The sequence below is a fragment of the Streptomyces marokkonensis genome, assembly GCF_039539045.1.
In the GTDB taxonomy this organism is placed as follows: domain Bacteria; phylum Actinomycetota; class Actinomycetes; order Streptomycetales; family Streptomycetaceae; genus Streptomyces; species Streptomyces marokkonensis.
Genome location: NZ_BAABCQ010000006.1, coordinates 1 through 57,671, shown reverse-complemented (window position 1 = coordinate 57,671; position 57,671 = coordinate 1). Strand labels below are relative to the sequence as shown.

The following is a 57,671-nucleotide window of genomic DNA, read 5'->3' as shown; positions in this document are numbered from 1 at the left end:
GAGCCGCCGGAGGGCTACCTCAGGGACGTCACGGCAGGCCTCTTCGCGGCGTTCTACGTGCCGTTCCTGGCCACGTTCGTCGCGATGATGCTCATGGCGGACGACGGCGCCCTACGCGTCCTGGTCTTCCTGATACTGACGGTCGTCAGCGACACCGGCGCCTACGCCGTCGGCTGGCGCTTCGGCAGGACCAAGCTCGCCCCGCGCATCAGCCCCGGCAAGACCCGGGAGGGCCTGCTCGGAGCGGTGGCGTTCGCGATGGTGGCGGGCGCGCTGTGCATGCAGTTCATGATCGACGACGGCAGCTGGTGGCAGGGCCTGCTGCTCGGCCTCGCGGTCGCCGTCAGTGCCACGCTGGGCGACCTCGGCGAGTCCATGATCAAGCGGGACCTCGGCATCAAGGACATGGGCACGCTGCTCCCTGGCCACGGCGGCATCATGGACCGCCTGGACTCGCTGCTGCCCACGGCGCCGGTGGTGTGGCTGCTGCTGGTGATCTTCGTCGGATCGGGTTGACAGCGTTCAGGTAGTCTGGAAGGGCCCGCATGGTCGCGGGCCCTTTCGTGTTTCCCCGCCCACGCGGGGGTTGTCCGGTGAGGTCTTCTGGCTTCGGCATGGCTCTGCCGTCGTCCCCGCATGAGCGGGGATTCGCCACAGGCCCGTCGTCATGAGGAGTTGTCCAACCGTGGCCCGTCCCGCCCCAGGTGAGCTCACCTTCGTCGCGCCCCGCGCAGCGAAGCGGCCGCCGCGGCACCTCGCCGACCTCACGCCCGCGGAGCGCAAGGAGGCCGTCGCCGCGATCGGCGAGAAGCCGTTTCGCGCGAAGCAGCTCTCGCAGCACTACTTCGCGCGGTACGCGCACGACCCCGAGCAGTGGACCGACATCCCGGCCGGCTCGCGTCAGGGCCTCCAGGAGGCGCTGCTGCCCGAGCTGATGACGGTCGTGCGGCATCTGTCGACCGACCAGGGCACCACGCGCAAGACGCTGTGGAAGCTGTTCGACGGGACGCTCGTCGAGTCCGTCCTCATGCGTTACCCGGACCGGGTGACCATGTGCATCAGCTCCCAGGCCGGCTGCGGCATGAACTGCCCCTTCTGCGCCACCGGTCAGGCCGGCCTGGACCGGAACCTGTCGACGGCCGAGATCGTGCACCAGATCGTGGACGGCATGCGGGCGCTCAGGGACGGCGAGGTCCCGGGGGGACCGGCCCGGCTCAGCAACATCGTGTTCATGGGCATGGGCGAGCCGCTCGCCAACTACAACCGGGTCGTCGGTTCCATCCGCCGTCTCACCGACCCCGAGCCCGACGGGCTGGGCCTCTCCCAGCGCGGCATCACGGTCTCCACGGTGGGTCTCGTCCCGGCCATCCACCGCTTCACCGGCGAGGGGTTCAAGTGCCGCCTCGCCATCTCGCTGCACGCGCCCGACGACGAGCTGCGCGACACCCTGGTCCCCGTCAACACGCGCTGGAAGGTGCGTGAGGTGCTGGATGCCGGGTTCGAGTACGCGGCCGCGTCCGGGCGCCGGCTGTCGATCGAGTACGCGCTGATCCGGGACATCAACGACCAGGCGTGGCGTGGCGACCGGCTCGGGCGGATGCTCAAGGGCCGGCCCGTGCACGTCAACCTCATCCCGCTCAACCCCACGCCGGGCTCGAAGTGGACCGCGTCGCGGCCCGAGGACGAGAAGGCGTTCGTGGAGGCGATCGCGGCGCATGGTGTGCCGGTGACGATCCGGGACACCCGAGGGCAGGAGATCGACGGGGCGTGTGGTCAGCTCGCCGCGAGCGAGCGGTAGCCTGACCGACGTCAGCACATCGTCGTACGACAACGACAACGACAACGACAACGACAACGACAACTCCACACGTACGTCATACGAAACCACATCTTCATATTCCGACAGGGGAGCGCCACAGCGCTGAGAGTGCGGCACCGGCCGCAGACCCTCCGAACCTGGCCCAGGTCATTCTGGGTAGGGAGATCGGTCACCACTCGAGCTGTTGCGCCCTGCCCGGGACCCTCGCCAGGGGTTCCGGGCGGGGCCGCGTCTTCTCCTGGTCACCCAGGAGGAATTCAGTGAGCATCACCAAGAAGGCCACCGTCCTCGCAGTCGGACTCGGCATGGTCGGCGGCCTGACCGCGTGCGGATCGTCGTCCGACGGCGACGGCCGGGGCGCCGGCGACTCCAAAACCGTGACCCTGGTCAGCCACAACTCGTGGGCCGTGTCGAAGGACGTCATCGCCGGCTTCGAGAAGAGCTCCGGCTACAAGGTCCGGGTCCTGGAGGACGGCGACGCCGGGCAGGCCGTCAACAAGGCCATCCTCACCAAGGACAACCCGCAGGGCGACGTCTTCTTCGGCGTCGACAACACACTGCTCTCCCGAGCCCTCGACAACGGGCTGTTCCAGCCGTACGAGGCGAAGGGCTCCGACCTGGTCCTCCCCGAGTACCGGGCCGACCGGGACAAGCACCGGGTCACGCCCGTGACCACCGGCGACATCTGCGTCAACTACGACAAGGCCTACTTCAGCGAGCACGGGCTGACCCCGCCGGAATCCCTCGACGACCTGGTCAAGCCCGAGTACAAGGACCTGCTCGTCACCGAGGACGCCGCCGGTTCCTCGCCCGGCCTCGGCTTCCTGCTCGGCACCGCCGCCGAGTACGGCGACGAGGGCTGGCAGGACTACTGGAAGAAGCTGAAGGCGAACGGCGTCCAGGTCGTCGACAGCTGGGAGCAGGCGTACAACGAGGAGTTCTCCGGCTCGTCCGGCGGCAAGAAGGCCAAGGGCGACCGCCCGCTCGTCGTCTCCTACGCCTCCTCCCCGCCCGCCGAGGTCATCTACGCCGACCCGCAGCCCACCACCGCGCCGACGGGTGTCGCCGCCGGCACCTGCTTCCGCCAGGTCGAGTACGCGGGTCTGCTGAGCAACGCCGGCAACCCCGAGGGCGGCAAGGCACTCCTCGACTTCCTCATCGGCAAGGAGTTCCAGGAGGACCTGCCGCTGAACATGTTCGTCTACCCGGTGCGGGAGGGCGCGCGGATCCCCGAGGCGTTCCGGAAGTTCGGGCCGCAGGCCGAGGACCCGCAGACCATGGACCCGGCGAAGATCGCCGACAACCGCGACCAGTGGGTCAAGTCGTGGACCTCACTCGTACTCAAGTGACCAAACGCCGGCGTCGCACGGGGAACGCGGCGCGGCCGGCCCTGATGGCCGTGCCCGTCGCGTTCTTCGCGGTGTTCTTCGCCTACCCCGTCGCCGCGATCGTCGCGCGCGGACTGGAGATCGACGGTTCCTGGCAGTTCGGGCGGATCGGGGACGTGCTCGTCCAGCCGGACGTACGGCACGTGCTGTGGTTCACCACCTGGCAGGCGCTGGCCTCGACCGCGCTCACCCTGCTGATCGCCCTGCCGGGCGCCTACGTCTTCGCCCGCTTCGACTTTCCCGGCAAGCAGGTGCTGCGGGCGGTGGTGACCGTACCGTTCGTGCTGCCGACGGTCGTCGTCGGTGCGGCGTTCCTGGCGCTGGTGGGGCGCGGCGGGCTGCTCGACGAGCTGTGGGGCGTACGGCTGGACACCACCGTGTGGGCGATCCTCCTCGCGCACGTCTTCTTCAACTACGCCGTCGTCGTACGCACCGTCGGCGGCCTCTGGTCGCAGCTCGATCCACGGCAGGAGGAGGCCGCGCGGATGCTCGGCGCCTCGCGGCTGACGGCCTGGCGGCAGGTGACCCTGCCCGCGCTCGCGCCGGCCGTGGCCGCCGCCGCGCTGATGGTGTTCCTGTTCACCTTCACCTCCTTCGGCGTGGTCCAGATCCTCGGCGGGCCCGCCTTCTCCACCCTGGAGGTGGAGATCTACCGGCAGACCTCCCAGATCTTCGACCTGTCCACGGCCGCCGTGCTGACGCTGATCCAGTTCGCCGCGGTGGCCGCCATCCTCGCCGTGCACGCCTGGACGGTACGGCGGCGGGAGACGGCCCTGCGGCTGGTGGACGCGGCCACGACCGCGCGCCGGCCGCGCGGCACCGGGCAGTGGGTCCTGCTGGCCGGGGTCCTGGCCACCATCGCCGTGCTGCTGGTGCTGCCGCTCGCCGTACTGGTCGAGCGGTCGCTGGGCGCACCCGGCTTCGGCTACTACCGGGCGCTGACCCGCGAGGACGGCGGTACCTTCCTCGTCCCGCCCATCGAGGCGATCGGCAACTCCCTCCAGTACGCCGTCGTGGCCACCGCCATCGCCGTGGTGATCGGAGCGCTGGCCGCCACCGCGCTCACCCGCCGCGACGCGGGCCGCTTCGTACGCGGCTTCGACGCGCTGCTGATGCTGCCGCTCGGGGTGTCCGCGGTGACGGTCGGCTTCGGGTTCCTGATCGCGCTGGACGAACCCCCGCTGGATCTCCGGGCGTCCTGGATCCTGGTGCCGCTGGCGCAGGCACTGGTCGGGGTCCCCTTCGTCGTACGGACCATGCTGCCGGTGCTGCGGGCGGTGGACGTACGGCTGCGGGAGGCGGCGTCCGTGCTCGGGGCGTCGCCGTGGCGGGTGTGGCGGGAGGTCGACCTGCCGATGGTGCGGCGGGCTCTGCTGGTCGCGGCCGGGTTCGCCTTCGCGGTGTCGCTCGGGGAGTTCGGGGCGACCGTGTTCATCGCGCGGCCCGACAACCCGACGCTGCCGGTGGCCGTGGCGCGGCTGCTGGGGCGTCCCGGCGACATGAACTACGGCCAGGCCATGGCTCTTTCGACGATTCTGATGCTGGTGTGCGCGGTGGCCCTGGTGGTACTGGAACGGCTGCGGACCGACCGGGGCGGGGAGTTCTAGGGATGCGGGAGGTGCTCGCGATGCTGGAGGTGTCGGCGATGCCGGAAGTGCCGGCGATACGGGTGTTTCCAGGAGTGCGGGAGTGCCGGCGATGCTGCTGAGTCTTGAGGGTGCGACGGTCCGCTTCGGCGGGCGGGCCGTGCTCGACGCCGTCGGCCTCGGTGTCGCCGAGCACGAGGTGGTGTGCGTGCTCGGGCCCAGCGGCAGCGGCAAGTCGACCCTGCTGCGGGCGGTCGCCGGGCTCCAGCCGCTGGACGCCGGACGGGTGACGCTGGACGGACGGGACCAGTCGGGAGTCCCCGCGCACCAACGCGAGGTCGGGCTGATGTTCCAGGACCACCAGCTCTTCCCGCAGCGGGACGTGGCCGGAAACATCGCCTTCGGGCCGCGGATGCGCGGCGCCTCCCGTGCCGAACAGCACGGTCGGGTCGGAGAGTTGCTGGAAATGGTCGGGCTGCCGGGTGCCGGCCACCGGTCCGTCGCCGCGCTCTCCGGAGGTGAGCAGCAGCGGGTGGCGCTGGCCCGTGCCCTCGCGCCCCGGCCCCGGCTGTTGATGCTGGACGAACCGCTCGGCCAGCTCGACCGCTCGCTGCGGGAGCGGCTCGTGGTGGAACTGCGGGAGCTCTTCGGCCGGCTGGGCACCACCGTGCTCGCCGTGACGCACGACCAGGGCGAGGCCTTCGCGCTCGCCGACCGGGTCGTGGTCATGCGGGACGGGCGGATCGCCCAGTCGGGGACACCGCTGGAGGTGTGGCAGCGGCCGGTCGACGCCTTCGTGGCCCGCTTCCTCGGCTTCGACAACGTCGTCGAGGCGACCGTCGCCGGGCAGGCCGCGGTCACCCCGTGGGGCAAGGTGCCGGTTCCCGACGACGCCCCGCAGGGCACGCGCACCCTGCTCGTACGGCCTGCCGGGGTCCGTCTGGTGCCCGCCGACGCGGGTCTGCGCTGCACGGTCACCGCCCGCACCTTCCGGGGCACGCACGTGGCCGTCCACCTCCAGCCCGAGGGGGCGCCGCGCCTGGAGGCGGCGTGCGCGCTGCGGGCGGCGCCGGAGGTCGGGGACGCGGTCGGGGTGGAGTTCGACGCGGCGGAAATCGCCGTGCTCGGGGGATCGTCCCGCTCGTAGGGTGACGGGCATGACACTCCTCGCCCATGACCGCTACTGCGACGAGATAGCCCACCAGGTGGGCCGGTTCGGGTCCGTGCTGTCCTTCGGCGCCGACCTGTCCGCCACCGTGCCGACCTGCCCGGACTGGACCCTGGAGGACCTGGCGCGGCACGTCGGCCGGGCCCTGCGCTGGACGGAACTGATCGTCCGGACCCGCGCCGAGGAGGAGGTCCCGTTGGACCGGGCGCCGGGCTCGGCGGGGCCCGGGGCCCAGGGGGACCCGGTCGCGCTGACGGCATGGCTGGAGGAGTCCGGCGAGGCGGTCGTGCGCGCGCTGCGCGAGGCCGGTCCGGACGGGCGGGCGTGGTCGTGGTCCGGGAACCACACCGCGGGCTTCTGGGCCCGCCGGATGACCCACGAACTCGTCGTCCACGGGGCGGACGCGGCACTCGCGGCGGACCGGCCGTTCGAAGCCGTCGCGGCCGACGTGGCGGCGGACGCGATCGACGAGTGGCTGGAGATCGTGCGGTTCGTGCAGCGGGTCGTTCCGGACGGGCCGACCAGGGAACTGCGGGCGCCGGGCCGGAGTATCCACCTGCACGCCACGGACACCGCGGCCGACCTGAACGCGGAGTGGCTGGTCGAGCTTCCGGAGGACGGCGTCACCTGGCGCCGCGGCCACGAGAAGGCGACCGTGGCGCTGCGGGGCCCGCTCACGGACGTGCTGCTGGCCTTCTACCGCAGGCTTCCGTTGGACGCCCCCGGACTCCAGGTGCTCGGCGACCGCGGGCTGCTGGACCTCTGGCTGGAGAAGGTGACGTTCGGCTGACACGAGAGGACGAGAGGAGACACGACGCGGCGATGGCCCGTCCCCGGCCGGGGACGGGCCACCACCGTTGCCCGGGCACCGGTGTGTGAGCGTCAGCGGTCGCTGTTCGCCCCGCGGCGGCGCAGGCCGAAGAAGACCGCGGCGCCACCGACGGCGACCAGGGCCGCCGCGATGCCGACGATCATGCCGGTGTTCGAGTTGGCGCCGGTCTCGGCGAGGTTGGACTCACCGGCCGCCGGGGACGGGGCATTGCTCGGTACGGCCGCCGGCGCGATGCTCTCGCTCGGCGACGGTGCCGACGTGGACGGTGCCGAGGTGGACGGCGCCGGGGCCGGCGTCTCGGTCTCCTCGGTCGGGGTGGAGGAGCTCTCCGACGGGGTCGGGGTCGGGGTGTCCTCGGTCTCGCAGGAGGTCGACGGGGTCACGAGGTTCGGCTTGATGTCCTCGTCGACATAGCTGTCGGCCCTGACGTGGACGCGGTACTCGGCGTTCGGCTTCCAGTCCGCGGGGAAGGTGATCGTACTGCCTTCGCGCGAGCCCTCGACCACCTGCTCGCCGATCTTCTCGGCGTCGGCACCGTTGTTCTGCAGGTACACGGTGACGGTGGCGGGGATGCCGGCGGGGTCCACGTCGGTGACGGTGATGACACCCTTGTCGCCCTCGCACACGGCGGCGGCGGAGAACTCACTGATGTCGCAGGCGAGGGCGCTACCGGCGGAGCCGAGGGCCAGGGCCACCGAGGCGGAGGCGACGCCGAGGGCGCGAACGCCGCGGCGTGATGCCGTACGACTGATTATGGACAGGACTGCCACGTTTGTCCTTTACGGGAGCGCAGATGCGGGGGGTGAAGAGGGTGCTGACGCGTGAATGACGTGGCGTCAGCACACCTACGAGCCCCACTGGTCTATAAGCGGTGCATGAGCAGTGTCAACGCATGTGTCGGTCAAGGGCGTTGGCTTTGCCGTGTTATTAACCGCCGAGACGTTTCAGCGTCTGCGCCCGCCACCCGTCCACCGGCGAGACGGCCGTGTCTGTGACCGGGCCCCGGGCCGGGCGGGTGAGGGATCCAGCCGCCCATGCTGTGGCGTGTGCCCTGCTCAGCCCTCGACCGCCGACGGGTCCATCCACACGACCTCGAAGGTGTGGCCGTCGAGGTCGTCGAAGGCGCGGCCGTACATGAAACCGTGGTCCTGGGTCTCGCCGGAGACCGAGCCGCCGGCGGCGACCGCCTTCTCCACCAGCTCGTCGACCTTCTCGCGGCTCTCGGCGCTCAGCGCGATCAGTACTTCACTGGACTTCGTCGAGTCCACGATCTCCTTCTTCGTGAACTGCCGGTACTTCTCCGGCGTGTGCACCATCACCACGATGGCCTCGCTCAGTGGGATCGAGGCGGTGGTGTCGTCGCTGAACTGGGCGTTGATCTCGTAACCGAGCTCGATGAAGAACTTCTTCGAGGCGTCAAGGTTGCTGGTGGCCAGGTTCACGAAGATCATCTGCTGGTACATGGGGGGCCTCTCCCGTCGGTGTCCTGCTGTGGTCATGCCGTTCGAAGGGGTAGACGCGACGGGCTCGCGAAACTCATCGCCGGCTCGCAGACTTCTTCGAAAATCTTCTACCGGGCAGTACAGGGGCAGTGCGGGGGCGACACGGCGGCCGCCACGGCGCTCAGCGGGCCAGTGGCAGCGATGCGAGCCCCGCCACGATCAGGGTCAGCGGGCCGAACAGGGCGAGCAGGGCGCCGGCGCGTACCGCGGCGGCGGCGCGCAGGGTCGCGGGGGGCGCGCCCAGCCGCAGCAGGGCGTCAGTGGTGTCGGTGCGGGCGTGTTTGGCCTCGACGGCCGCGGTGAGCAGGGTGGCCACCGCACAGCCGGCCACGAGCAGGGCGCCGAGCGTGCTGAGCGGGCCGAAGACCGGTCCGTCGCCGTCGTACAGCGTGGCTGCGACGTAGGCCGCGGAGGCCACGGCGCATACGACGCCGAGGGGGCGGCCGATGCGGCGCGACTCCTCCATGAGGACTCGGCCGGCCAGCAGGCGCAGGGCGCCGGGGCGGGCTGCCTGGAGCAGGCGGCCGCAGAGGTGGGTCAGGCCGGGGCCGGCCAGGGCGAGGCCCAGGGCGGTGACGGCCCAGCCGATGAGGACGCCGGCGGAGGGGGTGGTGTCGGGGCCGGGGGAAGCGGTGTTGCCGGCGTACGTCTCGACGGCGAGGCCGGCGGTGAGCACGGCGATGCCCCAGGGGAGGGCGGTGGTGCTCTGGGGACGGGGCGCGTCGGCCACGGTCGGGGCCGCGGTCGGGGACACGGGGGTGGGTACGGCGTCCGGAGTCGGCTGCGGGACGTCCGCTGTGGCCGAGGCGCGGGTGACGTCGGCCCGCGCTCGCAGGGTGTCTCCCGTCGCGTCCACCGGTGCGGTGTCCACGTGCGTGGCCACGGCGGCACGGGTGGGCGCGACGGTGGCGGCGGGTGTCCCCGCGGTCATGTCCGCGGCCGGTGCCGGCCGAGCGGCTCCGCCGCCCGCCGTGGCCGGTGCCAGGCGGGCGCCGAAGCGGCCGTACGCACCGAAGGTCTCGCGGGCCTTGCCCCAGCCGTACGCGCCGAAGCGGCCGTAGCCGCGCGAGCCGGTGGGCGGCGTGCGGCGGGGCTCGCGGGGGCGCAGCGTCAGCGCCACCGCGGCCGACGCCGTGGCCGGTACCAGGGTCAGCAGGGTCAGTGCCGCCGGGACGGGGAGGGGCCGGCCGACGGCCAGCGCGTCGGCCGCGGCACCGTCGAAGGGCAGGCTCGTCAGGTCGCCGCGCAGGTGCAGGAAGAGGAGCAGGGCCACCACCGAGCCGAGCGCGCCGGACAGGGCCGTGGTCGTCGCCGAGACGGCCATCAGCCGGCCGGGGCCCAGGCCGATCGCCGACAGTCCCGGGCGGGGCCGGGAGCCGGGATCGGTGCGGGCGACGGCGACGGCGAGGTACACGGTGGCGGCCAGCGGTGCCGCGCACCAGGCCAGCCGGAGGGCGGAGGCTCCGGGTGTGTCCGGGTGGGTCATCGCGTGGCCGAGGGCGCACAGCAGCAGGAAGCCCGTGCCCGCCGAAGCCACCGCGACCAGCAGGCGGCGCAGTTGGACGGCGAGGTGGGCGACGCGGGTCAGGCGGAGAGCGAGCACGCCGGCCGGCCTTCCGTTCCGGGGGTTCCCGTGGCTTCCGTGGCCACCGCGGGCCCGGTGACCGGCGGAAGGTGCACGGTCCGCACCCGCCGTCCGTCCAGCAGCGCCACCGTGCGGTCCGCGAGGGCGGCGGTCCGCGAGTCGTGCGTGGCGAGGAGGACGGTGATGCCGTGCGAGCGGGCCGCCGTGGTGAGCGTCCGCAGGACCTGGGCGCGGTCGGCGCGGTGCAGGGGGGCCGTCGGCTCGTCGGCGAAGAGGACCGCGGGGGCGACGGCGAGCGCGCGGGCGATGCAGACGCGCTGCCGCTCGGCCTGCTGGAGTTCGTCCGGGCGCCGACGGACCTTGTCGCCGACGTCGAGGCGCTCCAGCCACTCCAGCGCGGCGGTTTTGGCCCGGCGCCGGGCGACACCGCGCAGCATGAGGGGGAGGGCGGCGTTCTCCCAGGTGTTGAGCTCCGGGACGAGCACAGGGGCGGGGTCGATCCAGCCGAAGCGGTCGCGGCGCAGTCGTTCGCGGCCGAGCGGGCCCATGGTGTGCACCGGCACGTTGCCGAACCACACCTCGCCCTCCTGTGGCCGGACCAGGCCGGACAGACACCGCAGCAGCGTGGTCTTGCCGCTGCCGCGCGGGCCGCTCACCGCGAGGATCTCGCCTTCGCGGACGCCGAGCGACACACCTTGCAGCGCGGGTGAGCCGTCGTGGTGCTGGAAGTGCAGGGCGTGGGCCCGGAGCACGTCGTGGTCCGGCGGAGCCTCCATGGGCGTACACCTCGGTTCTGGTCAGAAGTACCGTGCTGATTCCCTCGTACGGGGGAACGAAGGTGAGGACTGGAGGGCACGGGCTTGGGCGCGCGTGGAGTCCGTCGTGACAGCGCGTCGCGAGAATCAAGCACGTGCCACCACCTCCATGGCAGTTGTGCCGACCGGGCTGGTCCCGACCCGGATGGTGTTGATCGCGTGAGACTCGGTCGTTCGCTGAGCGACGGGGCTGTGTGAGCCGGGAATCCCTGTCGTCCAACGAGGGGGAGGAGTCAAACGGCACCGTAAGGAGTCCTCGCGGAGGAAGCCGCACAGCACGCGGCCCCGGACCGCCGTTCCCACTCGAACGGACGGCACCGGGGCCGGTGATGATCATCCGGACGGATGATCGGAGTACGCCCGGATCAGACAGTCGGATCAGACGCCCGGATCGGACATCCGGATCAGACGCCCGGATCGGACATCCGGACCAGGCGCCGGATCAGAGCTTCGTCCACGCCTCCGTCAGCGTGGCGCGCAGGATCTGCTCGATCTCGTCGAAGGTCTCCTGGTTGGAGATCAGCGGCGGGGCGAGCTGGATGACCGGGTCGCCGCGGTCGTCGGCACGGCAGTACAGGCCGTTCTCGAAGAGCTTCTTGGAGAGGAAGCCGTACAGGACGCGCTCGGTCTCCTCCTCGTCGAAGGACTCCTTGGTGACCTTGTCCTTGACCAGTTCGATGCCGTAGAAGAAGCCGTTGCCGCGGACGTCGCCGACGATCGGCAGGTCGTGCAGCTTCTCCAGGGTGGCGCGGAAGGCGCCCTCGTTGTCGAGCACGTGCTGGTTGAGGCCCTCGCGCTCGAACAGGTCGAGGTTGGCGATGCCGACCGCGGCGGAGACCGGGTGGCCGCCGAAGGTGTAGCCGTGCAGGAAGGTGTTGTCGCCCCGGTAGAACGGCTCGGCCAGGCGGTCGGAGATGACGCACGCGCCGATCGGGGAGTAGCCCGAGGTCATGCCCTTGGCGCAGGTGATCATGTCCGGGACGTAGCCGAACTTGTCGCAGGCGAACGTGGTGCCCAGGCGGCCGAAGGCGCAGATGACCTCGTCGGAGACGAGCAGCACGTCGTACTGGTCGCAGATCTCGCGCACCCGCCGGAAGTAGCCGGGCGGGGGCGGGAAGCAGCCGCCGGCGTTCTGCACGGGCTCCAGGAAGACGGCCGCGACCGTCTCCGGGCCCTCGAACAGGATCTGCTGCTCGATCTGGTCGGCGGCCCAGCGGCCGAAGGCCTCGGGGTCGTCACCGAAGAGCGGGGCGCGGTAGATGTTGGTGTTCGGCACTTTGTGCGCGCCCGGCACGAGCGGCTCGAACGGGGCCTTGAGGGCGGGCAGACCGGTGATCGACAGGGCGCCCTGCGGTGTGCCGTGATAGGCGACCGCGCGGGAGATGACCTTGTACTTGGTCGGCTTGCCGGTCAGCTTGAAGTACTGCTTGGCGAGCTTCCAGGCGGTCTCGACCGCCTCGCCGCCGCCGGTGGTGAAGAAGACCTTGTTGAGGTCGCCGGGGGCCTCGTTCGCCAGGCGTTCGGCAAGCTCGACGGCCTTGGGGTGGGCGTAGGACCACACCGGGAAGAAGGCGAGCTCCTGCGCCTGCTTCGAGGCGGTCTCGGCGAGCTCCGTGCGGCCGTGTCCGGCCTGGACCACGAACAGGCCGGCGAGACCGTCGAGGTAGCGTTTACCCTTGTCGTCGTAGATGTGGGTGCCCTCACCGCGGACGATGGTGGGGACGGGGGCGTTCTCGTACGACGACATGCGGGTGAAGTGCATCCACAGGTGGTCGTACGCGGTCCGGCTGAGGTCCTTGTCTGTGCTCACGATTATCGGGTTCCCCACATGTAGGTCTGCTTCTTGAGCTTGAGATAGACGAAGCTCTCGGTGGAGCGCACCCCGGGGACGGCCCGGATGCGTTGGTTGATGACGTCCAGAAGGTGGTCGTCGTCCTCGCAGACGACCTCCACCATCAGGTCGAAGGAGCCCGCGGTCATCACGACGTACTCGCACTCGGACATGGCCGCCACCGCGTCGGCGACGGACTCCACGTCGCCCTCGACCCGGACGCCGACCATCGCCTGGCGACGGAAGCCCACGGTGAGCGGGTCCGTGACGGCGACGATCTGCATCACGCCCTGGTCGAGGAGCTTCTGGACGCGCTGTCGCACGGCCGCCTCCGACAGGCCCACGGCCTTGCCGATGGCGGCGTAGGGCCGGCGGCCGTCCTCCTGGAGCTGCTCGATGATCGCGAGGGAGACGGCGTCCAACTGGGGACCGCCGTTCCTGGACTCGCGGGAGTCCTTCTGGTCTGCGCTTCGACTGGCCACAGCTTCACTGTGCACGACGTATCGACAGTTTCGCAAGGTTGGATCGATGAAATCCGTTGTGTGTGCGGGTCGATGCTACGGATTTCGCAACTCAGCCAGGGGCGGGGGTGTTGAAAACGTCAGGTCTCCGTCTAGTGTGGGTGTCTCAGTTACTGGACACCCGAACTTGGAGGGCCGGCAGTGAGTACCGAGCTGGGTCGGCTGCGCACGCTACGCAACTACGTCGACGGTGAGTTCCGGGACGCCGCCGACGGACGGACCACGGAGGTGGTCAACCCCGTCACGGGCGAGGCCTACGCGACCGCCCCCCTGTCCGGGCAGGCGGACGTCGACGCCGCTATGGCGGCCGCCGCCGCGGCCTTCCCGGCCTGGCGCGACACCACCCCGGCCGAGCGGCAGAAGGCCCTGCTGAAGATCGCGGACGCGTTCGAGGAGCGGGCCGAGGAGCTGATCGCGGCCGAGGTGGAGAACACGGGCAAGCCCATCGGGCTGACCCGCTCCGAGGAGATCCCGCCGATGGTCGACCAGATCCGCTTCTTCGCGGGCGCGGCGCGGATGCTGGAGGGGCGCAGCGCAGGTGAGTACATGGAGGGACTGACCTCCATGGTCCGCCGCGAGCCGATCGGCGTCTGCGCGCAGGTCGCGCCGTGGAACTACCCGATGATGATGGGCGTGTGGAAGTTCGCCCCGGCGCTCGCCGCGGGCAACACGGTCGTCCTCAAGCCCTCGGACACGACCCCGGCCTCCACCACCCTGATGGCCGACATCATCGGCTCGATCGTGCCCAAGGGCGTCTTCAACGTCGTTTGCGGCGACCGCGACACCGGCCGCCTGATGGTCGAGCACCGGACCCCGGCGATGGCCTCCATCACCGGCTCCGTGCGGGCCGGCATGCAGGTCGCCGAGTCGGCGTCGAGGGACCTCAAGCGGGTCCACCTGGAGCTGGGCGGCAAGGCGCCGGTCGTCGTCTTCGAGGACACCGACATCCCCAAGGCCGTCGAGGACATCTCGGTCGCGGGCTTCTTCAACGCCGGCCAGGACTGCACGGCGGCCACCCGCGTGCTCGTCCACGAGGCGATCCACGACGAGTTCGTGAGCGCGCTCGCGAAGGCGGCGGCCGAGACCAGGACCGGCCGGCCGGACGACGAGGACGTGCTGTACGGCCCGCTCAACAACGCCAACCAGCTCAAGCAGGTCGCCGGGTTCGTCGAGCGCCTCCCCGCCCACGCCAAGGTCGAGGCGGGCGGCCACCAGGTCGGCGAGAAGGGCTACTTCTACGCCCCGACCGTCGTCTCGGGCCTCAGGCAGGACGACGAGATCGTCCAGAAGGAGGTCTTCGGCCCCGTCATCACCGTCCAGTCCTTCCGCGACGAGGATCAGGCGGTGGAGTGGGCCAACGGTGTCGAGTACGCCCTGGCCTCCTCGGTGTGGACCAAGGACCACGGGCGCGCCATGCGGATGTCCAAGAAGCTGGACTTCGGCTGTGTGTGGATCAACACCCACATCCCGCTGGTCGCCGAGATGCCGCACGGCGGCTTCAAGCAGTCCGGTTACGGCAAGGACCTCTCGTCGTACGGCTTCGACGACTACACGCGGGTCAAGCACGTGATGACGTCGCTGGACGTGTGACCACCTGGTTCCGGCAACGCTGCCCCTGGACGTGGACTCGTCCGGGGGCAGCGCCGTGTGACCCGCCGGCCCGCCCCGATCGACAGTGTGTCCGGGCTGGACGAACGCGCTCGACGCGGCGTCGATTGTCCCCGGCGGGGCGGGCGCGGCATCCTGCGGCCATGCCCCTGCTCCCGAAGACGCCCTCGCTCTCCCGTCGGTCCCTGCTGCGCGGCCTGGGCGGCTCCGCCGCGGCCGGAACGCTGACCGGCGCGCTGGCGGGCTGCGGCGTGCCGGCCGCGTACGTCGCGCCGGGCGACCGGTCCGCGACCGACCGGTCCGCCACCGAACGACGGCTGACCTGGGCGAACTGGCCGTTGTACATCGACACCGACGACGAGAGTCCGAGCCGGCGGCCCACGCTGGAGGCGTTCGAGAAGCGGTCGGGCATCTCCGTCGAGTACATCGAGGAGATCAACGACAACGACGAGTTCTTCGGGAAGGTCAGCCCGTCCCTGATGAACCACCGGCCCACCGGCCGCGACCTGATCGTCATCAGCGACTGGATGTGCGGGCGGTTCGTCCGGCTCGGCTGGGTGCAGGAGATGGACCGCTCCCGTCAGCCGAACGTCACCGAGCACCTCGACCCGCTGCTGCGTTCGCCCGCCTTCGACCCGGGCCGGAGGTTCACCGTGCCCTGGCAGTCGGGCATCACCGGCATCGCGTACAACCGCCGCGGGCTCGGCCGGGAGATCCGGCACGTGTCCGAGCTGTGGGCCGACGACCTCACGGGCCGGGTGACCCTGCTGTCCGGCATGGACGAGGCGTTCGCGCTGCTGATGCAGGGCGACGGCGTGGACATCACCGACTGGACGGCGGACGACTTCCACGCGATGTGCGACCTGGTGGAGCGGCAGGTCGACAAGGGCCAGATCCGGCGCTTCACCGGCAACGACTACATCAAGGACCTCTCGAGTGGGGACGTCCTGGCCTGCCAGGCCTACTCCGGTGACGTGATCCAGCTCCAGGCGGACGACCCGGACATCGAGTTCGTCGTCCCGGAGGAGGGCGCCGAGCTGTGGTCGGAGTCCCTGATGATCCCCAACCTGGCCCGCCACAAGGCCAACGCCGAGCGCCTGATCGACTACTACTACCGGCCCGAGGTCGCCGCCGAGCTGGCCGCCTGGGTCAACTACGTCTGCCCCGTGCCCGCCGCGCGGGACGTGCTCGCCTCCTCCGACGACGAGGAGACCGCCGCGCTGGCCGAGGACCCGCTGATCTTCCCGGACGCGGCGATGCGTGAACGGCTCGCGATCGCGCGGGACATCGAGGCGGGGGAGCGGCCGGAGTTCGCGAAGCGGTGGAACGGGATCGTGGGCGTCTAGCAGACTGAGCGGCATGACCAATCCAGTGGCGCGACGGCTGACGGGGGCTACTTCAGCGCGGCCGCGGTGATCGCGTCGATGACCGGGTTCCGGTCCGCGCTCTTGGCGTCCGTGGCGTTGACCGAGTAGACGAGGGTGCGGCTCAGGTCTCGGGTGCCGCCGATGAGCGCGCTGTAGCCGTAGCGGGAACCCGACTTGCCCCAGAAGATCTTGCCGCTCACCTTCGTGTACTGCAGTCCCGCGCTGCGGGTCGCGTCCGGGAGGCCCGCCGGGGTCGTGAACATCTCCTCCAACTCCGGCTGCGGCACGATCCGCCCCTCGAACAGCTCCGTGAGGAGCCGCTCCAGGTCGGCCATGGTCGAGATCATGTCGCCGGCCGCCCAGCGGTCCGCGTGGTTCCACTCGGTCACGTCGACCAGCTTCACCGTCCCGTCCGGCTGCTCCACCGTCTGGTAGCCCCGGTTGTGCGGGCCGCGGATGCGGGGGTCGGTGCCCGGGAAGTACGTGTGACGCATGCCGGCCGGGCGCAGGACCAGGCGCGTGGCCTCGGAGGCGTACGAGCGTCCCGTCACCTTCTCGATCAGCAGGCCGAGGATCGTGTAGTTGATGTTCAGGTAGTGCTGCTGCTTCCCGGGCTCGAACTCCGGTCCCTTCGCGATCGCCGACGCCGCGACCCGCTGCGGGGTGAGCGTGTCGAAGCGGTGCGCGTACACCTCCGCGAAGTCGTCGCCGAGACCGTCGCCCGGCTGGATGCCGCTGGTGTGGTTCAGCAGCTGCCGGACGCTGATCGGCTCCTCGAAGTCCGGCGTGAACAGATCGGGGAGGTGGTCCTGCACCGGTGCGTCCAGGTCGATCCTGTCCTGCGCCGCGAGCCGCAGGACGGTGGCGGCGGTGACGACCTTCGTGACCGAACCGGCGCGGAAACGGGCGTTCGGATGTGCGGGCCGGTCACTGGTCAGGTCGCGCACGCCGGCCCTGCCACGCCAGCCGCCGTCGGTGCCGCCGACCCGCACGAGGGCGGCCGTGGCGTGCTGGTTCGGGACGGCGGCGATGGCGGCGCGCAGCGCGTCCCTGTCCAGCGCGTCCCCGTCCGGCCCCTCCCTGTCCAGCCCGTCCCCGGGCCGGTCGGCGGTGTGGGCCGCGACGGAGGCGGGCGACGCGGCGAACGCCGGGGCGGCCAACGGGCCGGCGGCCAGGGCCAGGACGACGGAGGCGGCGAGGACGGAGTGGGTACGGGCGCGCATCGACTGCTCCAGGGGGCTGAGGCGGGTTCCGGCGGAAGGATCACTGATCATCCTGGTGCGCCGCGCCCCCTGGCGGATCGTCGGTGAGGAGGGTGCCCGTCCCGGAGTCGGCCTCGGGGAAGTCCCTTATCCGGCAGGGGACTTGTACGGGATCGCCCTTACGGGAGAGGTCCTTGCGGGTGGGGCCCTTGCGGGTGGGGCCCTTGCGGGTGGGGCCCTTGCGGGTGGGGCCCGCCGCCGCGCAGGGCACACAGCGTGCCGATGCGGTTGGTCGTGATCGAGTCGACTCCCAGGGCGAGCAGCCGGCGCATCGAGCGGCGGGTGTCGGGGGTCCAGACGGAGAGCAGGTGGCCGTCGCGGTGGACGCGCTCGGCCAGTGCCCGGTCCACCAGCCCGAACCGGTAGTTGAGCCAGCGCGGCCGTACCGCCGTCAGCACGGCGGGCCGGGGCGGGGCCGCCGTGGTCCAGGTCAGCGCGATCTCGGCCGCCGGGTCGGCCGCGCGCACCGCGAGCATGGCGGCGGGGCCCGCGCAGTAGTACACGCGGTCCCGCGCCCCGCACTCGCGGACGACGTCCACGATGCGCCGGACCGCCCGCTCGCCCGGTCCGCCCGGCAGGTCGAGCATCAGCCGGCTGCCCTCCGTCGCGGCCAGCGCCTCCGCGAGCGTCGGCACCCGGCCCGCCGTGAGCCCGCGCACCTCCTGGGCCGACAGGGTACGCAGTGGCCGGTCCCGCTGCCAGAGCCGCTTCAGCGTCTCGTCGTGCAGCAGCACGGGCACGCCGTCCCGGGTGAGGCGTACGTCGGTCTCGACCGCGTCCGCACCCCGGTCGAGGGCGGAGCGCAGCGACTCGATCGTGTTCTCGCGGTGCAGGTACGGGTCGCCGCGGTGGGCCACGGCGGTCACGACGCGCGGGGAGGTCATGGTGGCGTCCCGTCTCAGGAGGAGAGCCAGGCTGCGGCGTACGTGTCGATCTCGTCCCTGATCCGTGCCTTGCCGGGCGCGTCCAGGAACGACGAGTCGACCCCGTTCTTCGCCAGCTCGGCGAGCCCGCGCTCGTCGAGGCCGAGGAGCCGGGCGGCGACGGCGTACTCGTTGTTGAGGTCGGTGCCGAACATGGGCGGGTCGTCGGAGTTGATGGTCACCAGGACCCCGGCGCGGGTGAACTCCTTGAGCGGGTGCTCGTCCAGGGTGCGCACCGCGCGGGTGGCGATGTTCGAGGTCGGGCACACCTCCAGCGGGATGCGGTGCTCGGCGAGGTGCGCCAGCAGCTTCGGATCCTGGGCCGAACTGGTGCCGTGCCCGATGCGCTCGGCGCGCAGGTGGGTGAGAGCGTCCCAGACCGTCTGCGGGCCGGTGGTCTCGCCGGCGTGCGGCACCGAGTGCAGCCCGGCGGCGATCGCCTGGTCGAAGTACGGCTTGAACTGCGGGCGGCCGACCCCGATCTCGGGTCCGCCGAGCCCGAAGGAGACCAGCCCCTCGGGGCGTACCCGGTCGTCGGTGGCGAGCCGCGTCGTCTCCTCGGCGGACTCCAGACCGGCCTCGCCGGGGATGTCGAAGCACCAGCGCAGTACGGTCCCGAACTCGGCCTCGGCCGCCTTGCGGGCGTCCTCGATCGCGTCCATGAAGGCGCCCTCGTCGATGCCCCGCCGGGTGGAGGAGAACGGCGTGATGGTCAGCTCGGCGTACCGCACCTGCTGCCGGGCCATGTCCCGGGCCACCTCGTACGTCAGCAGCCGGACGTCCTCCGGGGTGCGGATCAGGTCGACGACGGACAGGTACACGTCGATGAAGTGGGCGAAGTCCGTGAACTGGAAGTAGTCGACCAGGGCCTCGGGGTCGGTGGGGACCTTGGAGTCGGGGTGGCGTGCGGCCAGTTCCGAGACGATGCGCGGGGAGGCCGAGCCGACGTGGTGGACGTGCAGTTCGGCCTTCGGCAGACCGGCGATGAAGGCGTGCAGATCGCGCGGGACGTCGGGGTCGACGAGGTGCTCTGGCATGGGTTCCTCCCCGGAACGGCGCCCCGGGCCGGCGTGGGCCGACGGGACACGGGTGATCGGCTGATCGGTGGTTCGGGGATCATCGTAGGCCGGTCCCACGTCGGACGGCCCGGGACCGTAGCATGACGGGCACGATCGACCCAGGGGGACACACCATGACCGACGCAGCACAGCCGGGTGAGGGCTCCGCCGGCGGACACGATCCATGGGCGCCCCCCGAGGACGGGCCGTCGTCGGCCAAGGGCCGTGCCGCCGCGCAGCAGCCGTGGGAGCCGGTCCGGCCGCCCGCCGACGCCGGACCGTTCGGGCAGCGCCAACCGCCGTCCGTGCACGACCAGGTCACGGTCACGGGGGTACCGACCGGCGGCATGTCGATGCCGCCCGCCGGCCACGCCGCGCCCGCGGACAGGGTGCCGCCTCCGCCGGTCGCGCCCGGTGGTCCGGGTCTTCCGGGTGGCCCGGGTGTTCTGGGCGCTCCGGGTGGTCCCTTCCGTCCGGGCGTGCCGGGCGCCCCCGGTGGGTACGGCTATCCCGGTTACCCCCAGGGCTACGGCTGGCCCGGCCTTCCGCTGCCGCCGCAGAACGGCATGGGCACCGCGGCGATGGTGCTGGGCATCCTCGCCTGCTCCCTGTTCTGCATGTACGGCGTGGTCTCCCTGGTACTCGGCACTCTCGCCGTGGTCTTCGGTGTCAAGGGACGCCGGAGGGCGGCACGCGGCGAGGCCAACAACCACGGTCAGGCGCAGGCCGGTTTCGTCATGGGCATCATCGGCATCGTCCTCGGCATCGCCGTGACCGCGCTGATCGCCGCCGCGATCATCGTCTCGGTCAACGATGACTCCGAGTACGACGACCCCTACTACGGCACCTCCGAATCGGTGTCGGTCTCCGTGGTCCACTGACGGAGCGGACCGCCCCCGGACCGCCCGCCGGGTCGCCCCTTCACCCGCTCTCGCGCAACCTCTGCCGTGCCGCCATCAGTGCGAACCCCAGCAGATTCGCGCCCCGCCACCGCTCCGGGTCCGTCGCCGCCTCGTCGTCCGGGGCCAGGCCGATGCCCCACACCCGGTCCACGGGACTCGCCTCCACCAGCACCCTCCCGCCACCGGCCGGGAGTCTCCCGCCACCGGCCGGGAGTCTCCCGCCACCGGCCGGGGGTCTCCCGTCCTCGGCCGGGGTTTCCTCGTCCCGCTCCCCCCGCCCCGTGCCCAGCAGGAACGCGCGCAGCGCCGGGTTCGAGGCGAACTTGTGGACGCTGCCCTCGACGACGATCCGGAACCGCTCCCGCTCCCACACCGCCTCGTCGAAGCCGCGCACCAGCCGCCCCGCCTTCTTCGCCGCGGCGGGGTGATCCGCCGCCAGCACCCGCCGCTCGGCCTCCGCGTCCTCGAAGAGCCGGGCCTTGCCCGCCATCATCCAGTGCTCGGCCGTCGCGTACTCCACCCCGGCCACGGTGAACCGCGACGGCCACCACTGACTCAGACAGCTCGGCCCGATCCGGCCGTCCGGCAGCGGCCGGTGCCCCCAGAACAAGAGGTACTTGACCCTCGCGCCGGCCCGGACCCGCCCGATCAGCGCTTCCCTGCTGTCGATGGTCCCCGTCGCCCCCGTGGTCCTCTCCGTCGTGGTCCTCACCCCCGTGGCCGTCTCCCCCGTGGTCCTCTCCATGCACGCGAGTCTGGCACGCGCCACTGACACTCCGTCCGTCCTTTTCCGTGGCGACTCGACACCTGGTCGACAGATTCCGTCGCGTAACCAAATGGCAACAACGGAATCACTTGTTGGAGGTCTGGTGCTCTGCCAGGATCGGCACTCACATCGAGCCAGAGCCACTCCGGCCCCCGGCCACGGGGAGACCGCCACGGGGGAGACCGAGGAGAGCCGACATGCACGATCCGGCCGACATCAACCCAGCTGCCCCGGACCGGTTCCGGGCCCAGGACCGCTTCTCGGACGGGGCCCAGTACATCGCGGGCCGTCCGGCGAAGGGGACCTCCGGGCGCGCACACACCGTCGTCGACCCGGCGACCGGTGAGGACGTCCTCACCTACGAGCTCGCCGGCGCGGACGACGTCGACGCGGCCGTCGCCGCGGCCCGGGAGGCCTTCCCCGGCTGGGCGGGCGCCACCCCGGGGGAGCGCTCCGACGCCCTGCACCGGTTCGCCGAGGTGCTCGCCGAGCGTGCCGAGGACTTCGCCCGCGCCGAGTCCCTGCAGTGCGGGAAGCCGCTGAAACTGACCCGTGAGTTCGACGTGCCGGGCACGGTCGACAACGCGTCCTTCTTCGCCGGCGCCGCCCGCCTGCTGCAGGGGCAGTCGGCGGGGGAGTACTCGGGCGACCACACCTCGTACGTCCGCCGCGAGCCGATCGGTGTCGTCGGGTCCGTCGCGCCCTGGAACTACCCCCTCCAGATGGCCGCCTGGAAGATCCTCCCGGCGATCGCCGCGGGCAACACCATCGTGCTGAAGCCCGCCGAGATCACCCCGCTGACCTCCCTGATGTTCGCCCGGGCGGCGACCGAGGCCGGCATCCCCGACGGTGTGGTCAACATCGTCGGCGGCACCGGTCGGGAGGCCGGCGAGCACCTCGTCGGCCACCCCGACGTGGCGATGGTCTCCTTCACCGGTTCCACCGCCGTCGGCAAACGCGTCGCCGAGGTCGCCACGGCCACCGTCAAGCGCCTGCACCTGGAGCTGGGCGGCAAGGCGCCCTTCCTCGTCTTCGACGACGCCGACCTCGACGCCGCCGTCCACGGCGCGGTCGCGGGCGCGCTCATCAACACCGGCCAGGACTGCACGGCAGCCACGCGCGCGTACGTGCAGCGGCCCCTGTACGAGGCGTTCGTCGAGAAGACCGCCGCCCTCATGGACACCGTCCGCCTCGGCGACCCCTTCGCGCCGGGCACCGATCTCGGACCGCTGGTCAGCCACGTCCAGCGGGACCGCGTCGCCGGCTTCGTCGACCGGGCACGCTCCTACGCGCGCGTGGTGACCGGCGGCGAGGCACCGCGGGGCGACCTGAAGGACGGCGCCTACTACCGGCCCACCCTCATCGTCGACGCCGCGCAGGACAGCGAGGTCGTCCAGTCCGAGATCTTCGGGCCGGTCCTGGTCGTCCTGCCCTTCGACACCGACGACGAGGGCATCCGGCTGGCCAACGACACGCCGTACGGGCTCGCCGCCTCCGCCTGGAGCCGGGACGTGTACCGGGCCAACCGCGCCACCCGTGATATCAGGGCGGGTTGCGTGTGGATCAACGACCACGTCCCGATCATCAGCGAGATGCCGCACGGCGGATACCAGGCGTCCGGCTTCGGCAAGGACATGTCCGCCTACTCCTTCGAGGAGTACACGCAGGTCAAGCACGTCATGTTCGACAACACCGGGGTGGCGGCCAAGGACTGGCACCGCACCGTCTTCGGGGACCGATAGCCATCACGCCAGGCCGCCGACCACGGCCGACCCACCCGAAAGGGCAACCACGCGCATGGAGCAGTACGAGCCCGACCGCCTGTCCCCGGCCCGAGCGGCCGCCGTGCGGCGCAGCCTCACCAGCGGCAGGGCCGCCCTCACCCGCCGCTCACTGCTGCGCGCCTCCACCGGCGGCGCGCTCGCGGCCGGCGCACTCGGCACGCTGAGCGCCTGCGGGATCCCGGCGGCCGGCAGGACCGAGGGCGGCGTGTCGGCCCAGGACCGGTCGGCGAAGGAGAAGAAGGTCTCCTTCTCCAACTGGACCGAGTACATGGACGTCGACGAGAGCGGCCGGCGGCACCCGACGCTGGAGGCGTTCACCGGGCGGACCGGCATCGAGGTCACGTACACGGAGGACATCAACGACAACAGCGAGTTCTTCGGCAAGATCCAGCCGCAGCTCGCCGCGGGCCAGGAGACCGGCCGCGACATCATCGTGCTCACCGACTGGCTGGCCGCCCGGCTGATCCGCCTGGGCTGGGTCCAGAAACTGGACCCGGCCAACCTGCCGCACGCCTTCGCCAACCTGTCGTCCCAGTTCCGCGACCCCGACTGGGACCCGGGCCGCGCCTACAGCTACCCCTGGCAGGGCATCTCGGCCGTCATCGCCTGCAACAGGAAGGCGCTGGACGGCATCGAGGTCACCTCGGTCTCCGACCTGCTCGACAACCCGGAACTCAAGGGCCGCGTCGGCTTCCTCACCGAGATGCGCGACACCGTCGGCATGATGCTGCTCGACATAGGCAAGGACCCCGCCCGCTTCTCGGACGACGACTACGACGCGGCGATCGCCCGCCTCCAGAAGGGCGTCGACAGCGGCCAGATACGCCGCTTCACCGGCAACGACTACACCGCCGACATCAGCAAGGGCGACTTCGCGGCCTGCCTGGCCTGGGCCGGTGACGTCGTCCAGCTCAGGGCGGACAACCCGGACGTCGACTTCGTCATCCCGGACAGCGGATACATCACGTCCAGCGACAACATGCTGGTGCCCAACAAGGCGCGGCACAAGACGAACGCCGAACGGCTCATCGACTACTACTACGAGCCGGGCCCGGCCGCGCGACTCGCCGCCTACATCAACTTCGTCTGTCCCGTCGACGGTGTGAAGGACGAGCTTGCGAAGATCGACGAGGACGCGGCGAACAACCCGCTGATCATTCCCGACCGGGCCATGCAGGCCGGGTCCCACTCCTTCCGCTCCCTGAGCGCGAAGGAAGAGACGGCCTACGAAGAGAAGTTCGCGAAGCTCACTGGGGCGTGACGACGATGACGACGCATACGACGAAGGCCCGCACCGACGCGACGGACCGCGGCGGCGACGTCCGCCTCGCCGGCATCAGCAAGACCTACGGCTCCTTCACCGCCGTGCACCCGCTCGACCTGACCGTGCCCCGGGGCTCCTTCTTCGCCCTGCTCGGCGCCTCCGGCTGCGGCAAGACGACGACCTTGCGCATGATCGCCGGTCTGGAGGAGCCCAGCGGGGGCACCGTCCACCTCGGCGACCGGGACGTGACCGCCCTCCCGCCGTACAAACGGCCGGTGAACACGGTTTTCCAGTCCTACGCCCTCTTCCCGCACCTCGACATCTTCGAGAACGTCGCCTTCGGCCTGCGCCGGCGCGGCATCAAGTCGGTCAGGAAGCAGGTCGGGGAGATGCTCGACCTCGTCCAGCTGGGCGAGCAGGCACGCAAGAAGCCGCACCAGCTCTCCGGCGGCCAGCAGCAGCGCGTCGCCCTCGCCCGCGCCCTGATCAACCACCCCGAGGTGCTCCTCCTCGACGAACCGCTCGGCGCCCTCGACCTCAAGCTGCGCCGCCAGATGCAGCTGGAACTCAAACGCATCCAGACCGAGGTCGGCATCACCTTCGTGCACGTCACGCACGACCAGGAGGAGGCCATGACGATGGCCGACCAGGTCGCCGTGATGAACGCCGGACGCGTCGAGCAACTGGGCGCACCCGCCGACCTGTACGAGAACCCGCGCACCACGTTCGTCGCCAACTTCCTGGGCACCTCCAACCTGATCGAGGCCGAGGTCGACACCCGCAGCGGCGACGACGTCGTGGTGAAGGCGGCCGGCGACAAGCTGGTCCTGCCCGGCGCCCGCTGTTCCGCGCCGGCCGAGGCGGGCGGCAGGGTACTGGTCGGCATACGCCCGGAGAAGATCAGCCTCACCCACGCGGACGACGCCGGCTCCCTTCCCGAGGGCCGCAACCGCATCACCGGCAGGATCCGCAGCACCAGTTTCATCGGAGTCTCCACGCAGTACGTCGTGGACTGCGCGGCCTGCCCCGAGTTCGAGGTGTACGCCCAGAACATCGACCGCGACGCCCGCCTCGCGCCCGGCGCCGACGTCGTCCTGCACTGGAACCCCGCGCACACCTTCGGCCTCGACGCGGCCCAGGCCATCGACGCCGGTGTGGCCGAGGGCGAGGCCGCCTGATGTCCACCCTCACCGAGGCGCCGCCGCCGCTCTCCCCGGCCGCGTCGGAGAAGAAGCCACCGCGCGGGCGGGGCCGCTGGACGCCGTACTGGCTGCTGCTGCCCGGCATCCTGTGGCTGCTCGTCTTCTTCGCCGCGCCGATGCTCTACCAGGCCTCCACGTCCGTCCAGACGGGTTCGCTGGAGGAGGGCTACAAGGTCACCTGGCACTTCGTGACCTACTGGGACGCGGTGTCCGAGTACTGGCCGCAGTTCCTGCGCTCGGTCGCCTACGCGGCCTCCGCGACCGTGCTGTGCCTGCTGCTCGGCTATCCGCTCGCCTACCTGATCGCCTTCCGGGCGGGCCGCTGGCGCAACCTGATCATGATCCTGGTGATCGCGCCGTTCTTCACCAGCTTCCTGATCCGCACCCTGGCCTGGAAGACGATCCTCGCGGACGGCGGCCCGGTCGTCGGCGCCCTGAACACGCTGCACGTCCTGGACGTCACCAGTTGGCTCGGCTGGACGGCCGGCGACCGGGTGCTGGCCACACCGCTCGCGGTGGTGTGCGGGCTGACGTACAACTTCCTCCCCTTCATGATCCTGCCGCTGTACACGTCACTGGAGCGCATCGACGGACGGCTGCACGAGGCGGCGGGCGACCTGTACGCGAAGCCGTCCACGGTCTTCCGCAAGGTCACCTTCCCGCTGTCGATGCCGGGCGTCGTCTCCGGGACACTGCTGACCTTCATCCCGGCGACCGGCGACTACGTCAACGCCTCCCTGCTGGGCTCGGCCGATACCGGCATGATCGGAAACGTGATCCAGTCGCAGTTCCTGCGGGTGCTCGACTATCCGACGGCGGCGGCGCTCTCCTTCGTCCTGATGGCCGCGATTCTCGCCATGGTCACCGTCTACATCCGCAAGTCCGGCACGGAGGATCTGGTCTGAATGGCCTTCGTCAACTGGTTCAAGCGCAATCTGGTCGTCCTCGCCGGACTGCTGACGCTCGCGTACCTCCTGTTGCCCAACGTCGTCGTCACGGTGTTCTCGTTCAACAAACCGAACGGGCGCTTCAACTACGCGTGGCAGCAGTTCTCCACGGACGCCTGGAAGGACCCGTGCGGTGTCGCGGGACTGTGCGGGTCCCTGTCGCTCAGCCTCCGGATCGCCCTCTGGGCGACGCTCGGCGCCACGGCGCTGGGCACCGCGATCGCCTTCGCACTGGTCCGCTACCGCTTCCGGGCGCGCGGCGCGATCAACTCGCTGATCTTCCTGCCGATGGCGATGCCCGAGGTCGTGATGGCCGCCTCGCTGCTCACCCTGTTCCTCAACATGGGCGCTCAGCTGGGCTTCTGGACGGTCCTGATCGCCCACATCATGTTCTGCCTCAGCTTCGTCGTGACGGCGGTCAAGGCGCGCGTGCTGTCGATGGACCCGCGGCTGGAGCAGGCGGCGCAGGACCTGTACGCAGGCCCCTTCCAGACCTTCGTCCGGGTCACGCTTCCCATCGCCGCCCCCGGAATCGCCGCCGGCGCGCTGCTCGCCTTCGCGCTCTCCTTCGACGATTTCATCATCACCAATTTCAACGCGGGCTCCACCGTCACCTTCCCCATGTTCGTCTGGGGATCGGCCCAGCGTGGCACGCCCGTTCAGATCAACGTCGTCGGTACGGCCATGTTCGTGATCGCCGTGCTGTTCGTTCTGGCCTCCATGGTCATCGGCAACCGCCGAAACCGCCGCAAGGCGTAGTGCGTCTCGTACCCGCATTCGTAGGGAGTTGAAATCATGGCCCCGAGCGCCATGAGCCGCAGCAACGACTGGACGAAATCCCTTTCCGACGCCCAGCCGGTCCCGTACTGGCTGGACGACCCCGGCCGTCCCCGCCCCCAGCCCGCCCTGACCGGCGCCGACACCTGCGATCTGCTGGTCGTCGGCGGCGGCTACAGCGGACTGTGGACCGCGCTGATCGCCAAGGAGCGCGACCCGGGGCGGGACGTGGTCCTGCTGGAGGGCCGCGAGGTGGGCTGGGCCGCCTCCGGACGTAACGGCGGCTTCTGTGCCGCCTCCCTCACCCACGGCCTGTCCAACGGCCTCGCCCGCTGGCCCGACGAGATCCACCGGCTTCAGGAGCTGGGCGCCCGCAACCTCGACGGGATCGAGGCGGCGGTCGCCCGCCACGACCTGGACTGCGACTTCGAGCGCACCGGCGAGATCGACGTCGCCACCGAGCCCTACCAGGCCCGGGAGCTCAAGGGCTGGTACGAGGAGATCCGCGCCGAGGGCCTCGCCGACGGCGTCGAGTACCTGGACGCCGAGGCCGTACGGGAGCAGGTCGACTCCCCGACCTTCCGGGCCGGCCTGTACGACCACCGGGGCGTGGCCATGGTCAACCCCGCCAAGCTCGCCTGGAACCTCAAACGTGCCTGCCTCGCCCTCGGTGTCCGCGTCCACGAGAACACCCCGGCGCTCACCCTGCGGCCGTACGGCGCGGGCATGGCCGTACGCACCCCGTACGGCGGGGTCCGCGCCCGCACGGTCGCGCTCGGCACCAACATCTTCCCGAGCCTGGTCAAGCGAGTTCGCTCGTACACCGTCCCCGTCTACGACTACGCCCTGATGACCGAGCCGCTCACCGCGGAGCAGCTGGCCTCGGTCGGCTGGCGCAACCGCCAGGGTCTCGGCGACAGCGCCAACCAGTTCCACTACTTCCGGCTCTCCGCCGACAACCGCGTCCTGTGGGGCGGCTACGACGCGATCTACCCGTACGGCGGCCGGGTGCGCGCCGAGTACGACGACCGCCCGGAGACCTACGCCAAGCTCGCCGGGCACTTCTTCACCTGCTTCCCGCAGTTGGAGGGCGTCCGCTTCACGCACGCCTGGGGCGGCGCGATCGACACCTGCTCCCGCTTCTCGGCGTTCTTCGGCACCGCGCACCAGGGGAAGGTCGCCTACGCCGCCGGGTACACCGGCCTCGGCGTGGGCGCGACCCGGTTCGGCGCCGAGGTGATGCTCGACCTGCTGTCGGGTGAGCGCACCGAGCGCACCGAACTGCGGATGGTCCGCAGGAAGCCCCTGCCCTTCCCGCCCGAGCCCTTCGCCTGGACCGGCATCGCGCTCACCAAGTGGTCGCTGGCCCGCGCGGACGCGCACGGCGGCCGCCGCAACCTGTGGCTGCGGACGATGGACAGGCTGGGGCTGGGCTTCGACAGCTGAGCCGCGTACCGCACACGCGGGCGTGTGACCCGGCTCACTACGGCGAGCCGCTCAACCCGCGTAATGCCCGCCGGAGACCTCCCTCTCCTTCGTGACGACGCATCCCGCGTCCACACGAGTGAAAGGGAGGTCCTCCATGCCTGGTGCCAAGACGGCGGTCGCGTGGCTGGCATCCGTCGCACCGGATCCCGAGTCCTGCCTGCGGGAATGGGAGCGCGACCCACTGGGGCTCGCGCTGCTGCCCGCCGGCAGGGCCTGGGACGTGCTCGTCCTGCCGGGCAGGCTCGGCCGTACGACCCTCGACGTGCTCTCCCGCGTCCTGGACCGACCCGGCCCGGTGCTCGCCGACTCCGGCGACGCGCGCACGGGTTTCCTCGTGCCGGCCGGCACGGCGGCCCGCTGGCTGGGCACCGGTGTCCGCACGGTCGGACTCGGGACCCGGATCGTGGTGCCGCACCCGGGGGTCCCGGCGTACTCGGCGAGGGGGGCGTCCGGCGGGGTCCGCTGGCTGATCCCGCCGGACGGGACCGGAACCCTCACCGACCCGGCACTTCTGGAACTCGCCATGCACGAGGCGGCGGCGGCTCTCGCGGTGGGGGAGAACGAGGGGTGAGCCGAGCTCCGCAAGAGACGAGGGGCATTCGAGGTTGGGACGGTATGTGGCCAGGCCGGTTGGAGGAGCGGCTGGTTCGGTGACAGCGGCGTCGGCCACTCGTTCGGGTGAGGTCAACCGTATTCACTGGGGGAACGGGGAAGGGAACACAAGGTCGTCGGTATGTCGCGTTTCCGGATGTACCCGACGAGGGAGCAGGCGGGCGTCATGCTCGGACACTGCGCGCACGCCCGGTACGTGTGGAACCTGGCTGTCGAGCAGCACACGCACTGGTGGCCGGGACGGAAGTCCGCGCCGGGCTTCGTGGAGCAGTGCCGCCAGCTCACTGAGGCTCGCCGGGACAATGCGTGGCTTCGAGCGGGGAACGCGGATGTGCAGCAGCGGGCGTTGCGGGATTTCGATAGGGCCAAGAACGCCAAGTTCGCGTCTGGGTTCGGTGCTCCTAGCTGGCGAAAGAAGCTCGTGCATGAGGGTTTCCGGGTAATCGGTACTGACCGTGTCCCTGAGCGTGAGCCGGACGGTACGCCGAAGGTGAACGCCAAGACAGGCCGGCAGGTCATGGCCCGGTCGGTGGTGGTGCAGAAGGTGAATCGGCGCTGGGCGCAGGTGAAGGTGCCAGGCTGCGGCTGGGTTCGTTTTCGTCTCACTCGGCGCAAGTTGCCCTCGGCGAAGACCTTTCGGATCACGTTTCGCAATGATCAGTGGCACATCGCCTTTGCCGTGATCCCGGAGCCGCTTACGGCGCCCGGCGCGGACACGGTCATCGGCATCGACCGGGGCGTGACCATTACCGCCGCCCTGTCGGACGGGCGGCGGTTGAACTGCCCGCAGCTGAGCACTCGGGAGCGCGCGCAGATCCGCAAGCACCAGCGGCGCGCGGCCCGCGTGCCCAAGGGCAGCGATCGCAGGCGAGCCGAGAACGCGAAAGTTGCAAAGCTGAAAGCCCGGGAGGCGGACCGGCGCAAGGACTGGTGCGAGAAGACCTCGACGATGCTTGCCCGCACTTACGGCTTGGTGCGGTTCGAGAAGCTGAACGTCAGGAACATGACCGCTTTCGCGAAGGGGACGACTGAGCGGCCCGGCACGCAAGTTCGGCAGAAGGCCGGGTTGAACCGGGTGATCCTGGCCCAGGGATGGGGCCTGTTACGCCGTCGTACCGCCGAAAAGGCGTCCGGCCGGGTCGAGGACGTTCCCGCCTCCCTGCGGTGCAGCGCCTGCGGATGGATCGAGAAGAACTCGCGCAAGAGCCAAGCCGAGTTCGTCTGCGTGTCCTGCGGGTTCGCCTGCAACGCCGATGAGAACGCAGCAGTCAATGTCGCGGCAGGACAGGGCGGGATTTCCCGCCCCCGGCGTGCAGCCGGTGCCGGAGGGGTGCCAGTGGCCATCAGCCGTTCGAGCGCCCGTGAACCTCAACCCACCTGGGTTGGAATCCCCCTCTTCCAAGAGGTGGAGGATGTCAAATCGCGATGACGGACATGCTCCTCACCGGTTTCCCGGTCGCCGGCGACGCGAACAACGTCTTCCCGCCGCTGCGCCCCGACCAGGTCGCGATCGGCATGCCCGCCTCCACCAACGCCGGCAACGGGCACGTCTCGCCGGCCGAGGTCAACAAGGCCCTGAACTGCCTGACCAGGAAGACCGACTGCGGCTCCTACGCGACCCACGGCACCTGGCCCGCCCTGCGCGGCCTGATGACGTGGTCGATCAACTGGGACCGGTACTCGGACTGGGAGTTCCAGAAGAACTTCGACGCGTACTTCGGCTGACCGGCGGGGCGCCGTGCCCGGCCACCAGCGCGACGCCGGTCAGCAGCACCGCCCCCAGGCACCAGCTCGCCACCACGTCCAGCGGCCAGTGGTAGCCCCGGCGCACCAGCCCGTAGGAGGCGCCGAGCACGAGGACCGCGCAGAGCGCGACGAGCACACGGCGGACGGCCGGCGACCTCGGCACCGAAAGGAGGAGCAGTGTCGCCGCGCCGTACGCGACGAGCGCGGTGGCGGTGTGGCCGGAGGGGTAGTAGCCGACGGCCGGAGGGACGGCCGGGGTGCCCGGGCGGTCGGTCCACGCCTTCAGCGGGGCGACCAGCGCCGGCACCAGGAGCATCGCCAGCGCCCCGGCGAGCGGCGGCAGCCACCAGCGGTCCGCACCACGGGCGCGCCCGTGCCACGCGACGTACGCCAGCGCGAGGGCGAGGACCGGCACCGCCACCTGCACGTTGCCGAGGTCGGCCAGCAGCTCGGAGAGCCGGTCCGGGTGGACGAGCGCCCTGCTCAGCCGCTCGTCCACCCCGATCAGCGGGCCGTCGGCGACGACCTGCCAGGTGATCAGCGCGAAGAGGAGGACGGGCAGCCCGACGAGAACGCACAGCCGTACGAGAAGGGACAGCCCGACGGGAGCGGGGAGCGTGCGAGGAGGGGAGACCGGCATGACGCCCAGCTTCGCAGGCCCGCCGAGGAGAGACACCGTAGGGCCGGCACAAGGGGGGGGAGTGTGCCGGCCCTACGGTGAACCACCGTCCCGGGTGCCGGAACGGCCGTTCCGACCTGAACGCCGCGCGCCCCGGGGGGTCTGGGGCGGGCGACCGTCCGATCGGTGAGGAGACCCGGAACCCTCGGGTTCCGGTTGTGTGCGCGAGGCACGACCAGGTCGAAGCTGGGGAAGCCCCGGCCTGAGATCCGCCCACAGTCCCCTGTGGGCGGGTGTATCTCTCATCTGCGTCGAACCTACGGCAGGGGGTGGGCTCAGGGACAGGGGCATCGGCGTCCTGCCATCCACCCCGCACACCTTCTTCACACGCTCTGCGGTTCACCGCACCAGGCGTGCGAAACGCGGCTCAGATGGGCGTTCGGGCACTCGCCCACGTGCTCGCCCGGGGGCGGATCAGAGGCGGATCAGAGGCGGGTTCAGAGGCGGGTTCAGAGGCTGGCGAAGCCCTGCTCGACGATGTCGAGCCCCTCGTTCAGCAGGTCGTCGCCGATCACCAGCGGCGGCAGGAAACGCAGCACGTTGCCGTAGGTGCCACAGGTCAGGACCAGCAGGCCCTCCTGGTGGCAGGCCTTGGCGAGCGCGGCGGTCGCCTCCGGGTGCGGCTCCTTGGTGCCGCGGTCCTTGACCAGCTCGACGGCGATCATCGCACCGCGGCCCCGGATGTCGCCGATGACGTCGAACTTCTCGGCCATGGCGGTGAGGCGGGACTTCATGACCGCCTCGATGTGCTTCGCCCTGGCGTTGAGGTCCAGCTCCCTCATCGTCTCGATGGCGCCGAGCGCGCCCGCGCAGGCCACCGGGTTGCCGCCGTAGGTGCCGCCCAGGCCGCCGGGGTGTGCGGCGTCCATGATCTCGGCGCGGCCGGTGACGGCGGCCAGCGGAAGACCGCCCGCGATGCCCTTGGCCGTGGTGATCAGGTCCGGGACGATGCCCTCGTCCTCGCAGGCGAACCACTGGCCGGTGCGGCAGAAGCCGGACTGGATCTCGTCGGCGACGAAGACGATGCCGTTGTCCGTGGCGAATTCGCGGATCGCCGGCAGGAAGCCCTCGGCCGGTTCGATGAAGCCGCCCTCGCCGAGCACCGGCTCGATGATGACCGCGGCCACGTTCTCCGCGCCGACCTGCTTGGTGATCTGGTCGACGGCCTGGGCGGCGGCCTCCGGACCGGCGTTCTCCGGGCCGGTCGGCCAGCGGTAGCCGTAGGCGACCGGGACGCGGTACACCTCGGGCGCGAAGGGGCCGAAGCCGTGCTTGTACGGCATGTTCTTCGCGGTCAGCGCCATGGTGAGGTTGGTCCGGCCGTGGTAGCCGTGGTCGAAGACGACGACGGCCTGCCGCCCGGTGTACGCACGGGCGATCTTGACGGCGTTCTCGACGGCCTCGGCGCCGCTGTTGAACAGGGCGGACTTCTTGGCGTGGTCGCCCGGCGTCAGCTCGGCCAGCGCCTCGGCGACGGCGACGTAGCCCTCGTACGGCGTCACCATGAAGCAGGTGTGGGTGAAGTCGGCGAGCTGCGCGGACGCCTTGCGTACGACGGCCTCGGCGGAGGCGCCGACGGAGGTCACCGCGATGCCGGAGCCGAAGTCGATCAGGCGGTTGCCGTCGACGTCCTCGATGACGCCGCCGGCGGCGCGCGAGACGAAGACCGGCAGCGTGGAGCCCACACCCCGCGCGACCACTGCCGTGCGGCGGGCCTGCAGCTCCTGCGACTTCGGGCCGGGAATGTCGGTGACGACGCGGCGCTCCTGCGGAAGGGCGGTCATGGGGGCTCCTGGGGTCTTGCGGATCTTACGGACGCTTGCCTCTTTTCTCGCAGGCTAGGACCGGGAGAGGGGCGTCGGCATGCTCCATGTGGGCGTTGTCCGCGGAGCCGGTTGTCCGCGATGGACAGGAGGTGGACACGGTGACATGGGGACATGTCGACGCGGGGCCCGGCCGCGTAAGCGGTGAACTCCCCCTGGGAGGGCGTTAGATTGGCTTGCTGATGGTGTACGGAGCGGCTGGTCAGGGGGCAAGGGCGATGGACAGCGACGGGAACCGGGACGCGCGGGGTACGCACGCGAATCCTGTACCGCGTCCGGCGGGGCCCCCACAGGTGCCCGCCGTGCCGCCGCGGCCGGGCCGGGCTCCGGACACCCCGCCCGCGCCCGAACAGGTGCCCCGCATCTCGTCCACCGTGGCCGCCTGGCTCGACGCGGCGAGGCCGGCGGCCCGGCCCGGGATCTGGCGCTACGGCTACCACCCGCCCAAGGGAGCCCCGCAACGGCTCGCTCCGGTGACCGTCGTCGGCATGCTGGTCCCGCTCGTCCTGGCGATCCTGGTGTGGTCGTTCTGGCGGCGCGGCTACTTCCCGTACAAGAGCGTCTTCGTGCGGATGTTCACACCGGACGACTGGTGGTGGGGCGGCTCGGCGGTCTCCCCCAAACCGGTCGAGGGACGGACGGTGGCGGTCCCGGGGTGGGACGCCCTGTGGGTCTACGACGGCGTCTTCTTCGCCGTGCTCGTCGCGTCGGTGGTCATGCTCGGCAGCTGGCGCGCCGTCGTCCGCCACTACGTGGGCCGCCTGCCCCAGCCGGTACGCGGGCTGGTCACCGCGCTGTTCGCCCTCGTGGCCCTCAGTCTCGTATTCCCCGAGGCCTTCCCGGGCGTCGGGTGGCAGCCGGTGCCGGTCGTCGATCCGCTGCTCTCCCTGACCGTGCTGATCACGGACAGCTACGGGCTGATGGCCTCCGCCCTCTTCACGAACACGCTGTACGCGTGCGTCACGCTGCTCGTGGTGTGGCCCTTCGCCCGTCTCGGCGACTGGTGGCCGTACGCGAAGGAGCGGCTCACCTCCCGCAGGGAGAACGCCGCGCCCGACACCGCCGCGGTGCCCGCCCGCCCCCGTTCCCAGTGGCCCGACGTCCGTGACGCCGGCCAGCACCAGGCCGCCGAGCTGCTCACCGCCGAGGTCGGCGGCGGCCGTATGAACGACGTCGACTGCGCGCGCGTCGAACACGCCCTTGATGTCGCCCGGCGCGCCGCCACGCTGGACGCCTTCCGCAGCACCGTCCTGCTTCAGGGCGGCGCGGCCTGGACGCATCCGTCCGGCGCCCGCGACCTGCCTCGCCGGGCCGCCCGCCACGACCTGCTCGCCGGTCAGGTGCGGATCGGCCGCTGGGTGGCCGCGGAGCGGGCCCCGCTGCCCTACCACGACGCCGGGGCGGCCCTCGGTCCGGATGTGCTGGGCACCTCGCTGCTGGCCATCGGCCCTCCCGGATCCGGCAAGACCCGCACCCTCGTCGAGCCGGTCACCGAGGCGCTCGCGCTGCAGGCGCTCACCGGCCGCGCCGCCGTCGTCGCCGTCTCCGCCGCCGGCGACCCGCTCGGCGCGGACGGTTCCTTCGACGTGATCGTCCGGATCGGTGATCCGTCCTCGGTGCACGACCTCGATCCGTACGCCGGGTTCGACGACCCGGACGAGGCCGCCGCGATTCTCGCCGAGGCGCTGGTGGGCGACCTCGACACCGTCGGCACACAGGGCGCCGCCACCGCGCTGGCGCAGCTGCTCGGGCCCTTCCGCGCAGTGCACGGCCGCTTTCCCCCACTGGCGGAGCTGCGCGAGCTGCTGGGTGGTGAGGAGCGGGCGCTGACACCCCTCAGGGAGCGGCTCGCCGCGAGCGGGGACGACGTCATGCGCGGGGAACTCGAGGCGCGCGTCCGGCGGACGGGCGTGCCGGGCGACTGCGGGCGGGCCCTGGCCGACCGGCTGGCGCTGCTGAGCCGGCCGGCGTTCGCGGACTTCTTCGGCGGGGGCGGGCCGGACCGGACCTTCGCCCTGCGCGCGATCGCCCACCACCCCCTGCGGGTGCGGATCGATCTGCCCGCGCGCGGCCACGAGGAGGCCGGCCGGGTGATCACCCGGCTGGTCCTCGCACAGTTCCACGCCATCGCCCGGGAGGGCGGGCGCGCGCACTTCGCCGGTCTGGTCCTGGACGACGCGACGGGCGCGGTCACCGCGGAGTCGGTGCGCCGCGTCCAGCGGCTGCGGTCGCAGAACGCGGGCGTGCTGCTCGTCCTGCGCACCATCGGTGAGGTTCCCGAGCCGCTGCACGGCCCGCTCTACGGGGCGGTGGGCTGCCGTATGGCCTACTCCGGCGTCACGACCTGGGACGGCGGCCGGTTCGCGCAGGCGTGGGGCACCGAGTGGGTGGAGACGACGGAGGTCGCCAAGCACACGGTCTTCGCCGACCAGCCGATGACCCGGGCGTTCCACGCACTGCGCAAGTTGCTGACGGGCAAGGCGGTGACGACGGACGCCGTCACGGTGCGGCAGGTCGAGCGGGAGCGGTGGTCGGCGTCCGAGCTGGCGCACGCGGTGCCCGCCGGGCACGCGGTGCTGTCGCTGACGACCGTCGAGGGGGAGCACGCGCCGCCGCTGCTGGTGGATCTGCGCGGGTGACCTGTCCGGGCGGGCGCCCGGGACCGTACAGTGAGGCAAAATCGACACAGGTCGTTCATACGCGACGGCCAAAAGATCACGGATGGCCCACACCTCACACCTCCCACTCACGCGGAACCCAGTAGCACCCCAGTAGCTGACACCTCGCGCCGTTGACGCAGATCCGAAGGCTCAAGGTCCCCATGCCGCCCACGCTCGCCTCCCTCGTCCACCACTCCGCGCTCAGACTGACCGTGCGCGCAGGGGAGGACCGTCTCGACGTGCCGGTGCGCTGGGCGCACGTCAGCGAGCTCGCCGACCCCGTGCCCTACATGGAGGGCGGGGAGCTGCTGCTGATCACCGCGCTCAAGCTGGACGCCGAGGACCCCGAGGCGATGCGGCGGTACGTGAAGCGGCTGGCGGGCGCCGGCGTGGTGGGGCTCGGGTTCGCCGTCGGCGTCAACTACGACGACATCCCCGAGGCGCTGGTGGAGGCGGCGCGACAGGAGGGGCTGCCGCTTCTGGAGGTACCGCGCCGCACCCCCTTCCTCGCCATCAGCAAGGCGGTGTCGGCCGCGATCGCCGCGGACCAGTACCGTGCGGTCACCGCGGGGTTCGCCGCCCAGCGCGAGCTGACCAGGCAGGCGCTGACCGACGGCCCGGAAGGGCTGCTGGCCGCGCTGGCCACCCAGGTCGACGGCTGGGCGGCGCTGTACGACGCCTCGGGCGCCGTCGTCGCCACCGCACCGGAGTGGGCGGGCCGCAGGGCCGCACGGCTCACGGCGGACGTGAGGCGGCTGCGCGAGCGCCCCGCACCGGCCTCCTCCGTCGTCGGTGGAGCAGAGGAGAGCGATCACCCCGAGAACGCCGACCGGGTCGAACTCCACTCCCTCGGCACCTCCCGCAGGCCCCGCTCCGCACTCGCCGTCGGTACGGCCGGCGCCCTCGGCACCGCCGAGCGCTACGCCGTGCACTCCGCCATCGCCCTGCTGACGCTCACCACGGAACGCTCGCGCTCCCTGCACGAGGCGGAGCAGCGCATCGACGCGGCCGTACTGCGCATGCTGCTGGCCGGCGAACCCGACCACGCGCGCACGGTCGCCGGAGACCTGTACGGCGGTCTGCTGGACGCGCCCTTCCGGATGATCGTCGCCGAGTCGGCGTCGGCGTCCGCCGCGCGTGCGCACGCCGGCCCGCACGCGGGTGTGTCCGCCACCCGGACCAGGCCCTCCGCCGCCGCGCCGGCCGCCGTCGACACCGACCCGTTCGACGCGCTGGCCGAGGTCGTGGAGTCGGCCGCCGCCCGCTCCGGCGAGTCGGTGCTGGTCGTCCCCGAGGGAGAGCGACTGGTGGTGCTGGCCACGGACGGGGGCGCCGCCGTCGCCGCCTGCGTCGAGTACGCCTCGGCACTGGAGCCCGGCCGTCCCGCACCCGGGCCGATGGCGGGCGGCGACGAGGAGTGCCTGGTCGTCGGCCTGTCGGCGCCGTCCGGGCCCATCGCCGCGTCGGCCGCCTACAAGCAGGCCGAACAGGCCCTGTCGGTGGCCCGCCGCCGCGGACGGGTCTGCGTGGAGCACGAGCACCTGGCGGCCGGGTCGGTCCTCCCCCTCCTCGCCGACGACGCGGTGCGCGCTTTCGCCGACGGCCTGCTGCGGGCGCTGCGCGACCACGACGCCACCGGCCGGGGCGACCTGGTGGCGTCCCTGCGCGCCTGGCTCTCCCGCCACGGCCAGTGGGACGCGGCGGCGGCCGATCTCGGCGTCCACCGGCACACGCTGCGCTACCGGATGCGCCGGGTCGAGGAGATCCTCGGCCGTTCCCTGGACGACGCGGACGTACGCATGGAGCTGTGGCTGGCGCTGAAGGCGACGTCGTCGGAATAGCCCGAAGGGCCTCTTGGGTCACCCGCCCGCCGCCGAGTTCGGGTGAGCCGTCGGATGCCGTCGGTTGCGGGCGCTTCCCGGCGCACGAGTCGGCACCACAGGGCGAGGCCGGCTCGAGTGGGCCGCCCGGCCCGGCGACCGTTCGGTGGACGGGGACCGACCCGCCGCTCGTACCCCGCCAAAGCGTCGAACCGACCAGCCGCACCACTACGCCCCGGACAAGCGCCCCCCGCCGCCCTTCCCCCTACCGTGGAGCCGCAAGCCACGGAAACGTGCACACCCCCAACGCGGAAGGGCCGGGAACTACGATGACTTCCCCCCACGCCTTCTGGCTCGCCGGACGCCAGGCCACCGGCGAGGCCACCTTCGACGTCACGTCCCCCTGGGACGGCGGCCGGGTCGGCACGGTGAGCCTGCCGACCGACGCCCAGACCGAGGAGGCCGTGGCCGCCGCGTACGCCGTACGGGACGAGTTCGCCGCCACGCCCGCCCACACCCGCGCCGCCGCCCTGGACCACGTCGGCCGGCGCCTGGTGGAGCGCACCGAGGAGATCGCCCGCCTGATCTCCGCGGAGAACGGCAAGCCCGTCAAGTGGGCCCGCGGCGAGGTCGGCCGCGCGGTGTCCGTCTTCCGTTTCGCCGCCGAGGAGGCCCGCCGCTTCAACGGCGGCGAGGCCCAGCGCCTCGACACCGACGCCGGTGGTGAGGGCCGCCTCGCCCTCACCCGCCGCTTCCCCAGGGGGGTCGTCCTCGGCATCGCACCGTTCAACTTCCCCCTCAACCTGTGTGCCCACAAGATCGCCCCCGCGATCGCCGCGGGTGCGCCCATCATCCTCAAGCCCGCGCCCGCCACCCCCCTCTCCGGCCTGCTCCTCGGCGAGCTGCTCGCCGAGACCGAGCTGCCCGCCGGCTCGTGGAGCGTCCTGCCGGTCCCGAACGACCGCATGCCCGCCCTCGTCCAGGACGAGCGCCTGCCGGTCATCTCCTTCACCGGCTCCGAGGCGGTCGGCTACGCGATCATGGACTCGGTCCCGCGCAAGCACTGCACCCTGGAGCTGGGCGGCAACGGCGCGGCCGTCGTCCTCGGCGACTGGGCGAGCGACGACGACCTGGACCGGGCCGCGACGCGCATCGCGACCTTCTCCAACTACCAGGGCGGCCAGTCCTGCATCTCGGTGCAGCGTGTGATCGCCGACGCGTCGGTGTACGACCGTCTCCTGCCCCGTATCGTCGCCGCCGTCGAGGCCCAGGTCACCGGAGACCCGAACGACGACGCGACGGACGTCGGCCCGCTGGTCAGCGAGGCCGCCGCCGAGCGGGTCGAGGCCTGGGTGCGGGAGGCCGTGGAGGCCGGCGCCGCTCTCCACACCGGCGGCGAACGCGACGGCGCCTCGTACACGCCGACCGTCCTCACCGACCTCCCGGCCGACACCACCCTCGCCCGCGAGGAGGTCTTCGGCCCCGTCCTCAGCGTCCAGAAGGTGAGCGGCGAGGCCGAGGCCTTCGCCGCCGCCAACGACTCCAAGTACGGTCTTCAGGCCGGCGTGTTCACCCACGACCTCCAGGCCGCCTTCCGCGCCCACCGCGCCCTCGAGGTCGGCGGCGTCGTCATCGGCGACGTCCCCTCCTACCGTGCCGACCAGATGCCGTACGGCGGCGCCAAGCAGTCCGGCGTGGGCCGCGAGGGCGTCAGGTTCGCGATGGACGACTACACCTACGAGCGGGTCCTGGTCCTGACGGGCCTCGCGCTCTGAGCAACCCTGTGGATCGACCTCGTCGGTCATCCCTGCGGCCGACGGCCTGAATCCGGTGCGGCGGGGACGCTGTCTGCGCCGCACCGCGACGAGGCCGCCCGCCGGTGGCCCCTGGGAAGCGCCTGGCCGCCTAACCGCCCACCAGCGCGGTCACCAGGCGGTCCATGGCCGGCCGCGGGTCGGGGGCGCCCGGCCGGTCGGTCATCAGCAGGTGGTGGGCGGTGCCGACGACGGCGAGAGCCACGGTGTGCGGGTCGACGGCGGCCGGCAGCCGTCCGACGTCCCGCTCGGACTCCAGGTAGTCGGCTATCGCCTCCTGGATCGCGGCGAAGCCCGGCCCGCCGTCCCGCATGGCCTCGCGGACGCGCGACGCCGCGGCCGGGCGGGTCATGGCCAGCCCCGACAGAGCCGGGCCGCCGCGGTCGAAGAGTGAGAGGGCGACGGAGACGAGGTTCCCGGCCACCGTGCCCCGCCCGGCGAGTCCCTCCAAGGCCCGCGCCTTCGCCGCCGTCCGGGCGAAACGGTCGAGGCAGAGCTCGGCCACGAACTCGTCCAGCCCCGCGAAGTGCGTGTGCAGCAGCCCCTTGGCGCAGCCCGCCTCGGTGGTGACGGCCCGACTCGTGAGCGCGCCGGGGCCATCCCTCTCCACAACCCGCTCGGCGGCCGCGAACAGCCGCTCGCGCACGTCCGGCGTCGCCACTCCACGGGGTGACATGGGCCCGCCTTCCTTCAAGTGTTCGGCGCCGCGCGCGGCGTAATCCCCCGAATCGTAAGGCGGTTGCCACTATGGGCGCACGCCCATAGTGTTTGGGCGCACGCCCATTCTCCGTCCCGTCCCAGGAGGCACTCGTGTCCGAGATCGTCAACACCGAGCAGGCACAGGCGTGGAACGGCCCCGAGGGCGCCCACTGGGCGCGCAACCAGGACCGGTGGAACGCCGTGAACGAAGGCTTCAACGAGCCGCTGCTCGACGCCGCCGGGCTCGCGGAGGGGCACCGGACCCTCGACCTCGGCTGCGGTGCGGGGCAGACCACGCGCCTCGCCGCCCTCCGGACACCACAAGGCAGCGCTCTGGGCCTCGACCTGTCCGGCCCCATGCTGGCCGAGGCGCGGTCCCGGGCGGCACGGGAGGGCATCGACAACGCCACGTTCCAGCAGGGCGACGCACAGGCGCACCCCTTCGAGCCGGGCGCGTTCGACGCGGCGATCAGCCGGTACGGGGTGATGTTCTTCTCCGACCCCGAGGCGGCGTTCCACAACGTCGGACGGGCGCTGCGACCCGGCGGACGACTGGCCTTCGTCTGCCCCGCCGAGCCCTCGCTCAACGGCTGGGTGACGGCCATGTCGGTGCTGCGCGACGTCCTGCCGCTCGGTGACTTCGCCGCTCCGGGACTGCCCGGCATGTTCTCCCTGTCGTCGCCGGACCGGATCCGCGCCGTCCTCGCCGCCGCGGGGTTCCGCGGCGTGGCCGTCGACGAGGTCGAGGCGTACGGGACGTGGGGGCACGGAGCCGATGACGCGGCGGAGTTCCTGCTGAACACCGGGCCCGGCCGGCACTTCCTGGGCCAGGTCGACACGGCCGCACAGGACCGCGCCCGCCAGGTGCTCACCCAGCACCTCCGCGGCTACGAGGCGGGCGACGGCACGGTCCGGCTGCGCAGCACGTCCTGGCTGGTCACGGCGGACCGACCGGCCGACCCGACGGCCGCCTAGGGCCCGGGCGCAGCCCCCGTCGGCCGACGCAGCAGGTCCCGCAGCGTCGCGTACGAGTGGTCCCAGGTCCATTGGCCTACGAGATGGGCCTGGTCCGGGCCGGTGGCGAGTCGGGGGCCCGACTCCGGTAGGTACCGGTGCCGGGCCCCCTCGTCGTGCCGGTCTTCTCCGGACCCTCAGCCGGAGAAGCCGACGTGCGCGAGCCGCAGAGCGCCGCGCAGCCTGATGCGGAGATCGTGTACGCCCTCGGCGATCAGCGGGGCGTCCAGCTCCGTGTAGTCGTACGGTTCTGAGCCGGGGGCCGGCCGAGGCAGCACCGCCGCCGGGCCGCCGTCGAGGGCGATCTCCACGGTGCCCTCGCCGCCCGCCACCGTCACGGTCACGCCGGTGACACCCGTACCGAAGTCGCAGTCGCGGAAGAGCAGTTCGCCCGCCCGGCCGGCCACCGGCGTCACCGCGTCGCCCACCGCCTTCGTCCGGTCGACGATCTCCGTTCCGCTCTGCTCGTCGAAGCCGGCCGCCTCCAGGCCGCGTTCACGGACCGGGCGCGGGGCGGCGGGCTCGCCGTCCGGGGACACGGTCGCCGTCAGGCGTACGTCCTCGCTGGACGCGCCCACCAGCAGTGCGTACGGGCCCGGCTCGAGGCGCCACCGGTCGTGTGCGACGTCCCAGAACGCGAGTGCGGACAGCGGGAGTTCGAAGGAGACCTCCGCCGTCGCGCCCGGGGGAAGGGTGAGCCGGCGGTGGGCCAGCAGTTCACGGCGCGGACGCGGGACCGACGGGTTCTCGGCGCGGACGTAGAGCTGGGCCACCTCGTCGGCCGTGACGCTCCCGGTGTTGGTCACCGTGAAGGAGACGGACACCTTCCCGTCCCCGGCCCGCGCCGCCAGGTCCGCGTACGCGAAGGACGCGTACGACAGGCCGTGCCCGAAGGGGAACAGCGGGGTTCCCTCAAAGTACAGGTACGTCTGGCGGCTGCCGATCACGTCGTAGTCGAGCAGGTCCGGCAGGTCGGCGTCGTCGGCGTACCAGGTCTGCGGGAGCCGCCCGGCGGGGGAGACGTCACCGGCGAGGACCCGGGCCAGCGCGGTGCCGGCCGCCTGGCCGCCGTGCGCGGTCCACAGCACCGCGGGCAGCACCTCCGCGTCGACGGCGTACGGGTAGGCGGAGACCAGCGCCAGCACGGTGGCCGGATTCGCGGCCCGGGCCGCGCGCAGCAGGCGCTCCTGGTGGGCGGGGAGCCGCAGCGTCGTACGGTCCTCGGTCTCCCGGCCGTTGATGTGCGGGTCGTTGCCCGCGACCACCACGACCACGTCCGCCGCCGCGGCCGCCCGCGTCACCGCGTCCTCGCCGCGCTCGGTGACGACCAGCTCGAAGACCTCGGGCGTCTCGTCGCCCGCGAGGGCGTCCGGGGCGGCAACCTTCACGACGTCGGCGGCGACCTGGACGTGACGACCCGTCCCCAGGTGCCGGAGGAGGTGCCCGTTCCCGTGTGGTTCCAGGCGGAACGTCTCCTGCACGACCCAGCCGCCGGGCTGGTCGGCGGAGGCGCGGAGGCGGCCGTCCTCGGCGACCGAGAGGTAGCGGCCGTCGGGCGCGCGCAGGGTGAGGACGCCGTCGCCCCAGTCGACGAGCGCGAGTTCGGTGCCGTCGGCGTCGGTGGTGAGCGGCGGCAGGTCGGTGCGGCCGGCGAGCAGGGCCGGGTCGAGGGCGCCCTCGGCGCCGCGTGCCTCGTCGGCGGAGTCGTCCGACGGGGGCACGTGCAGGAACGTACCGGCGGAGGTCCTGAGCCGGACCCGGTCCACGCCCTCCGCGAAGCTCACCTGCTCGGCGCCGAACCGCTCGTACAGGCCCTCCAGCGGGGTGGAGCGGTGGATGAGCGTGCCGCTGTACCAGTCGAGCTTGCACTCGTCGGCGAGCAGACCGACGACGGCGACGCGGGTGCCCTCGGCCAGCGGCAGCACGCCGTCGTTCTTGAGCAGGACGACCGCCTGCTCGGCCGCCTCCCGCGCGAGCGCCCGGTGCTCCGGTGTGTCGAAGGCGGTCGTGTCCGAGTGGGGGTCGTGCTCCGGGTCGAACTCGCCGAGCCGGAAACGGACCGACAGCTGCCGGCGTACGGCCGCGTCCACGTCGGCCTCGGTCAGCAGACCCTCGTCGAGGGCGCCCCGGACCCGGGCGACGATCTTCGAGGAGTCCGTGCCGTGGTCGGTGAAGCTGTCCACCCCGGCCCGCAGCGCGGCGGCGGTCGCCTCCTCGTGGGTGTCGAAGTAGTGCTCGGAGTCGACCAGGTTGGAGGGGGCGCCGGCGTCGGAGCAGACCAGGAGGTCGTCCTCGGTCCAGGCGCGCAGATGGCTCTCCAGGTAGGGGGAGACGTGGTTGGGGCGGCCGTTGACCAGGTTGTACGCCGGCATCACCCCGGCCACCGAGCCCGCCTCGACCGTCTCGCGGAAGGCGCGCAGATCATACTCGTTCAGGACGCGCGGGCGGACGGACGACGAGCACGTGTCCCGGTCCGTCTCGTTGTTGTGCGCGAGCCAGTGCTTGAGGACGGGCGCGGTGCGCCAGTACGTCGGATGTTCGCCGCGCAGACCGCGGGTGTAGGCGGTGGCGATGGCAGAGGTGAGCTTCGGATCCTCGGAGTAGCCCTCCTCGCCCCGGCCCCACAGGGGATGGCGCAGCAGGTTCACGGTCGGGGCCCAGACGTTCAGGCCGACGCGCTCGTCGCGGGCGCGCATCGCCCGGACCTCCTTGGAAACCGCCTCACCGACCCGGCGCACCAGGTCGTCGTTCCAGGTGGCGCCAAGGCCCACGGCCTGCGGGAACACGGTCGCCGGGCCCATCCAGGCCACGCCGTGCAGCGCCTCCTGGCCGGTGCGGAAGGCGGCGATGCCGAGCCGTTCGACGGCGGGCGCGAACTGGTGCAGGAACGCGGTCCTCTCGTCGAGCGTGAGCCGCGACATCAGGTCGTCGACGCGCTTCGCGAACGGCAGGTGCGGATCACGGAAAGGCAGCGCGGGCGGCGTGGGTGCGGTCACGTGGAGTTCCCCTTGCGATGGAGCGGCGAAACGCTTTCGAAGCGCTTCGATGCTCAGTCGCACCAGGGGTGGGTGTCAAGACACTTCTGCGCATCACCTCCGATTTCTCATCGCAACCCAAGCGTCACATGACTGGTTTGGTGGGCGTTACCCACTCGATACCTCGGAGGAATTCTGGAGTCGACTCTTGTGCACCCCCAGGCGTTCACTTAACCTCGCAGCAACATCGAAGCGCTTCGACTATGAGGCTCTGATCCGGCAGCGCACCTTGAGGTGCGACGGAAACCGGGCATTCCTCCGACGACCGCTTCAGCTCAGCCAGTTCCACTCGAGACACCGCAGCCGACGGCCCACCGCCGGGTGTCCTGGTGCGCCATGAAGGGTTGACGCAATGACGCCGAACGCCGCCTCCGGTCCCAGCCGGAGAAAGTTCCTCGCCTCCACGGCGGTAGCCACCGCAGCGGTGGCGGGAGGGATGCCGCTGCTCTCCGCCTGCGGCGGTGGGTCGGACGGAGGTTCGCGGGACGGCACCACGTCGGGCAAGGACGCCAAGAAGCTGCTGCCCACGTACGTGGCCGGCAACGTGGTCACCCCCGACATCCCCAGCAAGAACGGCTCCGCGGTCGGCTTCACCAGCAAGCTCGACCTCGCGGGCCTGAAGACCTCGGTGCCGAAGAAGCTCGGCAAGGGCGGCAAGGTCACCGTCATGTCGCCGTTCTGGGGGTCCCCGCCGAAGGAGGACAACGCCTACTACAAGGCGATGAACGACCTCATCGGCGTCGACGTGGTCTGGCAGAACCAGGACGGCAACACCTACGACCAGAAGCTCGGCGCGGTCCTCGCCTCCAGCGAGGTGCCCGACGTGGTGGTCGTGCCCGGCTGGAACATGACCGGCAGAATACCCAGCGCCATCATCAGCAAGTTCGCCGACCTCGGCCCCTACCTCTCCGGCGACGCGGTCAAGGACTTCCCCAACCTCGCGGCCGTCCCCACCGACGCCTGGCAGCGCTCCATCTTCGGCGGCAAGCTGCGCGGCCTGCCGATGCCCTCCTCGTACGTGTCCGGCATCGTGCCGCTGTACCGCCAGGACATCTTCGAGAAGGAGGGCTACGAAGTCCCCCGCTCGTGCGACGAGTTCATGGCGCTGGCCAAGGAGGCCACCAACGCCAAGGCCAAGCGCTGGGCCTGCCTGGACATGAAGTGGACCGCCTTCAACGCCTTCGGCGTGCTCTCCGGCAACGAGAAGTCGCTCGGCTGGAACCAGGTCGACGGCAAGCTGATCTACCGCGCCGAGACCGACGAGTACCTCGAGGCGCTGGAGTGGACGCGCAAGCTGTTCGCCGCCGGGGTCGTGCACCCCGACGCCAAGCTGGGCAAGAGCAACGCAGCCGACCCCGGTCCCAAGTTCGCCGCCGGCGAGTTCCTCATCTACAACCAGGACACGTCCCAGTGGTGGAGCCGAACCGCGGAACAGGCCACTCAGAATCCCGAGTTCAAGATCTGGGGCATGGACTTCTTCGGGCACGACGGCGGTGAGCCCACGCTGTGGGCACAGAACCCGGCGAGCATCTTCGCCTTCGTCAACAAGAACGCGTCCGAGTCCGTGATCCGCGACGTGCTGGCCGTCGCCAACGTCACCGCCGCGCCGTACGGCACCAAGGAGTACATGGCCACCAACTACGGCGTGGAAGGCACCCACTACACCGTCAAGGACGGCGTGCCCACCAAGACCGACCAGGGCAACATCGACGTGATGAACGCCTACGTGATGGTGGCGAGCCCCGCCGCGACCATCGCCCACCCCGACTTCCCCGAGGTCGCCAAGGGCCAGGTCGAGTGGCAGCAGCGGATGGGGGCCTTCACCAAGAAGCCCACCTTCTACGGCATGCAGGTCACCGAACCCAACCGCTACACCAACCTGTCCAACGACTTCGAGCAGCTGGAGGACGACATCATCCGCGGCCGCAAGAAGGTCGCCGACATGCAACAGGCCGTCTCCGACTGGCGGAGCCAGGGCGGCGACAAACTGCGCGACTGGTACAAGAAGCTGCTCGACGAGAACGGCACGGCGGCGAGCTGACGGTACCGAGGCAAGGAGAACGGCCGTGTCCCACAACACGGTGCCCCGGACCAGAGCCGAGGCCGATGCGACGAAGAAGACCCCGGTGGCGCCCGACGACGCCGTCGGCCCCCGCGAGACGAAGCCGCCCTCAGGGAAGCTGAGCCTCAGGCTGAGGTTCCGGCGCGACCGCGTCCTGGTGCTGATGACGCTGCCGGCCATCCTGCTGGTGCTGCTCTTCAACTACGTACCGATCCTCGGCAACGTCGTCGCCTTCCAGGAGTACGACCCGTACATCAGTGAGAACGGGATCGTCTCCATCCTGAACAGCCCGTGGGTGGGTCTGGAGAACTTCCAGCGCATCCTCGAGGACTCGGCCTTCTGGAACGCGGTACAGAACACCCTGGTGCTGTTCGTCCTCCAGTTGGTGCTGTACTTCCCGATCCCCATCCTGCTCGCGCTGCTCATCAACAGCGTGGTCCGGCCCCGGGTGCGGGCGATCGCGCAGGCCATCCTCTACCTGCCGCACTTCTTCTCGTGGGTGCTGGTCATCGCCGTCTTCCAGCAGCTGCTCGGCGGGGCGGGACTCCTCTCCCAGCTGCTGCGCGACCACGGGTACGACGGGCTCAGCCTCATGACCGACCCGGAGACCTTCAAGTTCCTGGTCACCGCGCAGAGCGTGTGGAAGGACGCCGGGTGGGGGATCATCGTCTTCCTCGCCGCGCTCGCCTCGGTCAGCCCCGACCTGTACGAGGCCGCCGCGATGGACGGCGCGAACCGCTGGCGCCGCATGTGGCACGTCACGCTGCCCGCGCTGCGCCCGGTGATCGCCCTGCTGCTGGTGCTGCGCGTGGGTGACGCCCTGACGGTCGGCTTCGAACAGATCCTGTTGCAACGCGGCGCCGTCGGACCGGGAGCCGCGGAGGTCCTCGACACCTTCGTGTGGTGGAACGGCGTGCGCAACCAGGACTTCGGCTACGCGGCCGCCGCCGGCCTCGTCAAGGGCGTCATCAGTCTCGGCCTGGTCCTCATCGCGAACAAGGTGGCCCACCTCATGGGCGAGCAGGGGGTGTACAAGAAGTGACCGCCGTCATCGACAAACCCGCACGCACGCCCAGCCGGTGGGCGGCCCCGCCGCGCCCGGTGTGGGAGGAGAAGCCCCGCGGAGCCGGACTCCTCGGCAAGGGGCTGGTACTGCTCCTGGCCTGCCTGGCGATCGTGTTCCCGCTGTGGATCGTCGTCGTCACCAGCCTCTCCTCGCGCAAGGCCATCGACGAGGCCGGCGGGCTGGTGATGATCCCGACGGACATCACCTTCGTCGCCTACACGGAACTGCTCAGCGGCGGCCAGGTCACCCGCGCCGCGCTCGTCAGCATCGGCATCACCCTGGTCGGCACCCTCTTCTCCATGGCGGTGTCGGTGCTGTGCGCCTACGGGCTGTCCCGCACCGGCTCCCTCGGCCACCGCTGGATCCTCATGGCGCTGCTGGCCACGATGTTCTTCAGCGCGGGCCTCATCCCCACCTACCTGCTGGTGCAGTCCCTGGGGCTGACGGACACCTACCTCGCGCTGATCCTGCCCAGCGCGATCAGCGTCTTCAACATCCTGGTGCTGCGCGGCTTCTTCATGGGCATCTCGCAGGAGCTGATCGACAGCGCCCGCATCGACGGCGCCGGTGACCTGCGCATCCTGTGGCAGATCGTCCTGCCGCTGTCCCGCGCGGTCGTCGCGGTGATCACGCTGTTCTACGCCGTCGGCTACTGGAGCGCCTGGTTCAACGCCTCCCTGTACCTGAACGACCAGGACATGCTGCCCCTGCAGAACGTGATGATCCAGCTCGTGCAGAAGCAGGAGGCCCCGGTCGGCCTCGGCCAGGCGATCAAGACCGGTGAACTCTCCGGCCTGGCCGTGCAGATGGCGGTGATGGTCATGGCCCTGCTGCCGGTGGCCGTGCTGTCTCCGTTCGTCCAGCGTCACTTCAAGAAGGGGATGCTGACCGGCGCCGTGAAGGGCTGACGCCCCGCTCCCCGACCCCGTCGTGGCCGGTCGCTCCTGACCAGCGGCCGGCCGCGGCGGAACCTCTCGCTCCCGACCAGCCGCCGTCCATGACGGACCCGGCCGCTCCGCCCGTCCCTGCCCCGAGCCGCACAGAACGAGGTATGTCATGCATGCGTCCCTGTCACGCAGCCCGAGCCGGCGCGCCGTACTCGCCGGGACCGCGGTTGCCGCCGCGCTCACCGCCGTTCCGTTCGCACCCGGGCGCGCGCACGCCGCCGAGGAGAAGGCGGACGCCCCCGCGTACCGCTGGCGCAACGTCGTCATCGGCGGCACCGGGTTCATCACCGGCGTCCTGTTCCACCCCCGCGTCCGCGGGCTCGCCTACGCCCGTACCGACATCGGCGGCGCCTACCGCTGGGACGACCGCACCGACCGCTGGATCCCGCTCCTGGACCACCTCGGCTGGGACGACTGGAACCTGCTCGGCGTCGAGGCGATGGCCGTCGACCCCGCCCATCCGAACCGGCTGTACCTGGCCTGCGGCACCTACTCCCAGGCGTGGTCCGCCAACGGCGCGATCCTGCGCTCCGAGGACCGGGGCCGGACCTGGCGGCGCACCGACCTCACCGTGAAGCTCGGTGCCAACGAGGACGGCCGGGGCACCGGCGAACGGCTCCTGGTCGACCCGCGCGACAGCGACACCCTGTGGCTGGGCACCCGGCACGACGGCCTGTGGAAGTCGGTGGACCGGGGCGCCACCTGGGCCCCCGTCACCGGCTTCCCGGCCACCCCGAGCGCCACCGGCCAGGGCGTCACCCTCCTCGTCGCCGCCCGCCGCACCGTCTACGCCGGCTGGGGCGACGCCGACGGCACCGTACCGAACCTCTTCCGCACGCCCGACGGCACCACCTGGGAGCCCGTCCCCGGACAGCCCTCCGGCACCGCGGCCAGGGTCCCGGTCCGCGCCGCGTACGACCGGCACACCCGCGAGCTGTACGTGACCTACGCCGACGCACCGGGCCCGAACGGCCAGTCCACCGGCAGCGTGCACAAGCTGCGCACGGTGAACAGCCGTTGGACCGACGTCACGCCCGTCGAGCCCGGCGGCACCACCCCCGACGGAGCCGCCGACAGCTTCGGCTACGGCGGAGTCGCCGTCGACGCCCGCCGTCCCGGCACCGCCGTCGTCTCCACCAACAACCGCTGGGCCGCGGTCGACACCCTGTACCGGACCACCGACAGCGGCCGCACCTGGACGTCCCTGAAGGACTCGGCCGTCCTCGACGTCTCCGAGACCCCGTACCTGAAGTGGGGCGAGGAGCAGCCCAAGTTCGGCTGGTGGATCCAGGCCGTCGCCCTCGACCCGTACGACTCGAAGCACCTCGTGTACGGCACCGGCGCCACCCTCTACGGCACCCGCGACCTGAGGCGCTGGGCCCCGCAGATCCGGGGCCTGGAGGAGACGTCCGTGACCCAGCTGATCTCACCCCCGACCGGGGGAGCGCACCTGCTCAGCGGGGCGCGGGACATCGGCGTCATGTACCACGAACGGCTCACGGCGTCCCCGGCGCACGGCATGGCGACCAACCCCGTGTCCGGGTCGGCGACGGGACTCGCACAGGCGGCACGCAGACCGGCGTACGTCGTCCGGGCCGGCTGGGGCGACCACGGCAACGGCGCGTACTCCCACGACGGCGGACGGACCTGGGCGCCCTTCGCGGCCCAGCCCGACCTCGCCCCGAGCGCACCGGGACCGATCGCCACCAACGCCGACGGAAGCGTGCTGCTGTGGTCCTTCGTGCACTGGGACGGCACCAGGTACCCCGCCCACCGCTCGGCGGACAACGGCACGACCTGGTCCGAGGTCCCCTCCTTCCCGAAGGGCGCCACGCCGGTCGCCGACCCGGTGGACCCGGCGCTCTTCTACGCGTACGACACCGACGCGGGGACGCTGCTCGCCAGCATTGACGGCGGCCGTTCCTTCACCGCCCGCGCGACCGGGCTGCCCGCCGGCGACAGCCAGTACAAGCTGGTGGCGGCGCCCGGCCGGTCCGGCGACCTGTGGCTGAGTACCAAGTTCAACGGCCTGTACCGCTCCACGGACGGCGGCCGCGCCTTCACCAAGGTGGAGAGCTGCTGGGCCTCCCACACCCTCGGCTTCGGCAGGGCCGCCGACGGCGCCGGCTACCCGGCGATCTACCAGGTCGGCTCCACCGAGGCCATCACCGCCGTCTACCGCTCCGACGACGAGGCGAAGAGCTGGACGCGGATCAACGACGACCACCACCAGTGGGGGTGGACCGGCGAGACGATCACCGGCGACCCCCGCGTGTACGGCCGCGTCTACCTCGCCACCAACGGACGCGGCATCCAGTACGGAGAACCCCGCTGATGCCCAACCTGTCGGACACCACCCGCCACCGCATCCTCTACGGCGGCGACTACAACCCCGAGCAGTGGCCCGAGGAGACCTGGCACGAGGACGTCCGCCTGATGAAGGACGCCGGCGTCAACTCCGTCACCCTCGGCGTCTTCTCCTGGGCGAGGCTCGAACCGCGCCCCGGCGTCCACGACTTCGGCTGGCTGGACCGCCTGATGGACCTGATGCACGCAGGCGGCATCGGCGTCGTCCTCGCCACCCCCACCGCCTCGCCCCCGCCCTGGCTGGGGCACCTCCACCCGGACACGCTGCCCCGCGACGAGGACGGCCGCACCGAGTGGTGGGGAGGCAGGCAGCACTTCTCGCACTCCAGCGCCACCTACCGCCACCACGCCGCCGCCATCACCGAGGCCCTGGCCGCCCGCTACGCCGGCCACCCCGCCCTCACCATGTGGCACATCAACAACGAGTACTGCACCTACGACCACGGCGACGAGGCCGCCACCCGCTTCCGCCGCTGGCTCCAGGACCGCTACGACAGCCTCGACGCCCTCAACACCGCCTGGGGCACCGCCTTCTGGAGCCAGGGCTACGGCGACTGGGCCGAGATCCTGCCGGCCCGCCGCACCCACTACCTCAAGAACCCGACCCAGGTCCTGGACTTCCGGCGCTTCACCTCCGACATGCTCCTGGAGTGCTACGTCGCCGAACGCGACATCGTCCGCCGCCACACCCCGCACCTCCCGGTGACCACCAACTTCATGCCGCTCTGGTCCGGCCAGGACGCCTGGCGCTGGGCCCAGGAGGAGGACGTCGTCTCCGTCGACCTCTACCCCGACCCGCGCGACCCCTTCGGCGCGCAGGAGGGTGCCCTGGTCCAGGACATGACCCGCTCGCAGGCACGCGGCCCCTGGATGCTCATGGAGCAGGCGGCCGGGCCCGTCAACTGGCGTGGCGCGAACCACCCCAAGCCGCGCGGCCTCAACCGCCTGTGGTCCCTCCAGGCCGTCGCCCGCGGCGCGGACGCCCTCTGCTACTTCCAGTGGCGCCAGTCGAGGCAGGGCGCCGAGAAGTTCCACTCCGGGATGGTCTCCCACGCGGGGGAGCGGGGCCGTACGTACCAGGAGGTCAAGCAGCTCGGCGCCGACCTCGCGAAGCTCGGCCCGCACGCGGCGGACGCCACGGTCACCGCCGACGTCGCCGTCCTGCACGACTGGCACTCCTGGTGGGCCGGCGCCCAGGACGGCCGCCCCTCCACCCGCTTCGACTACCCCGACGTCCTGCGCGCCTGGCACCGCGCACTGTGGGAGTCCCACCTCACCACCGACTTCGCCCACCCGGAACACGACCTGACCCCGTACAAGGCGGTCGTCGTGCCCCAGCTCTACGCGCTCACGGACGCGGCGATCGACAACCTCCTGGCCTACGTCCGCGGCGGCGGCACCCTCGTCTGCGGCTTCCTGACCGGCGTCGCCGACGAGGACGACCGGGTCAGGGCCGGCGCCATGGACGCCCGGCTGCGCGAACTGTTCGGCATCCGCGTCCTGCACGAGTGGTGGCCCCTGGAGGCGGACGAGACGGCCCCCTGCGACGGCTTCCACGGCACCCTGTGGTCGGAGGAGATCGAACCCGACGGCACCGCCACCGAGACCATCCTCTACAGGGGCGGCGAGCTGGACGGACTGCCGGCCGTCCTCGGCAAGGGCCGCGCCTGGTACCTCTCCACCCTCCCCGAGCCACAGGCGCTGCGCGACCTGCTCGCCCGCGTCGCCGCCGACGCGGGCGCCCGCCCCGTGCTCGACGGGCTCCCGGCCGATGTCGAGGCCGTACGCCGCGGCGACCTGCTCTTCCTCCTCCACCACGGCCGCGACGAGGTCACCGTGGACGTCCCGGGCACCCACCGCGACCTGCTGACCGACGCGACCGTCACCGACCGCGTCACCCTCGGCCGCTACGGCGTGGCGGTCCTCACGGAGCCGGCCCGATGACCGGCTCTCCCCTCACAGAGACGCCGTCGGCCGGTGGGCAGGCGGCCGGCGGGCCCGTGCACGGCACCTGGGAGCCCGAGCCCGCCGCCCGCTGGGAGGACGCCTTCCTGACCGGCAACGGCCACCACGGCGCCCTCGTGTCCGGCGATCCGGACGCCGACCGGGTCGTCGTCACCCACCACACCCTCGTCCGCCCGAACGGCGACGACGAGTACCGCCGCCCACCCCGGCTCGCGGCCGCACTCCCCGCACTCCAGGACCGCCTGCTGGCCGGCGTCACGACAGCCGCCGAAAGCTTCACCGACGGCCGCCCGCTCCAATGGGTGCGCCCCTTCCACCCGGCGTTCCAGCTCCGTCTGAACAGACCGCCCGGCGACGCCCACGCCGCCTATCACCGCTCCGTCGACTTCACCACCGGCGAGACGACCGCCACCTGTGGCACCTGGACCAGCCGCGTCTTCGTCTCCCGTGCCGACGACGTGATCGTCCAGCACATCACCGCGCCACACCTCACCCTCGACATCTCCCTCGACCCCCGCCTCCCCGGCGCCCCCAACGGGCTGGGCGTCGGCCACGGCGCCGTCCTCACCCCCGAGGGCGCCCAGCTCAGCCTACGCGCCCGCTACCCCGGCGGCAGCGGCCTGGCGTACACCGGCGTCACCCTGGTCGCCGTCACCGGCGGCACCACGAAGCTGGCCCCGCCCGGCGTACTCGTCGAGGGCGCCACGGAGGTGCTGCTCCTCACCCGGGTGCGCCGGCACACCGGCGAGCTGGACGTGGCCACCGAGGGTCGAGCCCTGCGCGACCTGCCGGACGGGACGTCGTACGACGGCCTCCTCGGCCGCCACCTCGCCCTGCACCGCACCGCCTACGACCGCGTCACCCTCGACCTCGCCGCCGACCCCGCCGAACGCGCCCTGCCGGGCTCCGAGCTGCTCGGCCGCCCACGCGGCGCCGCCCTCCTGGAACGCCTCTTCGCCGCCGGCCGCTACCACCTCCTGTCGGCGAGCGGCATGCTCCCGCCCCGCCTGACCGGCCTGTGGACCGGCGACTGGAACACCGCCTGGTCCGGAGCCTTCACCACCAACGCCAACCTCAACCTCCAGACCGCCTCCGCCGCTGCCGCCGCCCTCCCCGAGGTCACCGAGGCCCACGCCGCGCTGGTTCACCGGCAGCTTCCGGACTGGCGGGACAACGCCCGCGCGATCTTCGGCACCCGAGGGGTCGTCGCCCCCTCCCACACGGACGGCGAGTCGGGACACACCTACCACTTCAACCGCGAGTACCCGCTGCACCTGTGGACGGCGGGCGCCGACTGGCTGCTCAAGCCCCTCGTCGACCACGACGACACTCGCGGTGCCCACGACCCCCGCACCACCGCCGCGCTCGCCGAGGCAGCGCTCTTCTACGAGGACTTCCTCACCCGGACCGACGAGAGCGGTGCCCTGCTCGTCGTCCCCTCCTACTCACCCGAGAATCGCCCGGCGAACGCCAGTTGGGGCACCGTCAACGCGGCCATGGACCTCTCCGCCGCACGGCACGCCCTGCTGACCGCCGCCGACCGCCATCCCGAGCACGCCGACCGCTGGCGCGCCCTGGCCGACCGTCTCCCACCGCACCGGACCAACGCCGACGGCGCCCTCGCCGAATGGGCCCGGCCGGGACTGCGGGACACCTACGACCACCGCCACCTCAGCCACCTCTACGGCGTCTGGCCGCTCGACGAGATCAACCCGTACGACACCCCGGCCCTCGCCGAAGCCGCCCACCGGGCCCTCGAACTGCGCGGCGCCGAGAACGACTCCGCCCACGGCCACCTCCACCACGCCCTGATCGCGGCCCGCCTGCGGGACGCCGAACGGGTCGCCCACGCCCTCGGCCAGGTACTCGACGGCGACTTCTTCCACGCGTCCCTGATGAGCGCGCACTACCCCCGCCGCGACGTCTACAACGCGGACGCCGCGCACGCGCTGCCGGCCGTGCTCATCGAGATGCTCGTGCAGTCCACCCCCAACCGGCTGGTCCTGCTGCCCGCCCTCCCGGAGTCCTGCCCGGCGGGCGAGCTCAAAGGCGTACGCACGCGGTTCGGGGCGGTACTCGACCTCACCTGGACGCCCGACGGCGACGCGACGGCCGTCCTGCGCCCCGGCCGCACGCACCGCGTGGAACTCCGGACCCCCTTCGGCGCCGAACCGCTCGACCTCGTCGCCGGCGAGGACCGCGTCATCAGCGTCAAGGCGCGGTAGCACCACCACCGCACCACCACCGCACCACAACAACGTCCGGTGCTCGGGCGCCGGCAGCCGGCGTGCCCGCGCACCTCGGTCTCGCACTCGGACTCGGGAAGCGCGTCGGCCGCAGCCGACGCTGCCCTCCCCGGCCGGGCGGCCGTGCCGTCAGGCGCGGTCGACCTCGGCCCGCAGCGCGTTGTACCCCGCGAAGGCGGATTCGACGCCGGCGCGGGTCAGGCCGTACCGGGACAGCTCGTACCGGTGCGGGCGGGTGCCCTTGGGCCGGGCTGCGACCCCGGCGAGCCGGGCGGCCTCGGCGTCGGTCCAGCGGGCGCCGACGGCGGCGTAGAGCTTGGGCGCGCCCACGCCCGGATCGGAACCGAGCCAGGAGTACGGGACGTCCACCAGCGACTGCCGGGGGATGGCGGCACGGGCCGCGAGACCACGCGCCGCGGAACGACTCAGCAGGTCCAGCCAGGTGGCGCCGATGGCGTGCCGGTCGACGGGGCGGGTGCCGAGGACCATGCCGTGCTCGACCAGGCTGCAGAACGACGCCACGGCGGTGACCGGGTCGCGGTGGGTCCACACGATGGTGGCGTCCGGGAAGACGGTGTGCAGTGCGTCGAGGTTCTCCAGGTGCATGGGGGACTTGAGGATCCAGCGGCGGCGCGGGCGGCCGTACTGGAGCACCTGGTAGACCTGCTTGAGGTGACGGTAGTCGGGGACGAAGTCCCGCTCGTAGTGCCAGGCCTGGTATGCGGGGATCCGTGCCGAGGACAGCGGCATCAGGGCGTGCGGCAGGGCGAAGGTGCACTCCTCGGGGCCGTCGGCGGTCATCGGGTGGATGTCGCGGAAGCGCGGCGCGAACAGGTTGGTGCCGTCCACCAGCCGCCGCGCGGGCGCCGTCGCCCTGCGTCGCCCTCCGGGAGGCACCTCCAGGCCGGGGGTGAGCAGCTCCCACAGCCGGGGGGAGCGGTGCGCGTCCGACAGGGACAGCACGCCGTGTGTGAGCGTCGTCGCGGTGCGCGGCAGGCCCACCACGAACACCGGTTTCTCGACGGGTTCGCGCTCGATGCCGGGATGCCCGGCGATCAGCCGCCGGATCCGGGCCCGGTTGGCGAGGTGTCTGCGGACGTGGGACCGCGCGGACTGCCAGCCGACCGGGGTGAGGTTCTCGGCCCCGGCCCACCAGCGCAGCAGGGAACGGAAGTCGTCCGCGAACCGCTCGTCGCCCACCACCCCACCCGCCCGTGCCAGGAGCCGGTCGAAGGTCCGGTCGGGCGTACGACGTGAGCCGAACGCGGGTCGCAACGCCAGGTCGGCGAGGCTGAGGGCGAGCGGAGTCGAGGGCACGGAATTCCTTTCGCGTCCGAACAACTGTACTGCGGTACAGGCAAGTTGACACGAGAACGCGGACTTCGCCGACGGGGCGGCCGGGGCCGGTCCCGTCGGCGACCCCTCGGGTACGGCCGCTACCGGGCCACCGGCGACTCGGCCCCGTCCCGCAGGAACAGCGGGATGCGGTCCAGCGGCGCGTCCACCGTCACGCTCGCCCCGCCCTCGTCGAAGGTGCGGGAGTTCTCAGGCTGGGCCGTGCGGCCGGTGAGCGGTCAGACGGTCTACGACCGGACGGGCGCCGGCCCCGAGCTGGCTCGCACCGTCAGCTCCGGTGCGAGCAGCACGACCTCGTCGCTCCCGCGCCCGTCGAGCTTGGCGACCAGCTGCTCCACGGCGTGCCGGCCCATCTCCTGCGCGGGTACGGCGACCGACGTGAGCCGCACCGAGGCCTGGGTGGCGACCTGCTCGGGGCAGACCGCGACCACCGACACGTCCTCGGGCACCGCTCGGCCCTGCTGGCGCAGCAGGGCGAGCAGCGGCTCGACCGCCGACTCGTTCTGGACGACGAAGCCCGTGGTGTCAGGGCGTTCGTCGAAGACGCGGGCGAGGGTCGCGGCCATCGCGTCGTATCCGCCCTCGCAGGAGCGGTGCAGCAGCCGCAGCCCGAGCTCCCGCGCCCGGGTGCGCAGCCCGTCGAGGGTGCGCTCGGCGAAGCCGGTGTGCCGTTCGTAGACCGCGGGAGCCGCACCGATCACAGCGATGTCCCGGTGCCCCAGCTTCGCCAGATGCTCCGCACACAGCGCGCCGGTCGCCCGGAAGTCGAGGTCGACGCAGGTCAGGCCGGTGGTGTCGGCGGGCAGACCGATCAGGACCGACGGCTGGTCCGTGCCGCGCAGCAGGGGCAGCCGCTCGTCGTCGAGTTCGACGTCCATCACGATCATCGCGTCCGCGAGCCCGCTGCCGGTGACGCGGCGCGCCGCATCGGGGCCCTCCTCGCCGGTCAGCAGCAGGATGTCGTACCCGTGATTGCGCGCGCTGGTCGCGACGGCGATGGCGATCTCCATCATCACCGGCACGTACATGTCCGTGCGCAGCGGGATCATCAGCGCGATGATGTTCGACCTGCTGCTGGCCAGGGCGCGGGCGCCGGCGTTCGGGTGGTAGCCGAGCTTACGGATGCTCTCCTCGACCCGCTGCCGGGTGGTGGTGGAGATGGACCGCTTGCCGCTGAGGACGTAGCTCACCGTGCTCGCCGAGACTCCGGCGTGCTGGGCGACCTCGGCGAGGGTGACCATCCAGCTCTCCAAGCTTTGTGAAGCGCTTCGACAGCGCGCGGGGTGGACGAAAGCGGGTGAGGGTGGTTCGACATTAACCGCAGCGGGGGTGGGTGTCCATAGGTTGTCGAAGCGCTTCGACACC

At 71.7% G+C, this 57,671-nt stretch carries 43 protein-coding genes, 1 pseudogene and 1 riboswitch (1 of these 45 running past the window's edge); of the genes and pseudogenes, 28 read left to right on the top strand and 16 right to left on the bottom strand.

Features of this window, described 5'->3' with window-relative positions:
- From ABEA26_RS02665 to ABEA26_RS02640, 6 genes are all read left to right on the top strand, one after another.
- On the top strand, positions 1–516 hold the 3' end of the coding sequence (locus tag ABEA26_RS02665; RefSeq protein WP_345588790.1) for a phosphatidate cytidylyltransferase. It extends 651 nt beyond the left edge of the window; the window shows 516 of its 1,167 coding nt (coding positions 652–1,167); the start codon falls outside the window, past its left edge; it ends in the stop codon at positions 514–516.
- A 169-nt stretch (positions 517–685) separates the two neighbouring features.
- Complete coding sequence (rlmN, locus tag ABEA26_RS02660; protein ID WP_345588788.1) at positions 686–1,798, top strand: dual-specificity RNA methyltransferase RlmN; 1,113 nt, start codon at positions 686–688, stop codon at positions 1,796–1,798.
- Positions 1,799–1,894: 96 nt separating this feature from the next.
- A riboswitch (TPP riboswitch) is annotated at positions 1,895–2,000 on the top strand.
- A 79-nt stretch (positions 2,001–2,079) separates the two neighbouring features.
- Positions 2,080–3,168 (top strand): thiamine ABC transporter substrate-binding protein, encoded by a 1,089-nt coding sequence (locus tag ABEA26_RS02655; protein WP_345588786.1) that lies wholly within the window; start codon positions 2,080–2,082, stop codon positions 3,166–3,168.
- Positions 3,144–4,814 (top strand): ABC transporter permease, encoded by a 1,671-nt coding sequence (locus tag ABEA26_RS02650; RefSeq protein ID WP_345588783.1) that lies wholly within the window; start codon positions 3,144–3,146, stop codon positions 4,812–4,814. The genes ABEA26_RS02655 and ABEA26_RS02650 overlap by 25 nt, the downstream gene beginning before the upstream one ends.
- Before the next feature lie 82 nt (positions 4,815–4,896).
- Complete coding sequence (locus ABEA26_RS02645) at positions 4,897–5,940, top strand: ABC transporter ATP-binding protein (RefSeq protein WP_345588781.1); 1,044 nt, start codon at positions 4,897–4,899, stop codon at positions 5,938–5,940.
- Between the two features lie 10 nt (positions 5,941–5,950).
- A complete protein-coding gene (locus tag ABEA26_RS02640) occupies positions 5,951–6,751 on the top strand; it encodes a maleylpyruvate isomerase family mycothiol-dependent enzyme (protein WP_345588779.1) in 801 nt (266 codons plus the stop codon).
- 92 nt (positions 6,752–6,843) lie between these two features.
- Here the strand turns inward: ABEA26_RS02640 and ABEA26_RS02635 are convergent, their stop codons facing one another.
- The 6 genes from ABEA26_RS02635 to ABEA26_RS02610 form a co-directional block, all read right to left on the bottom strand.
- Positions 6,844–7,563 (bottom strand): LAETG motif-containing sortase-dependent surface protein, encoded by a 720-nt coding sequence (locus ABEA26_RS02635; RefSeq protein WP_345588777.1) that lies wholly within the window; start codon positions 7,561–7,563, stop codon positions 6,844–6,846.
- 285 nt (positions 7,564–7,848) lie between these two features.
- The gene (locus ABEA26_RS02630; RefSeq protein WP_345588776.1) at positions 7,849–8,256 is read right to left on the bottom strand and encodes a VOC family protein; all 408 of its coding nucleotides are present in this window, start codon (positions 8,254–8,256) and stop codon (positions 7,849–7,851) included.
- A gap of 160 nt (positions 8,257–8,416) precedes the next feature.
- Positions 8,417–9,898 carry a hypothetical protein gene (locus tag ABEA26_RS02625; protein WP_345588775.1) on the bottom strand — a complete coding sequence of 494 codons (1,482 nt, stop codon included), beginning with the start codon at positions 9,896–9,898 and terminating at the stop codon, positions 8,417–8,419.
- On the bottom strand, positions 9,880–10,656 hold the full coding sequence (locus ABEA26_RS02620) for an ABC transporter ATP-binding protein (protein WP_345588773.1): 777 nt from the start codon (positions 10,654–10,656) through the stop codon (positions 9,880–9,882). The genes ABEA26_RS02625 and ABEA26_RS02620 overlap by 19 nt, the downstream gene beginning before the upstream one ends.
- A gap of 481 nt (positions 10,657–11,137) precedes the next feature.
- Positions 11,138–12,505 carry an aspartate aminotransferase family protein gene (locus ABEA26_RS02615; protein WP_345588771.1) on the bottom strand — a complete coding sequence of 456 codons (1,368 nt, stop codon included), beginning with the start codon at positions 12,503–12,505 and terminating at the stop codon, positions 11,138–11,140.
- 2 nt (positions 12,506–12,507) lie between these two features.
- A complete protein-coding gene (locus tag ABEA26_RS02610) occupies positions 12,508–13,023 on the bottom strand; it encodes an Lrp/AsnC family transcriptional regulator (RefSeq protein WP_345588770.1) in 516 nt (171 codons plus the stop codon).
- Positions 13,024–13,188: 165 nt separating this feature from the next.
- Here ABEA26_RS02610 and ABEA26_RS02605 point away from each other — a divergent pair, with 165 nt between their 5' ends.
- The gene (locus ABEA26_RS02605) at positions 13,189–14,637 is read left to right on the top strand and encodes a gamma-aminobutyraldehyde dehydrogenase (RefSeq protein ID WP_345588768.1); all 1,449 of its coding nucleotides are present in this window, start codon (positions 13,189–13,191) and stop codon (positions 14,635–14,637) included.
- 161 nt (positions 14,638–14,798) lie between these two features.
- The gene (locus ABEA26_RS02600; protein WP_345588766.1) at positions 14,799–16,001 is read left to right on the top strand and encodes a polyamine ABC transporter substrate-binding protein; all 1,203 of its coding nucleotides are present in this window, start codon (positions 14,799–14,801) and stop codon (positions 15,999–16,001) included.
- A gap of 47 nt (positions 16,002–16,048) precedes the next feature.
- Here ABEA26_RS02600 and ABEA26_RS02595 read toward each other — a convergent pair whose 3' ends face one another.
- From ABEA26_RS02595 to ABEA26_RS02585, 3 genes are all read right to left on the bottom strand, one after another.
- Positions 16,049–17,245, bottom strand: a complete 1,197-nt coding sequence (locus ABEA26_RS02595) for a serine hydrolase domain-containing protein (protein WP_345588847.1) — start codon at positions 17,243–17,245, stop codon at positions 16,049–16,051.
- A gap of 158 nt (positions 17,246–17,403) precedes the next feature.
- Positions 17,404–18,168 (bottom strand): glycerophosphodiester phosphodiesterase, encoded by a 765-nt coding sequence (locus tag ABEA26_RS02590; protein WP_345588764.1) that lies wholly within the window; start codon positions 18,166–18,168, stop codon positions 17,404–17,406.
- A 14-nt stretch (positions 18,169–18,182) separates the two neighbouring features.
- Positions 18,183–19,343 (bottom strand): adenosine deaminase, encoded by a 1,161-nt coding sequence (locus ABEA26_RS02585; protein ID WP_345588762.1) that lies wholly within the window; start codon positions 19,341–19,343, stop codon positions 18,183–18,185.
- 56 nt (positions 19,344–19,399) lie between these two features.
- Here ABEA26_RS02585 and ABEA26_RS02580 point away from each other — a divergent pair, with 56 nt between their 5' ends.
- Positions 19,400–20,146 carry a DUF4190 domain-containing protein gene (locus ABEA26_RS02580; protein WP_345588761.1) on the top strand — a complete coding sequence of 249 codons (747 nt, stop codon included), beginning with the start codon at positions 19,400–19,402 and terminating at the stop codon, positions 20,144–20,146.
- Positions 20,147–20,186: 40 nt separating this feature from the next.
- On the opposite strand, the gene ybiA is transcribed toward ABEA26_RS02580, so the two are convergent.
- Positions 20,187–20,912 (bottom strand): riboflavin biosynthesis intermediates N-glycosidase, encoded by a 726-nt coding sequence (gene ybiA / locus ABEA26_RS02575; protein WP_345588760.1) that lies wholly within the window; start codon positions 20,910–20,912, stop codon positions 20,187–20,189.
- 218 nt (positions 20,913–21,130) lie between these two features.
- Here ybiA and ABEA26_RS02570 point away from each other — a divergent pair, with 218 nt between their 5' ends.
- From ABEA26_RS02570 to ABEA26_RS02530, 9 genes and pseudogenes are all read left to right on the top strand, one after another.
- Entirely contained in the window at positions 21,131–22,675 is a 1,545-nt protein-coding gene (locus tag ABEA26_RS02570; RefSeq protein WP_345588759.1) for a gamma-aminobutyraldehyde dehydrogenase, read from the top strand.
- A 55-nt stretch (positions 22,676–22,730) separates the two neighbouring features.
- Positions 22,731–23,978: an ABC transporter substrate-binding protein gene (locus ABEA26_RS02565; RefSeq protein WP_345588758.1), complete on the top strand. Its 1,248-nt coding sequence runs from the start codon at positions 22,731–22,733 to the stop codon at positions 23,976–23,978.
- A gap of 5 nt (positions 23,979–23,983) precedes the next feature.
- Complete coding sequence (locus ABEA26_RS02560; protein WP_345588756.1) at positions 23,984–25,159, top strand: ABC transporter ATP-binding protein; 1,176 nt, start codon at positions 23,984–23,986, stop codon at positions 25,157–25,159.
- Positions 25,159–26,088, top strand: a complete 930-nt coding sequence (locus tag ABEA26_RS02555) for an ABC transporter permease (protein ID WP_345588754.1) — start codon at positions 25,159–25,161, stop codon at positions 26,086–26,088. Before ABEA26_RS02560 ends, ABEA26_RS02555 begins: the two co-directional genes overlap by 1 nt.
- On the top strand, positions 26,089–26,889 hold the full coding sequence (locus ABEA26_RS02550) for an ABC transporter permease (protein ID WP_345588752.1): 801 nt from the start codon (positions 26,089–26,091) through the stop codon (positions 26,887–26,889). It abuts the gene before it with no gap.
- 36 nt (positions 26,890–26,925) lie between these two features.
- The gene (locus ABEA26_RS02545; RefSeq protein ID WP_345588750.1) at positions 26,926–28,353 is read left to right on the top strand and encodes an NAD(P)/FAD-dependent oxidoreductase; all 1,428 of its coding nucleotides are present in this window, start codon (positions 26,926–26,928) and stop codon (positions 28,351–28,353) included.
- Positions 28,354–28,489: 136 nt separating this feature from the next.
- A complete protein-coding gene (locus ABEA26_RS02540; RefSeq protein ID WP_345588749.1) occupies positions 28,490–28,966 on the top strand; it encodes a hypothetical protein in 477 nt (158 codons plus the stop codon).
- 162 nt (positions 28,967–29,128) lie between these two features.
- Positions 29,129–30,436 (top strand): RNA-guided endonuclease InsQ/TnpB family protein, encoded by a 1,308-nt coding sequence (locus ABEA26_RS02535; protein WP_345588747.1) that lies wholly within the window; start codon positions 29,129–29,131, stop codon positions 30,434–30,436.
- Positions 30,412–30,732: pseudogene (locus tag ABEA26_RS02530) on the top strand (chitinase); the annotation flags it as partial. The gene ABEA26_RS02535 and the pseudogene ABEA26_RS02530, both read left to right, overlap by 25 nt.
- Here ABEA26_RS02530 and ABEA26_RS02525 read toward each other — a convergent pair.
- On the bottom strand, positions 30,671–31,393 hold the full coding sequence (locus ABEA26_RS02525) for a phosphatase PAP2 family protein (RefSeq protein WP_345588745.1): 723 nt from the start codon (positions 31,391–31,393) through the stop codon (positions 30,671–30,673). The pseudogene ABEA26_RS02530 and the gene ABEA26_RS02525 overlap by 62 nt on opposite strands.
- Positions 31,394–31,881: 488 nt before the next feature.
- Positions 31,882–33,216, bottom strand: a complete 1,335-nt coding sequence (gabT, locus tag ABEA26_RS02520; RefSeq protein ID WP_345588743.1) for a 4-aminobutyrate--2-oxoglutarate transaminase — start codon at positions 33,214–33,216, stop codon at positions 31,882–31,884.
- Positions 33,217–33,473: 257 nt separating this feature from the next.
- Between gabT and ABEA26_RS02515 the strand changes: the two genes are divergently transcribed.
- From ABEA26_RS02515 to ABEA26_RS02505, 3 genes are all read left to right on the top strand, one after another.
- Positions 33,474–35,894 carry an ATP/GTP-binding protein gene (locus tag ABEA26_RS02515; RefSeq protein WP_345588741.1) on the top strand — a complete coding sequence of 807 codons (2,421 nt, stop codon included), beginning with the start codon at positions 33,474–33,476 and terminating at the stop codon, positions 35,892–35,894.
- A gap of 182 nt (positions 35,895–36,076) precedes the next feature.
- The gene (locus ABEA26_RS02510; protein ID WP_345588739.1) at positions 36,077–37,756 is read left to right on the top strand and encodes a PucR family transcriptional regulator; all 1,680 of its coding nucleotides are present in this window, start codon (positions 36,077–36,079) and stop codon (positions 37,754–37,756) included.
- Between the two features lie 308 nt (positions 37,757–38,064).
- Complete coding sequence (locus tag ABEA26_RS02505) at positions 38,065–39,510, top strand: aldehyde dehydrogenase family protein (RefSeq protein WP_345588737.1); 1,446 nt, start codon at positions 38,065–38,067, stop codon at positions 39,508–39,510.
- A gap of 130 nt (positions 39,511–39,640) precedes the next feature.
- On the opposite strand, the gene ABEA26_RS02500 is transcribed toward ABEA26_RS02505, so the two are convergent.
- Entirely contained in the window at positions 39,641–40,225 is a 585-nt protein-coding gene (locus tag ABEA26_RS02500) for a TetR family transcriptional regulator (RefSeq protein ID WP_345588735.1), read from the bottom strand.
- Positions 40,226–40,359: 134 nt separating this feature from the next.
- Here ABEA26_RS02500 and ABEA26_RS02495 point away from each other — a divergent pair, with 134 nt between their 5' ends.
- Positions 40,360–41,223 (top strand): class I SAM-dependent methyltransferase, encoded by an 864-nt coding sequence (locus ABEA26_RS02495; protein WP_345588733.1) that lies wholly within the window; start codon positions 40,360–40,362, stop codon positions 41,221–41,223.
- A gap of 176 nt (positions 41,224–41,399) precedes the next feature.
- On the opposite strand, the gene ABEA26_RS02490 is transcribed toward ABEA26_RS02495, so the two are convergent.
- The gene (locus ABEA26_RS02490; protein ID WP_345588731.1) at positions 41,400–44,258 is read right to left on the bottom strand and encodes a glycoside hydrolase family 3 C-terminal domain-containing protein; all 2,859 of its coding nucleotides are present in this window, start codon (positions 44,256–44,258) and stop codon (positions 41,400–41,402) included.
- Between the two features lie 391 nt (positions 44,259–44,649).
- Between ABEA26_RS02490 and ABEA26_RS02485 the strand changes: the two genes are divergently transcribed.
- The 6 genes from ABEA26_RS02485 (at position 44,650) to ABEA26_RS02460 (ending at position 54,929) form a co-directional block, all read left to right on the top strand.
- Entirely contained in the window at positions 44,650–46,338 is a 1,689-nt protein-coding gene (locus ABEA26_RS02485; protein WP_345588729.1) for an extracellular solute-binding protein, read from the top strand.
- Between the two features lie 25 nt (positions 46,339–46,363).
- The gene (locus tag ABEA26_RS02480; RefSeq protein ID WP_345588727.1) at positions 46,364–47,401 is read left to right on the top strand and encodes an ABC transporter permease; all 1,038 of its coding nucleotides are present in this window, start codon (positions 46,364–46,366) and stop codon (positions 47,399–47,401) included.
- Positions 47,398–48,333 (top strand): carbohydrate ABC transporter permease, encoded by a 936-nt coding sequence (locus tag ABEA26_RS02475; RefSeq protein WP_345588725.1) that lies wholly within the window; start codon positions 47,398–47,400, stop codon positions 48,331–48,333. Before ABEA26_RS02480 ends, ABEA26_RS02475 begins: the two co-directional genes overlap by 4 nt.
- A gap of 148 nt (positions 48,334–48,481) precedes the next feature.
- Entirely contained in the window at positions 48,482–50,707 is a 2,226-nt protein-coding gene (locus ABEA26_RS02470; protein ID WP_345588723.1) for a 1,4-beta-glucanase, read from the top strand.
- Positions 50,707–52,683, top strand: a complete 1,977-nt coding sequence (locus ABEA26_RS02465) for a beta-galactosidase (protein WP_345588722.1) — start codon at positions 50,707–50,709, stop codon at positions 52,681–52,683. Before ABEA26_RS02470 ends, ABEA26_RS02465 begins: the two co-directional genes overlap by 1 nt.
- The gene (locus ABEA26_RS02460; RefSeq protein WP_345588721.1) at positions 52,680–54,929 is read left to right on the top strand and encodes a glycosyl hydrolase family 95 catalytic domain-containing protein; all 2,250 of its coding nucleotides are present in this window, start codon (positions 52,680–52,682) and stop codon (positions 54,927–54,929) included. The genes ABEA26_RS02465 and ABEA26_RS02460 overlap by 4 nt, the downstream gene beginning before the upstream one ends.
- A gap of 150 nt (positions 54,930–55,079) precedes the next feature.
- Here ABEA26_RS02460 and ABEA26_RS02455 read toward each other — a convergent pair whose 3' ends face one another.
- Complete coding sequence (locus ABEA26_RS02455) at positions 55,080–56,267, bottom strand: sulfotransferase family protein (RefSeq protein ID WP_345588720.1); 1,188 nt, start codon at positions 56,265–56,267, stop codon at positions 55,080–55,082.
- Positions 56,268–56,533: 266 nt separating this feature from the next.
- Positions 56,534–57,547, bottom strand: a complete 1,014-nt coding sequence (locus ABEA26_RS02450) for a LacI family DNA-binding transcriptional regulator (RefSeq protein WP_345588718.1) — start codon at positions 57,545–57,547, stop codon at positions 56,534–56,536.
- Between the last annotated feature and the right edge of the window lie 124 nt (positions 57,548–57,671).

Coding starts and splice junctions, on each gene's coding strand:
- ABEA26_RS02640 (WP_345588779.1), top strand. CDS start 5,951: ATGACACTCCTCGCCCATGACCGCTACTGCGACGAGATAGCCCACCAG.
- ABEA26_RS02630 (WP_345588776.1), bottom strand. CDS start 8,256: ATGTACCAGCAGATGATCTTCGTGAACCTGGCCACCAGCAACCTTGAC.
- ABEA26_RS02620 (WP_345588773.1), bottom strand. CDS start 10,656: ATGGAGGCTCCGCCGGACCACGACGTGCTCCGGGCCCACGCCCTGCAC.
- ABEA26_RS02600 (WP_345588766.1), top strand. CDS start 14,799: ATGCCCCTGCTCCCGAAGACGCCCTCGCTCTCCCGTCGGTCCCTGCTG.
- ABEA26_RS02595 (WP_345588847.1), bottom strand. CDS start 17,245: ATGCGCGCCCGTACCCACTCCGTCCTCGCCGCCTCCGTCGTCCTGGCC.
- ABEA26_RS02590 (WP_345588764.1), bottom strand. CDS start 18,168: ATGACCTCCCCGCGCGTCGTGACCGCCGTGGCCCACCGCGGCGACCCG.
- ABEA26_RS02580 (WP_345588761.1), top strand. CDS start 19,400: ATGACCGACGCAGCACAGCCGGGTGAGGGCTCCGCCGGCGGACACGAT.
- ybiA (WP_345588760.1), bottom strand. CDS start 20,912: ATGGAGAGGACCACGGGGGAGACGGCCACGGGGGTGAGGACCACGACG.
- ABEA26_RS02570 (WP_345588759.1), top strand. CDS start 21,131: ATGCACGATCCGGCCGACATCAACCCAGCTGCCCCGGACCGGTTCCGG.
- ABEA26_RS02565 (WP_345588758.1), top strand. CDS start 22,731: ATGGAGCAGTACGAGCCCGACCGCCTGTCCCCGGCCCGAGCGGCCGCC.
- ABEA26_RS02560 (WP_345588756.1), top strand. CDS start 23,984: ATGACGACGCATACGACGAAGGCCCGCACCGACGCGACGGACCGCGGC.
- ABEA26_RS02555 (WP_345588754.1), top strand. CDS start 25,159: ATGTCCACCCTCACCGAGGCGCCGCCGCCGCTCTCCCCGGCCGCGTCG.
- ABEA26_RS02550 (WP_345588752.1), top strand. CDS start 26,089: ATGGCCTTCGTCAACTGGTTCAAGCGCAATCTGGTCGTCCTCGCCGGA.
- ABEA26_RS02545 (WP_345588750.1), top strand. CDS start 26,926: ATGGCCCCGAGCGCCATGAGCCGCAGCAACGACTGGACGAAATCCCTT.
- ABEA26_RS02540 (WP_345588749.1), top strand. CDS start 28,490: ATGCCTGGTGCCAAGACGGCGGTCGCGTGGCTGGCATCCGTCGCACCG.
- ABEA26_RS02535 (WP_345588747.1), top strand. CDS start 29,129: ATGTCGCGTTTCCGGATGTACCCGACGAGGGAGCAGGCGGGCGTCATG.
- ABEA26_RS02525 (WP_345588745.1), bottom strand. CDS start 31,393: ATGCCGGTCTCCCCTCCTCGCACGCTCCCCGCTCCCGTCGGGCTGTCC.
- gabT (WP_345588743.1), bottom strand. CDS start 33,216: ATGACCGCCCTTCCGCAGGAGCGCCGCGTCGTCACCGACATTCCCGGC.
- ABEA26_RS02515 (WP_345588741.1), top strand. CDS start 33,474: ATGGACAGCGACGGGAACCGGGACGCGCGGGGTACGCACGCGAATCCT.
- ABEA26_RS02510 (WP_345588739.1), top strand. CDS start 36,077: ATGCCGCCCACGCTCGCCTCCCTCGTCCACCACTCCGCGCTCAGACTG.
- ABEA26_RS02505 (WP_345588737.1), top strand. CDS start 38,065: ATGACTTCCCCCCACGCCTTCTGGCTCGCCGGACGCCAGGCCACCGGC.
- ABEA26_RS02500 (WP_345588735.1), bottom strand. CDS start 40,225: ATGTCACCCCGTGGAGTGGCGACGCCGGACGTGCGCGAGCGGCTGTTC.
- ABEA26_RS02485 (WP_345588729.1), top strand. CDS start 44,650: ATGACGCCGAACGCCGCCTCCGGTCCCAGCCGGAGAAAGTTCCTCGCC.
- ABEA26_RS02470 (WP_345588723.1), top strand. CDS start 48,482: ATGCATGCGTCCCTGTCACGCAGCCCGAGCCGGCGCGCCGTACTCGCC.
- ABEA26_RS02465 (WP_345588722.1), top strand. CDS start 50,707: ATGCCCAACCTGTCGGACACCACCCGCCACCGCATCCTCTACGGCGGC.
- ABEA26_RS02460 (WP_345588721.1), top strand. CDS start 52,680: ATGACCGGCTCTCCCCTCACAGAGACGCCGTCGGCCGGTGGGCAGGCG.
- ABEA26_RS02450 (WP_345588718.1), bottom strand. CDS start 57,547: ATGGTCACCCTCGCCGAGGTCGCCCAGCACGCCGGAGTCTCGGCGAGC.